Source organism: Rhizobium sp. P38BS-XIX (assembly GCF_012641435.1).
In the GTDB taxonomy this organism is placed as follows: domain Bacteria; phylum Pseudomonadota; class Alphaproteobacteria; order Rhizobiales; family Rhizobiaceae; genus Rhizobium.
In genome coordinates this window covers 339,360-396,304 of the sequence record NZ_JABAIJ010000007.1, presented here as the reverse complement: position 1 = coordinate 396,304, position 56,945 = coordinate 339,360, and the positions used below count along the sequence as shown (strand labels likewise).

General features: G+C 60.6%; 53 protein-coding genes (2 of these 53 cut by a window edge). 37 read left to right on the top strand and 16 right to left on the bottom strand.

The window, feature by feature from the left end:
- Positions 1-441, bottom strand: the 5' portion of a protein-coding gene (locus HGP17_RS23530; protein WP_168812873.1) for a carboxymuconolactone decarboxylase family protein. The gene continues 18 nt to the left of window position 1, outside the view; 441 of the gene's 459 nt are visible here — the first part of the coding sequence; it begins with the start codon at positions 439-441; its stop codon lies off the left edge, out of view.
- A 134-nt stretch (positions 442-575) separates the two neighbouring features.
- Between HGP17_RS23530 and HGP17_RS23525 the strand changes: the two genes are divergently transcribed.
- Positions 576-1,460, top strand: coding sequence for a sigma-70 family RNA polymerase sigma factor (locus HGP17_RS23525; protein ID WP_168812872.1), 885 nt, complete (start codon positions 576-578; stop codon positions 1,458-1,460).
- Positions 1,461-1,463: 3 nt separating this feature from the next.
- On the opposite strand, the gene HGP17_RS23520 is transcribed toward HGP17_RS23525, so the two are convergent.
- Positions 1,464-2,225, bottom strand: a complete 762-nt coding sequence (locus HGP17_RS23520) for a helix-turn-helix transcriptional regulator (protein ID WP_168812871.1) — start codon at positions 2,223-2,225, stop codon at positions 1,464-1,466.
- 135 nt (positions 2,226-2,360) lie between these two features.
- On the opposite strand from HGP17_RS23520, the gene HGP17_RS23515 reads away from it, so the two are divergent.
- From HGP17_RS23515 to HGP17_RS23485, 7 genes are all read left to right on the top strand, one after another.
- Entirely contained in the window at positions 2,361-3,320 is a 960-nt protein-coding gene (locus HGP17_RS23515; protein WP_168812870.1) for a DMT family transporter, read from the top strand.
- Positions 3,321-3,404: 84 nt separating this feature from the next.
- The gene (locus HGP17_RS23510; protein WP_168812869.1) at positions 3,405-4,127 is read left to right on the top strand and encodes a GntR family transcriptional regulator; all 723 of its coding nucleotides are present in this window, start codon (positions 3,405-3,407) and stop codon (positions 4,125-4,127) included.
- Positions 4,128-4,227: 100 nt separating this feature from the next.
- Entirely contained in the window at positions 4,228-5,508 is a 1,281-nt protein-coding gene (locus HGP17_RS23505; protein WP_168812868.1) for a cysteine desulfurase-like protein, read from the top strand.
- Positions 5,509-5,681: 173 nt separating this feature from the next.
- The gene (locus HGP17_RS23500; protein WP_168812867.1) at positions 5,682-6,458 is read left to right on the top strand and encodes an aldolase/citrate lyase family protein; all 777 of its coding nucleotides are present in this window, start codon (positions 5,682-5,684) and stop codon (positions 6,456-6,458) included.
- A gap of 194 nt (positions 6,459-6,652) precedes the next feature.
- The gene (locus HGP17_RS23495; protein WP_168812866.1) at positions 6,653-7,861 is read left to right on the top strand and encodes a pyridoxal phosphate-dependent aminotransferase; all 1,209 of its coding nucleotides are present in this window, start codon (positions 6,653-6,655) and stop codon (positions 7,859-7,861) included.
- A 79-nt stretch (positions 7,862-7,940) separates the two neighbouring features.
- Complete coding sequence (locus HGP17_RS23490) at positions 7,941-8,738, top strand: ABC transporter substrate-binding protein (protein WP_168812865.1); 798 nt, start codon at positions 7,941-7,943, stop codon at positions 8,736-8,738.
- 94 nt (positions 8,739-8,832) lie between these two features.
- A complete protein-coding gene (locus HGP17_RS23485; RefSeq protein ID WP_168812864.1) occupies positions 8,833-9,507 on the top strand; it encodes an amino acid ABC transporter permease in 675 nt (224 codons plus the stop codon).
- A gap of 69 nt (positions 9,508-9,576) precedes the next feature.
- Here the strand turns inward: HGP17_RS23485 and HGP17_RS23480 are convergent, their stop codons facing one another.
- Together HGP17_RS23480 and HGP17_RS23475 are read right to left on the bottom strand one after the other, a co-directional pair.
- Positions 9,577-10,092, bottom strand: coding sequence for a MarR family transcriptional regulator (locus HGP17_RS23480; RefSeq protein ID WP_168812863.1), 516 nt, complete (start codon positions 10,090-10,092; stop codon positions 9,577-9,579).
- Positions 10,093-10,189: 97 nt separating this feature from the next.
- On the bottom strand, positions 10,190-11,758 hold the full coding sequence (locus HGP17_RS23475; protein WP_168812862.1) for an NAD(P)/FAD-dependent oxidoreductase: 1,569 nt from the start codon (positions 11,756-11,758) through the stop codon (positions 10,190-10,192).
- A 397-nt stretch (positions 11,759-12,155) separates the two neighbouring features.
- Between HGP17_RS23475 and HGP17_RS23470 the strand changes: the two genes are divergently transcribed.
- The 3 genes from HGP17_RS23470 (at position 12,156) to HGP17_RS23460 (ending at position 15,132) form a co-directional block, all read left to right on the top strand.
- Positions 12,156-12,938, top strand: a complete 783-nt coding sequence (locus HGP17_RS23470) for a cyclase family protein (RefSeq protein WP_168812861.1) — start codon at positions 12,156-12,158, stop codon at positions 12,936-12,938.
- Between the two features lie 73 nt (positions 12,939-13,011).
- On the top strand, positions 13,012-14,601 hold the full coding sequence (locus HGP17_RS23465; RefSeq protein ID WP_168812860.1) for an NAD(P)/FAD-dependent oxidoreductase: 1,590 nt from the start codon (positions 13,012-13,014) through the stop codon (positions 14,599-14,601).
- Positions 14,602-14,625: 24 nt separating this feature from the next.
- Positions 14,626-15,132, top strand: a complete 507-nt coding sequence (locus tag HGP17_RS23460; RefSeq protein WP_168812859.1) for a MarR family transcriptional regulator — start codon at positions 14,626-14,628, stop codon at positions 15,130-15,132.
- A gap of 30 nt (positions 15,133-15,162) precedes the next feature.
- Here the strand turns inward: HGP17_RS23460 and HGP17_RS23455 are convergent, their stop codons facing one another.
- The 3 genes from HGP17_RS23455 to HGP17_RS23445 all read right to left on the bottom strand — a co-directional run bounded on the left by HGP17_RS23455 (position 15,163) and on the right by HGP17_RS23445 (position 20,293).
- Positions 15,163-16,473 (bottom strand): MFS transporter, encoded by a 1,311-nt coding sequence (locus tag HGP17_RS23455; protein ID WP_168812858.1) that lies wholly within the window; start codon positions 16,471-16,473, stop codon positions 15,163-15,165.
- Positions 16,474-16,570: 97 nt separating this feature from the next.
- A complete protein-coding gene (locus HGP17_RS23450) occupies positions 16,571-18,130 on the bottom strand; it encodes an indolepyruvate oxidoreductase subunit beta family protein (RefSeq protein ID WP_205926089.1) in 1,560 nt (519 codons plus the stop codon).
- A gap of 9 nt (positions 18,131-18,139) precedes the next feature.
- Positions 18,140-20,293, bottom strand: coding sequence for an indolepyruvate ferredoxin oxidoreductase subunit alpha (locus HGP17_RS23445; protein ID WP_168812857.1), 2,154 nt, complete (start codon positions 20,291-20,293; stop codon positions 18,140-18,142).
- A 377-nt stretch (positions 20,294-20,670) separates the two neighbouring features.
- On the opposite strand from HGP17_RS23445, the gene HGP17_RS23440 reads away from it, so the two are divergent.
- The 6 genes from HGP17_RS23440 (at position 20,671) to HGP17_RS23415 (ending at position 26,683) form a co-directional block, all read left to right on the top strand.
- Positions 20,671-22,206, top strand: a complete 1,536-nt coding sequence (locus HGP17_RS23440; RefSeq protein WP_168812856.1) for an ABC transporter substrate-binding protein — start codon at positions 20,671-20,673, stop codon at positions 22,204-22,206.
- A gap of 218 nt (positions 22,207-22,424) precedes the next feature.
- Positions 22,425-23,432, top strand: a complete 1,008-nt coding sequence (locus tag HGP17_RS23435) for an ABC transporter permease (RefSeq protein WP_168812855.1) — start codon at positions 22,425-22,427, stop codon at positions 23,430-23,432.
- Positions 23,425-24,318 carry an ABC transporter permease gene (locus tag HGP17_RS23430; protein WP_168812854.1) on the top strand — a complete coding sequence of 298 codons (894 nt, stop codon included), beginning with the start codon at positions 23,425-23,427 and terminating at the stop codon, positions 24,316-24,318. The genes HGP17_RS23435 and HGP17_RS23430 overlap by 8 nt, the downstream gene beginning before the upstream one ends.
- Positions 24,315-25,187, top strand: a complete 873-nt coding sequence (locus HGP17_RS23425) for an ABC transporter ATP-binding protein (RefSeq protein WP_168812853.1) — start codon at positions 24,315-24,317, stop codon at positions 25,185-25,187. Before HGP17_RS23430 ends, HGP17_RS23425 begins: the two co-directional genes overlap by 4 nt.
- On the top strand, positions 25,184-26,038 hold the full coding sequence (locus HGP17_RS23420) for an ATP-binding cassette domain-containing protein (RefSeq protein ID WP_168812852.1): 855 nt from the start codon (positions 25,184-25,186) through the stop codon (positions 26,036-26,038). Before HGP17_RS23425 ends, HGP17_RS23420 begins: the two co-directional genes overlap by 4 nt.
- Positions 26,039-26,119: 81 nt before the next feature.
- Positions 26,120-26,683 (top strand): VOC family protein, encoded by a 564-nt coding sequence (locus HGP17_RS23415; RefSeq protein ID WP_168812851.1) that lies wholly within the window; start codon positions 26,120-26,122, stop codon positions 26,681-26,683.
- Positions 26,684-26,740: 57 nt separating this feature from the next.
- Here the strand turns inward: HGP17_RS23415 and HGP17_RS23410 are convergent, their stop codons facing one another.
- Both HGP17_RS23410 and HGP17_RS23405 read right to left on the bottom strand, forming a co-directional pair.
- Positions 26,741-28,363, bottom strand: coding sequence for an AMP-binding protein (locus tag HGP17_RS23410; protein WP_168812850.1), 1,623 nt, complete (start codon positions 28,361-28,363; stop codon positions 26,741-26,743).
- A 25-nt stretch (positions 28,364-28,388) separates the two neighbouring features.
- Positions 28,389-28,670 carry a hypothetical protein gene (locus HGP17_RS23405; protein WP_147413900.1) on the bottom strand — a complete coding sequence of 94 codons (282 nt, stop codon included), beginning with the start codon at positions 28,668-28,670 and terminating at the stop codon, positions 28,389-28,391.
- Between HGP17_RS23405 and HGP17_RS23400 the strand changes: the two genes are divergently transcribed.
- From HGP17_RS23400 to HGP17_RS23365, 8 genes are all read left to right on the top strand, one after another.
- Complete coding sequence (locus HGP17_RS23400) at positions 28,663-30,981, top strand: bifunctional salicylyl-CoA 5-hydroxylase/oxidoreductase (protein ID WP_168812849.1); 2,319 nt, start codon at positions 28,663-28,665, stop codon at positions 30,979-30,981. The two genes, HGP17_RS23405 and HGP17_RS23400, sit on opposite strands and share 8 nt — an antisense overlap.
- Positions 30,982-30,988: 7 nt before the next feature.
- Positions 30,989-31,768, top strand: a complete 780-nt coding sequence (locus HGP17_RS23395; protein WP_168812848.1) for an SDR family NAD(P)-dependent oxidoreductase — start codon at positions 30,989-30,991, stop codon at positions 31,766-31,768.
- A 5-nt stretch (positions 31,769-31,773) separates the two neighbouring features.
- Positions 31,774-32,625: an enoyl-CoA hydratase family protein gene (locus HGP17_RS23390; protein WP_168812847.1), complete on the top strand. Its 852-nt coding sequence runs from the start codon at positions 31,774-31,776 to the stop codon at positions 32,623-32,625.
- Positions 32,626-32,629: 4 nt separating this feature from the next.
- Positions 32,630-33,808, top strand: coding sequence for an acyl-CoA dehydrogenase family protein (locus HGP17_RS23385; protein WP_168812846.1), 1,179 nt, complete (start codon positions 32,630-32,632; stop codon positions 33,806-33,808).
- A gap of 114 nt (positions 33,809-33,922) precedes the next feature.
- Entirely contained in the window at positions 33,923-35,104 is a 1,182-nt protein-coding gene (locus tag HGP17_RS23380; RefSeq protein ID WP_168812845.1) for an acyl-CoA dehydrogenase, read from the top strand.
- An 8-nt stretch (positions 35,105-35,112) separates the two neighbouring features.
- Positions 35,113-35,544, top strand: a complete 432-nt coding sequence (locus tag HGP17_RS23375) for a thioesterase family protein (protein ID WP_168812844.1) — start codon at positions 35,113-35,115, stop codon at positions 35,542-35,544.
- The gene (locus HGP17_RS23370) at positions 35,522-35,917 is read left to right on the top strand and encodes a RidA family protein (protein WP_168812843.1); all 396 of its coding nucleotides are present in this window, start codon (positions 35,522-35,524) and stop codon (positions 35,915-35,917) included. Before HGP17_RS23375 ends, HGP17_RS23370 begins: the two co-directional genes overlap by 23 nt.
- 22 nt (positions 35,918-35,939) lie before the next feature.
- The gene (locus HGP17_RS23365) at positions 35,940-37,907 is read left to right on the top strand and encodes a 3-hydroxyacyl-CoA dehydrogenase NAD-binding domain-containing protein (RefSeq protein ID WP_168812842.1); all 1,968 of its coding nucleotides are present in this window, start codon (positions 35,940-35,942) and stop codon (positions 37,905-37,907) included.
- Between the two features lie 5 nt (positions 37,908-37,912).
- Here the strand turns inward: HGP17_RS23365 and HGP17_RS23360 are convergent, their stop codons facing one another.
- Positions 37,913-39,124, bottom strand: a complete 1,212-nt coding sequence (locus HGP17_RS23360) for an adenylate/guanylate cyclase domain-containing protein (protein WP_168812841.1) — start codon at positions 39,122-39,124, stop codon at positions 37,913-37,915.
- Positions 39,125-39,347: 223 nt separating this feature from the next.
- Between HGP17_RS23360 and HGP17_RS34050 the strand changes: the two genes are divergently transcribed.
- The 3 genes from HGP17_RS34050 (at position 39,348) to HGP17_RS23345 (ending at position 41,540) form a co-directional block, all read left to right on the top strand.
- Complete coding sequence (locus HGP17_RS34050) at positions 39,348-39,515, top strand: hypothetical protein (RefSeq protein WP_168812840.1); 168 nt, start codon at positions 39,348-39,350, stop codon at positions 39,513-39,515.
- A gap of 112 nt (positions 39,516-39,627) precedes the next feature.
- Positions 39,628-40,974 carry an LLM class flavin-dependent oxidoreductase gene (locus tag HGP17_RS23350; RefSeq protein ID WP_168812839.1) on the top strand — a complete coding sequence of 449 codons (1,347 nt, stop codon included), beginning with the start codon at positions 39,628-39,630 and terminating at the stop codon, positions 40,972-40,974.
- 23 nt (positions 40,975-40,997) lie between these two features.
- Complete coding sequence (locus tag HGP17_RS23345) at positions 40,998-41,540, top strand: hypothetical protein (RefSeq protein WP_168812838.1); 543 nt, start codon at positions 40,998-41,000, stop codon at positions 41,538-41,540.
- Positions 41,541-41,629: 89 nt separating this feature from the next.
- Here HGP17_RS23345 and HGP17_RS23340 read toward each other — a convergent pair whose 3' ends face one another.
- Entirely contained in the window at positions 41,630-42,058 is a 429-nt protein-coding gene (locus HGP17_RS23340) for an OsmC family protein (protein WP_168812837.1), read from the bottom strand.
- 151 nt (positions 42,059-42,209) lie between these two features.
- On the opposite strand from HGP17_RS23340, the gene HGP17_RS23335 reads away from it, so the two are divergent.
- The gene (locus HGP17_RS23335) at positions 42,210-43,475 is read left to right on the top strand and encodes a glycerate kinase (RefSeq protein WP_168812836.1); all 1,266 of its coding nucleotides are present in this window, start codon (positions 42,210-42,212) and stop codon (positions 43,473-43,475) included.
- Between the two features lie 12 nt (positions 43,476-43,487).
- On the opposite strand, the gene HGP17_RS23330 is transcribed toward HGP17_RS23335, so the two are convergent.
- A complete protein-coding gene (locus HGP17_RS23330) occupies positions 43,488-43,670 on the bottom strand; it encodes a hypothetical protein (RefSeq protein ID WP_168812835.1) in 183 nt (60 codons plus the stop codon).
- Between the two features lie 268 nt (positions 43,671-43,938).
- Between HGP17_RS23330 and ggt the strand changes: the two genes are divergently transcribed.
- From ggt to HGP17_RS23315, 3 genes are all read left to right on the top strand, one after another.
- The gene (gene ggt, locus HGP17_RS23325) at positions 43,939-45,681 is read left to right on the top strand and encodes a gamma-glutamyltransferase (protein WP_168812834.1); all 1,743 of its coding nucleotides are present in this window, start codon (positions 43,939-43,941) and stop codon (positions 45,679-45,681) included.
- Positions 45,682-46,031: 350 nt separating this feature from the next.
- Positions 46,032-47,486: an MFS transporter gene (locus tag HGP17_RS23320; RefSeq protein ID WP_168812833.1), complete on the top strand. Its 1,455-nt coding sequence runs from the start codon at positions 46,032-46,034 to the stop codon at positions 47,484-47,486.
- A gap of 127 nt (positions 47,487-47,613) precedes the next feature.
- Positions 47,614-49,167: a VOC family protein gene (locus HGP17_RS23315; RefSeq protein WP_168812832.1), complete on the top strand. Its 1,554-nt coding sequence runs from the start codon at positions 47,614-47,616 to the stop codon at positions 49,165-49,167.
- Positions 49,168-49,239: 72 nt separating this feature from the next.
- Here the strand turns inward: HGP17_RS23315 and HGP17_RS23310 are convergent, their stop codons facing one another.
- Positions 49,240-50,517 (bottom strand): L-fuconate dehydratase, encoded by a 1,278-nt coding sequence (locus HGP17_RS23310; protein WP_168812831.1) that lies wholly within the window; start codon positions 50,515-50,517, stop codon positions 49,240-49,242.
- A 40-nt stretch (positions 50,518-50,557) separates the two neighbouring features.
- Complete coding sequence (locus tag HGP17_RS23305) at positions 50,558-51,718, bottom strand: CaiB/BaiF CoA-transferase family protein (RefSeq protein ID WP_168812830.1); 1,161 nt, start codon at positions 51,716-51,718, stop codon at positions 50,558-50,560.
- A 233-nt stretch (positions 51,719-51,951) separates the two neighbouring features.
- On the opposite strand from HGP17_RS23305, the gene HGP17_RS23300 reads away from it, so the two are divergent.
- Positions 51,952-52,365 carry a carboxymuconolactone decarboxylase family protein gene (locus tag HGP17_RS23300; protein ID WP_168812829.1) on the top strand — a complete coding sequence of 138 codons (414 nt, stop codon included), beginning with the start codon at positions 51,952-51,954 and terminating at the stop codon, positions 52,363-52,365.
- A gap of 57 nt (positions 52,366-52,422) precedes the next feature.
- Here HGP17_RS23300 and HGP17_RS23295 read toward each other — a convergent pair whose 3' ends face one another.
- Positions 52,423-52,812, bottom strand: coding sequence for a hypothetical protein (locus tag HGP17_RS23295; protein WP_168812828.1), 390 nt, complete (start codon positions 52,810-52,812; stop codon positions 52,423-52,425).
- 339 nt (positions 52,813-53,151) lie between these two features.
- On the opposite strand from HGP17_RS23295, the gene HGP17_RS23290 reads away from it, so the two are divergent.
- From HGP17_RS23290 to HGP17_RS23275, 4 genes are all read left to right on the top strand, one after another.
- Entirely contained in the window at positions 53,152-53,655 is a 504-nt protein-coding gene (locus tag HGP17_RS23290; protein WP_168812827.1) for a cupin domain-containing protein, read from the top strand.
- Positions 53,656-53,866: 211 nt separating this feature from the next.
- Entirely contained in the window at positions 53,867-54,715 is an 849-nt protein-coding gene (locus tag HGP17_RS23285; protein ID WP_168812826.1) for a MetQ/NlpA family lipoprotein, read from the top strand.
- A gap of 127 nt (positions 54,716-54,842) precedes the next feature.
- The gene (locus tag HGP17_RS23280) at positions 54,843-55,928 is read left to right on the top strand and encodes a methionine ABC transporter ATP-binding protein (protein WP_168812825.1); all 1,086 of its coding nucleotides are present in this window, start codon (positions 54,843-54,845) and stop codon (positions 55,926-55,928) included.
- Positions 55,918-56,574: a methionine ABC transporter permease gene (locus tag HGP17_RS23275; RefSeq protein WP_168812824.1), complete on the top strand. Its 657-nt coding sequence runs from the start codon at positions 55,918-55,920 to the stop codon at positions 56,572-56,574. The genes HGP17_RS23280 and HGP17_RS23275 overlap by 11 nt, the downstream gene beginning before the upstream one ends.
- Positions 56,575-56,739: 165 nt before the next feature.
- On the opposite strand, the gene HGP17_RS23270 is transcribed toward HGP17_RS23275, so the two are convergent.
- A protein-coding gene (locus tag HGP17_RS23270) for a prohibitin family protein (protein ID WP_168812823.1) crosses the window boundary here: on the bottom strand, positions 56,740-56,945 show its 3' end. 793 nt of this gene lie beyond the right edge of the window; only the last 206 of its 999 coding nucleotides appear in the window; its start codon lies beyond the right edge, outside the window — the gene reads right to left on this strand; it ends in the stop codon at positions 56,740-56,742.

Genomic DNA, 56,945 nt, shown 5'->3' with positions numbered 1-56,945 from the left:
GGCCGGCTGACGCACCGTAGCGTTCAACCGGTTCCAGACATTGTCGATCGCGATTGCAACGATTAGTGCAGACAGTGCCTTCTCGTCATAATATTTTGCGGCCTCGTTCCAGATCTCGTCGCTGACGGCGTCCGGCCGATCGGCCAGCCGGGTAACGGCTTCCCCGAGTGCGAGAGCCGCGCGCTCGGCATCCGAGAAGTAAGGCATTTCGCGCCATGCCGAGACGCCGACGATGCGCTCCATCGCCTCTCCCGCCTGCTGCAGTTTGCGAAAGCCCATGTCGGTGCAGACGCTGCAGCCATTGATCTGGCTGACACGCAAATGCACAAGGTCCATAATATTTTCGGGCAGGCCCCTGTCCTTGATCGAATTGCTGACCGCCATCAGCGCCTGCAGCGTTTCGGGCAGAACGAGGGCCGGGTTTTTCATACGAGCTTGCATAGTCATTTCCTTTCCGTGTGAGAGCGCCATTGCGGCGCATGATCCGACGATGCATTTTCCTGCCGATCGGCTGTCACGCCGGCTGGATTTCGTTCGTCATGCATCTGACGAAACACGATGAGGGAATGTGACCGATGGACGAAAAAAAATGGCAGGCCGAGAAATTCGAGGCGAACCGGCCGCATCTGCGTGCCGTCGCTTACCGCATGCTCGGCTCACGTACGGAGGCCGAGGATGCGGTTCAGGAGGCTTGGCTGCGCCTGGTCAGAAGCGACACGTCTGATGTCGATAATCTCAGCGGCTGGCTGACGACGGTAACGGCGCGGATCTGTCTCGACCTGCTGCGCAGCCGCAAATCGCGCCGCGAGGAGCCGTTGACGATGCTCATTCCCGAACCGGCGGTGACGCATGAGGCCGGAAACGGCACCGACCCCGAACAGGACGCGCTGCTCGCCGATTCCGTCGGCCTCGCATTGTTGGTGGTTCTGGAGCAACTCAATCCGGCCGAGCGGCTCGCCTTCGTTCTGCACGACATGTTCGACATGGCCTTCGACGACATTGCGCCGATCCTCGACCGAACGACGGTTGCGACCCGCCAGCTTGCCAGCCGTGCGCGTCGCCGCGTGCAGGACCGGCCTTCTGCAATGGAGGCTGATCTCTCCCGCCAACGGCATGTCGTCGATGCCTTTTTCGCGGCCTCCCGCCATGGCGACATGCATGCGCTACTGGCCGTCCTCGACCCGCAGGCCGTTTTCAGCCCGGACGCCGTTGCGGCACGCATGGGATCGGTCAGCGAAATCCGCGGACGGTCCGACGTCGCCAAAACCTTCAATGGCCGTGCACAGGCAGCACGGCTTGCCGTCATCAATGGCGCGGTCGGTGCCATCGTGGTCGTGGGCGGCAAGTTGCGTATCGCGCTTCATTTCACCGTCAACGAAGACGGCCTGGTCACGAACATCCATGCGATGGCAGATCCGCACCAGCTGCGCAAACTGGAGATCGTGCTGATCGAAGCATAAGCTCTAGCGCAATTGCGTCGGGCTGGTGCCCGTGAGGCGACGGAACATGGCGATGAAGGCGGAAGCGTTGCTATAGCCCAATTCCGAGGCGATCCGGTGCACGGGCTCACCCGCTTCGATCATCGACAGCGCCGCAACGAGTTTCAGCCGCTGCCGCCAATCGTTGAAGGAAATACCGAGATCGTCCTGGCATCGCCGCGACAATGTGCGTTCTGTCGTGCCGACCCTGCGCGCCCATTCCGCCAGGGAATGCCGGTCACCCGGATCGGATTGAAGAGCGCTCAGCACGGGCCGCAGCAGAGGATCGTCGGAGATCGGTAGATAGCTCTCGCAGCGCGGCGCCAGGCGAATCTGGTCGACCATGACCTCTGCCAACCGCAAATCTTCGGTCGTCTTCGGCACCGTCACATCACGGGCTGCAAAGTCCGCCAGGATCGCCTTCAACAGCGGACTGATGCTGAGCGTCGAAAGCGTGTCAGGCAGGTCGGCACAGAGTGCCCGCTGCACATAGACCGTGACGTAGCGCAGATCCTGCTTGTTATGAGCGCTGTGCAGCGTATCCGGCGGCAGCCAGATGGCATATTGCGGCGGCGACAAATACCGCACGCCCTGAACATCGAACTCCAACACGCCGATGAGCGCGTAGTTGAGTTCGCCCCAAGGCTGGCGCGTTTCCGGGAACACCGTTCCCGCTCCGTAGTTCTCCGTACGGAAGGAAACGGGGTTCGGCGGATCGCCCTGAATGCGTGGAGGCCTGACTGACATGTCCTCATTTCGCTACAGTTGTCTTAATATCGTTATATAACAGAATTCGGACAAGCGATAAAAGAGTTTCGGGATGGCGCATCATATTCGCTGTCCTTTTCGCCCCCAAGCAGAAGACGACGAAAGATCATTTCCATGAGCACCCAGCCGAACGCGTCCGCATCCATCGTCAGTGCGGCCGGCCTCGCCCCGCTGATGACGGTGGTGATCTGGTCCGGCAACACCATCGTTACCAAGGCGTCGGCCGGATTGATCTCTCCGGGCTCCATCTCCTTTTATCGCTGGCTGATTGCCTTCGTCGTGCTGCTGCCATTCGTCGGCCGTGCGGCCTGGCGCAATCGGTCCCAAGTGCGCGAGCATTGGCTGAAGCTCGCCACGCTCGGCGCGCTGGGCATGGTGATCTACCAAAGCCTGGCCTATGAAGCGGCCAAAACCACCTCGGCGGTCAATATGGGTGTGATGCTCGCCCTGATGCCGCTGCTGTCGACTTTTTTCGCAAGTCTTTTGACCGGAGAAAAGCTGAGATTTGCCAATCTGGCGGGCGGCGCGATCTCGCTGATCGGCCTCATCTATCTGACATCTCAGGGCGACCCGATGCGGCTGGTGAATGGCGGCTTCCACATCGGCGACGGACTTATGATCGTCGCGGTCCTCTCGAACGCGCTTTATGGCGTGATGCTGAAACGCTGGGCAATGCCGCTTTCGATGTGGCAGCAGCTTTTCTGGCAGATCGGCTTTTCGACCTTGTTGTTGATCCCGGTTTTCCTGATGGGCGATATCTCGCCGATCACCACGACAAATCTGCCGCTGATCCTCTACGCCGCAATCCCGACCTCCCTTGTCGCGCCGCTCTGCTGGATGGTCGGCATTCACAAACTCGGTGCGAGCCGTACATCGCTGCTGATCAATCTTCTGCCGATCATCGTGGCGGCGCTCGCCTGGGCCCTTCTTGGCGAACAGCTGCATGCCTACCATGCAATCGGCGGCGCGCTTGCTTTGATTGGCGTGGGACTCGGCCTGAGCAAGACATCAGCAAAGGGCGAACAGCAGACTTCGCTGGTCGAGGATGTGGTATGGGAGCCTGAGGAGGCCTGACTATCGCTTCCGAAGCCCCCCTTCCCTTTCGCCTCGCCTTCGTTCTACCATGGACGAGTCCCCATCAGCGGAGAGGAAGCGAGCGTGCGTATAGCCCTGGAACCGGTGTCCTCCAGAACGACGATCCAGGAGAGCGTCTATCAGCAGCTCAGGAATGCGCTCATGGCCGGCAATTTCGATCCCGGCCAGACGCTGACCATCGCCTCGCTTGCCGAGACCTTCGGAACCAGCAACATGCCGGTGCGCGAGGCCTTGCGCCGCCTCGCGGCTGAGAACGCGCTGGAGGTCGCCGCCAATGGCTCGGCCCGTATTCCAATCGTCACCCTCGGGCGGCTGGACGATCTCTGCCGTGCCCGCATTGCCGTCGAAGGTCTCGCGGCAGAACTTGGCATGCCCAACCTCACACCGACCGACATCGCAACGCTTGAGCGCATCGCTGGCGAGCAACACGTGATCGGCCTCGGCGCCAATGTTTACGACCTGATGGCCAAGAACCAGCAGTTCCATTTCACCATCTATCGCGCCTCCGGCTCCGAAGTGCTGCTGCAGCTCATCGAAACACTCTGGCTGCGTTTTGGACCCTACATGCGCATGCTCTCCGCTTCGGTCGAGCCGCTGATGCGCAGCGGCGATCTCGATCCTGCCGGCGAACACGTCTCCATCGTCAAGGCCTTGAAGGCCGGAGACTTTGTCGGCGCCCGCGACGGCGTCGTCGCCGATATCAGACGCACGCACGAAATCCTCCAGGACTATTGCCCGGCCACGCAGACCGAGCCGCGCAAGGGCTCCGGCGCCGGCCGTCGCTAGGATGCAAAAGAGGCGGAGAAATTTGGTTGAACCTTAAAGTATTTTGTGATCAAATGATCAAAATACGATTTCAATCCCAACATCCAGAGCGAGATCCCACATGAGTTCCGCCGCTTCCGCATCGCAATTTGCCGGCCACAACAGCTTTCCTGTTGACGAGGTCCGCGCCATGTTTCCGGCCATTCAGAAGGCTGGCGATTTCATCTTTCTCGACAATGCGGGCGGCGCGCAGGTGCCGCAGGCGGTGGTGGATGCGGTTGCCAACCACCTCATCGATTTCAACGTGCAGCGCATGGCGAAATATCAGCACAGCCAGGGCGTCGACCGCAATCTGGACGAAGCACGTGAAAGCGTTGCCATGCTGGTCAACGCCTATCGCCCGGAAGAAATCTCCTTCGGCCAGAACGCCACTTCGTTTATCCGCCTCGTAAGCCTCGGAATCGCCAAGCTGCTTGGCGAACGCAATGAAATCGTCGTCACCGACATGGATCACGACGCCAACATCGCGACATGGATGGCGCTCGAAGGCGATGGCGCCAAGATCGTATGGTGGCGCATGCGCGAGGACGGTACGCTTCATGTTGAAGATCTGAAGCCGCTGCTCAACGACAAGACCCGGCTTGTCGCCTGCACGGTCACGGCGCATTCGATCGGCACGATCGTCGATGTCGCGGCTGTCTGCAAACTCGCGGCCGCCGCCGGCGCCGAAACCTTCCTGGATTGCGTTCATTACGGCCCGCACGGCCTGATCGACGTACAGGCCTGGGGCTGCGACTATCTCGTCTGCTCCGGTTACAAGAATTTCTCGCCGCATATGGGCTTCCTCTGGGGCCGCTACGACGCGCTGGTCAAGCTTCCTACATTCAAGGAGGATTTCATTCCGGACGTCCCGCCCTACAAGATCGAAGTCGGCACCTTCACCTATGAAAACGTCGCCGGCATGAACGCCGCGGTGAAGTATCTCGAAGGGCTCGGTCGCCGGTTCCTGTCCGCAGGCGAACATAGCCGCCGCGAAGCGCTCGCCGCCGCCATGGGCGCGATCCGCCAATACGAACTGATGCTGTCGCGCGAGATGATCGCTGTGTTGAAGCGCCATGGCGCGGTCATCTACGGCGTCTCCGACGAGGCGCGTCTGGAGCAGCGCGTTCCGACAATCTGCTTCAACATGCCGGGCATCACGCCGCAGGAGTTTGCCGACGAGATGGGCAAGCAGCGCATCGGCCTTCGCGATGGTCATATGTTCGCGCCGCGTCTGATGAAACGTCTGGGCCTCTCCATGGAAACGGGTGCCATCCGCGTGTCGCTGGTGCATTATAACAAGGTCGAGGAGATCGCCCGGTTCGACGCGGTCCTGACCGAGATCATGGCGCGGCGCAAGTAAGCCGTGCCTGTGAGCGGTGGCGGCGCCCGAACAACTCCGCCACCGCAAATACCTCCGTGCCGCGGCTTGACGGCACGGAAAACTGCACTGAACTCAGGGCAGATTGCTACTTCGAAGTTGTATCTTTTCGGTCTATCCCTCGTTGAGAGGACCGCTGGAATGGGAGGGTGACGATGAGCTATTTCCGCCGACACTGTATCGAGCAGAAGCTGCTCGTCGGTACGTTTGCGGCTATTCCGCATCCTGTCGCCATCGAGGTTACGGCCGCCTCCGGCGTCGATTTCCTTTGCATCGACTGGGAGCACTCGCAGATCAGCCGCGACCGCATCGAGGATCTGATCCGGGCCGCTGACGTCCATCGGGTTCCAGCCATGGTCCGCGTACCCGGACATGCGGCGGAAGATATCGCAGCCGCTCTCGATGCAGGTGCGGCGGGTGTTCTCGTGCCCCGTGTTTCGACAGCGGAACAAGCCCGTGCGGCCGTGAAGGCGACCCGCTATCCTCCGCTCGGCGCACGCGGCGTCGGTCCGGGTCGCGCGGCTGCCTATGGCTACCGAATTCCGGACTATCTGGCCAAGGCCAATGCAGAGCTACTGCTTGCCATCCAGGTCGAAACGGCTGAAGGGCTTGCCAACATCGCCGAGATCGCGGCCGTCGACGGCGTCGACCTGATCTTCATCGGCCCCGGCGACCTGTCGGTCTCGATCGATGCGATGGGGCCGACGGGCAAGGACAGGCTCGATGCGGCGATCAGATCAATCACGACAACGGCGTTATCCGCCAGACGCGCCGTCGGCATTTTCCGCCCTTCGGCAGACGATGTCGGCGTGTGGTCGCAAGCCGGCATAAGCTTCTTCGTCCTTGCAAGCGATACGATGTTTCTGGGTGCCGGCCTCGCTGTCGGCGTCGATGCCGCAAAACAAGGCAAGCATGCCGCGAAGACGGAATAAAGCTGATTTCGATCAAGAGCTTACCACTTTGAAGAGTGGCGTGAAATTGAGCACGGAGGTAGACTTTTTAAGCTTAAAATTTGTCCTTGAAATGCTTCCGTTTTTGGATAACCATTCGAAAATGAAGGGCAATCCGGCCGCAGTCTTCTGCGATCGCTTTAACCCTTCGACACCGGATTCCCAGGGGAAATTCCTTGTCTCTTCTGCCGCAACATAATTTGCCGAACGCGATATCGGGCCGCGATGCCCTCGAAGGCATTCGCGCTCAAATCCGCGATATGCGCACCGACAACATCGCAGTGCTCGCCAAGCGCGCCCGCGAGCTGGGCGGCGTCATTCCACTCTGGTTCGGCGAAGGCGATGTCGTGACGCCAGATTTCATTCGCGATGCCGCGAAGAAGACGCTCGATGACGGCGCCACTTTCTACGTTCCGAATATGCGGGGCCTGGCAACCCTGAACGAAGCACTGTCGGACTATCAGACGCACTGGCATCAACGCCCCATCCCTATTGAGCGCACAACGGTCGCGCCCGGCGGCATGCAGGCGCTCTATATGGCACTCGAGCTGCTCGTCGATGTCGGCACCAATGTCGTCTACGTCGCACCGCAGTGGCCGAACATTCATAATGCCATCCACCTGATCGGCGGCGAACCGCGCGCCGTGTCGCTCGATTTCGATACCGACTGGCGCCTCGATCTCAACAAGCTTTTCGCTCGCTGCGATGCCCGCACACGCGCCATCTTCCTGTCGACACCAGCCAATCCGACGGGCTGGACAGCCTCTCGCGAGGAGATGCAGGCGCTGCTGGATTTCAGCCGCCGCACCGGCATCTGGATCATCTCCGACGAGGTCTATGCCCGCCTCTATTTCGACGGAGAGATCGCGCCATCGATCCTTCAGATCGCCGAGGACGGCGATCGCGTGATCGCGATCAACAGCTTCTCGAAAGCCTGGGCGATGACCGGTTGGCGCGTCGGCTGGCTGACGCACCCTTCTGCCATCGCCGACCAGCTCGGCGCCATGACGCAGTACATCAACAGCGGCACCTCGGCCATGGTCCAGGCCGGCGCGGCTGCCGCCCTGCGTGAAGGCGAGCCGCTGGTTTCAGAAATCCGTGGACGCATCAAGGCGGGCCTCGATCTGGCCTATGAAAAGCTTCCGAAGATACCGGGCATGATCCTGCCGGAAAAACCGCGAGGCGGCATGTATGCCTTCTTCTCGCTGCAAGGCGAACCGGATGCGACGGCGCTCTGCGAGCGCATCCTCGAAGCAGCCCGCGTCGGCCTGGCACCGGGATATCATTTCGGCGATTCATCCCGAGCATTTTTGCGCATGTGCACCTTCCGCGAAACCGAGCAGATGCGTATCGCACTCGACCGCATGGTCAATGCGATGACATGATACGGCCGCCCGGCCGGGCGTACGAGACTACTGCGGGCAGAGGAAAGTCCGTAGCCATAACCAGAGGGAGACTAAGAAAATGCCTATTACTCGTCGTAGTCTGCTGGTCCTTGCGACCGCCGTCGGCCTGGCCGGCGGAAGCCACTTCGCCTATGCCGCCGATGTCTTAAATGTCGGCTCCTATCCGAACAACCCGCCCTTCGAATACAAGACCGCCAACGGCGGCTTCGAGGGCTTCGAGGTCGATGTCGTCAACGAAGCTGCCAAGCGCGCCGGCATGACCACCAACATCGCCGATTATGGCTTCCAGGCCCTGTTCGCCGCCACCAGCTCGAAGCGTATCGACGTGGCGATCTCGTCCATCACGATCACGCCCGAGCGTCTGAAGTCGCAGTCGTTCACACAGCCATACTACGACTCCGACATGGGCGTCGCCACCAAGGAAGGCAGCTCGATCAAATCGCTTGCCGACCTCAAGGGCTCCGTCGTCGGCGTTCTCTCGGGCTCGACTGGTGAAAAGTGGGTCAACGACAACAAGGCCGCTCAGGGCTTTGCCGACGTCAAGGGCTACAACTCGCAGCAGGACATGTTCCTCGATCTCGGCGCCGGCCGCATCGATGCGGTCGTCAGCGATATCCCTGGCATGCAGTATCTCTTCGTCAAGACGAAGGGCTTCGCCATCAAGGATCGCATCAAGACCGGCGAGCAGTACGGCCTGATGATGACCAAGGATTCACCGCTCGTCGCCAAGATCAACGACGCCATCACCGCGATGAAGAAGGACGGTACGCTCGAAAAGATCCACGAGAAGTGGTTCGGCGGCAAGGCGCCCGAGGGTTCCTCCACCGTCACCGAAATGCCGATCCCCAAGGCGTGATCAAAAGATCATTCTTGATATGACTTTACGCCGGCCATTTCGGCCGGCGTAAATGTAAGGAAATTCTATCTTCGTCTTGCACACGGGAGTGCCAATGTCTTTCGTCGATACCTTCCTCAATTCCGACGTCATGATCTCGGCTTTCCCGCAGCTGCTGCGCGGGCTTTGGATGACCATCGCGCTGGGCGTCGTCAGCATCCTGATCGGCGTGACTGGCGGTCTCGTCATCAGCCTCATCCGCCTTTATGCCCCCAAGCCGCTGCAGCTTTTGATGATCGCCTATATCGACATCATGCGCGCCATGCCGATGCTGGTCGTGCTGATCCTGATCTATTACGCTCTGCCCTTCGTCGGCATCAGCTTTTCGGCATGGTGGTCGGCGATCCTCGGTTTCTCGATCGTCCTGGCCGCCTATTCGGCCGAAGTCTTCCGCTCGGGCATCGAAAGCGTGCCGCGCGGCCAGTTCGAGGCAGCCGCAGCCCTCGGTATTCCCTTCCTGATCACGCTCTATAAGGTCGTGCTGCCACAGGCGGTGCGCATCGTCATCCCGCCGACAACGAGCAATTGCGTCTCGATGTTCAAGGATACGTCGCTGGCCTCGACCGTGGCGCTGCCTGAGCTGTTGAAAGAGGGTCAGAATGCTCAGGGTTTCTATGCCAACCCCTCGCCGCTGATCATGGCCGCGCTGATCTACATCATCCTGCTCTGGCCGATGGTCCGTCTTGTCAGCGTGCTCGAGAAGAAATTCAAGAACGAGCGCGCAAGATAAAGCGGCTCCAGAAGCACTCAAAGCGCCTGTCGCTATGAAGATTTGGTGAAGCGCCACCCGGCGCCGATATCAATCGAAGTCGGCGCCAGAGAGATGATTGCTGACGGAGGACTTCACCAAGCCGATATCCCGCCAAAGCTCGTTGACGATCTCCGGATCGACATCCGCCATCATATCACGCAACCAGCCTTCATGGGCCGTAGCCATGGCGCTGAACAGGGTTTCACCCTTCGCCGTCAGCTTCGCTACCGTCACGCGCCGGTCGCCGTCCGGCGTGACGCGCAGCACAAGACCATCCGTTTCCAGCCGCTCGACAAGCCCGGTGACGTTGCCGTTCGTGACCATGGTTCGCTTCGACAGCTCGCCGAGCCGCAGCCCCTCGCGTTCACGATAAAGCTGGGCCATCAGATCGAATTGCGGCAACGTCGCGCCGAACTCGTTACGCAGCCGCCGGCGGATTTCCTGCGAGATCAGCTTGGTGGTCGACAGCATCCGCAGCCAGAGCCGCAACTCCAGCTTTTTGCCTTCCTGCGCGCCCTGAACGATGATCTCCAGGTCAACGGTTGCACTCTCGGACTCTGTCATGACGGCGCCTCGGTCTATCATTCCGCATCACTGATTGAAGCGATCTAGGGAGCGATATTTGAAATGTCAAAGGTTTGGCCGTCAAGTCGGGTCGGGCTTACTTGGCCAGCATTTTCCCCAACATGAAGCCGGAACCCGCCCCCGTTCCTGCTCCCGGCCATGTCGAAGCCCCGCACATGTAGAGCGAAGCAACCGGCGTTTTATACCGCGAGTAGCCGGCAATAGGACGGAACAGGAAGTTCTGGTCGAGATGATGGCTGCCGGAAAGATTGTCGCCGCCGACAAGATTCGGGTTCTCGCTTTCGAGATCAACGGGCGAAAAGACCGAGCGGCCGAGTATCTTGCCACGCAAGCCTGGCGCATAGCGCTCGACGATATCGAGGACGCGCTCGGCATAGGCATCCTTGATCTCATCCCAGCCTGTGCCGGAAATCTCACCCGCGGCATCTCCACGGAATTCTGCAGGCAGCACGCGCACCTGAATCCAGAGCACATGCTGTCCATCCGGAGCACGCGACGGATCGATCGCCGTCGGCTGCCCGACCACGAGCGCGGGTTCCGCAGGCAGCAGCCCGCCCATCGCCTCGGCATAGACGCGTGACATCATTTCAAGATCGGGCGCGATGTGCACATAGGCAAAATTTTGTAGCGCCTTGCCCGCGGCCCAGTCGGGAAGACCCGACAACGCCAGATGGATCATCATCGTGCCGGGGCCGGCCCGAAAACGCTTGACCTTGCCGTCGAACTCCTCGCGCGCCGGATCCTGGTCGAGAAGCTTGCCGAACAGAATTTGCGGATGGACATTAGCGATCACTGCGCGCGTCGCTTCATAACGCCGCCCATCGGCCAAAACGACACCCGTTGCCTTGCCGCCCGACGTGACGATCTTGTCGACGCGCGTGCCCAGCATCAACTCGCCGCCCTTGTTCTTCAGCACGGCCGCCATCGCCTTGATGATCGTATCGGCCCCGCCCTTGCCGATCACCATGCCGAAGGCCTGATTGGCCATGGATTCGAGGTAAGGAAACAGAGCGCCGCCCGCGACATCGGGAGCAAAATCCAGGTGCAGACCCCAAGCCGCCATCATCGTCTTCAGCTTGGCGTTCTGGAAGCGGGCATCGAGGAAATCGCGTGGCGAGGCAAACAGCATGCGCGCGGTATCGTAGACCCAGCCCATCCCCTTCTCGCGCCAGGCTTTCCAGACAACCCTGGCCGCGGCCAGGGATGGCATGGGCGAGCCGAGCAGACCGAAAATATGCGGGGCATCCGCGCCGAACTGCGAAAGCAGGCTGCGCCAGGCGAAGGCATCCTGCGGCGAGATATCCGCGATGGCGCCCGCTGTCTTTTCAAGATCGGTGCTGACGCCAAGATAGGTGTTGTCGCGAAAGACGCTGGCGAAGCAATCTGCAGCAGGCACGAAGCCCAGCCCTTCGGCCGAAAGCTCGTTCTTGTATTGCGCGAAGAAGGCGGACCCGGCGAACATGGAGAGGTTCATGGCGCAAAGATCGTGCCTAAAACCCGGCAGCGTCACCTCGCGTGTCTTGACCGCGCCGCCGGGCTCGGAGTTACCCTCGATGACGGCAACTTTCCAGCCCTTGGCGGCCAGGTGCACTGCCGCTGCCAGACCATTATGGCCTGCCCCCACTATGATCGCATCATAGCTCATCGTTTGCCCCTCTTCGTCTATTTATGATTATTGTCATATGCATACATTTTGAGCTTTGAGCTTCAAGTATCTATTGAGGCGAATGATTCAGAAATAACGCAACCAAAAATAGAATACATGGGAAGGATTTTTAGATTTTACATTTATAATCAGAGACTTGACATCACTCCGCAAACTCGGAAACGTGCGCCAATTTTGGCCCTCCAAAGCGCCTCGGAATGCTTGCAATATCATATATTGTGACATAGGCTCCCTTCATTCCGCCGCCGCGCGGACCCGGTGCCAGGAGGAAAGGCGCCCCGCGCATGGCGATGTCGACTTCAAGCATGATCCTGTTCGGAAGCCCCGCCTGGCGGCTCTTCGTGTGGGATTGCGCAATAACAAGGGGAACTCAAAAATGACCGCCAATGCACTCGCCAGCCTCGCCTCTGCCCTTCTTTCGGGCTCCGTCAAGGTCGTGGATCTCACTGCCCCGCTCGGCCCGGACACGCCGGTGCTCTACCTGCCGCCGCAGTTCGGCAAGAACACGCCCAAGGTCGCGGTTCACACGATTTCCGAATATAATCAGGATGGTCCCTTCTGGGCCTGGAACTGGCTGGAACTTGGCGAGCACACCGGCACGCACTTCGACGCTCCCTGCCACTGGATCACCGGCAAGGACAACCCGAACAACACCACCGACACCATCCCGCCGCAGAATTTCGTCGCCCCGGTCAATGTTATCGACCGCTCCAAGGAAGCTGCCGCCGATCCGGACTATCTGCTGACGGTCGACAGCATCAAGGAATGGGAAGCTCAGAACGGCGCGATCGAAGCCGGCAGCTGGGTGCTGCTGCGCACCGACTGGTACAAGCGCAACGGCTCGACCGATACGTTCCTGAATGCCGATGAAAACGGCCCGCATTCTCCCGGCCCGACGGCCGAAGCGATCGAGTATCTGCTGAGCAAGGGCATTATCGGCTGGGGCTCGGAAACGGTCGGCACGGATGCCGGTTCGGCCGGCGGCATGAACCCGCCTTTCCCGGCACACAACCTCATGCACAAGGCCAACCGCTATGGCCTCGCAAGCCTCTCGAACCTCGATCAGCTTCCGGCCAAGGGTGCCGTGCTGATCGCCGCGCCGCTGAAGTTCGTCAAGGGCACCGGTTCTCCGGTTCGTGCGCTGGCATTGATTGCATGATAGGCTGACAAGGCGGGAGCCTGGGGCGGGCTCCTGCTTTTCCGTTTCATCTTGCCTATGAGGGGCAGCGGCAATGGGCGATCATGATTACATCATCGTCGGCAGCGGTATAAATGCGCTTGTCGCAGCCGCGATGCTCGGCAAAAAGGGCCATAAGGTGCTCGTCCTCGAGCGCAACGACCGCATCGGCGGTTGCCTGCGCACGGAGGAGATTACCGAGCCCGGTTTCATTCACGATGTCATGGCAACGACCATGGTGCTGTTCCTGACCTCGCCGGCCTATGGCGCCATTGGCAAGGATCTCGAGGCGCGCGGTTTGGAATTTGCCCATGCCGACCTTCCGACCGGCGTGTTGCGGCCTGACGGTTCGAATGTCATTTTCTCCAAGGACCGGCGTCGCAATATCGCTACCTTCGATGAATTGTGCCTCGGTGACGGGCAGGCTTTCTCCCGCGAAATGGATGCGCTGGGCGCGGACGCGCCATTCCTCTTCTCCCTGCTTGGCGGCACGCTATGGTCGGGATCGACCCTGAAAACCGTAGGCAAGCAGGGCTGGAACCGCGGATTGCGCAAGCTCGCCGCCTGGTTTGGCGACGCGCTGACACCGGCCCGCAACTACCTCGAAACCAACTATCAGTGCGACGATATCCATGCGCTATGGGCGCCCTGGGTGCTGCATTGCGGCCTTGGCCCGGAAAGTGCCTATTCCGCAGAGATGCTGAAGGTGATCGGCTTTGCGCTGGAACTGGGTGGCGCGCCCATCGTCAAGGGCGGCGCCGAGAAACTGCTGACAGCCTTCCAACGGCTGATCGCCGATCACGGCGGCGAGATTCGAGTTAGTACCGACGTCGCCGCGATCCTTCCGGGCGCCAACCGCCGCGCCGACGGCGTGCGCCTTGCCAACGGCGAAACGTTGAGCGCGAAGGCAGGCGTGATCTGCTCCGTCACTCCCAATCAGCTTTACGATCGACTGATGGCCGATTGGCCGGATCCGCTGCCGGCGGAGGTCAAAACAGGCGTCACCAATTATCGCTACGGCAAAGGCGACATGCAGATACACTATGCACTCTCCGAGCCGCCACGCTGGAAAGCCAACGCCGAACTCGGCAAGGTGGCACTGCTACACCTGACACCCGGCCTCGACGGCGTATCGCGCGCTGCCAACGAATGCGAACGCGGGCTGTTGCCAGCCGAGCCCACCGTCTGCGTCGGCCAGCCCGTCGCGCTCGATCCCAGCCGCGCGCCGGACGGAAAATCGATCCTCTGGCTACAGCTGCCGGAAGCGCCGCGCCATATCAAGGGCGATGCCGCAGGCGAAATCGCAACGCCGGAAGACGGTCGCTGGACGGAAGACGTGCGCGAGCGCTACGCAGACCGCATCGAAGCGCTGCTTGCCAGCCATATCGAGAATTTTGCTGGCATAAAGCTCGCACGCCGCGCCTATTCTCCGGGTGATCTTGAAGCGATGAACATGAACCTCGTCGGCGGCGATCCCTATGGCGGCTATTGCGGCCTCGACCAGTTTTTCATCTGGCGTCCATTCAAGTCATCTGTTAACCACCGCACCCACATAACGGGCCTGTACCACATCGGCGCTTCCGCGCATCCCGGTCCAGGCCTTGGTGGAGGCTCCGGCTTTCTGCTCGCATCATCGCTGAAGTAACACGTTTCCGGAGGAGTATCGTCGATGGAAGAACGGTTTTCAGGCACCGTTTTGAGGCGCAAGCGGGATGAGAACGCAAAGCGCCCGACCATGGGCGAAATCGGCCTCAATCACTTCGCGCCCTATCTGATGAACCGTCTGATGGCGCGCTGGAACGCCAATCTTTCCGAAGAGCTGCGCGAATACGATATGACGACCGCCAAGATGCGGGCGCTCGCGGTACTCTGCGTCTCCTCCAGCGTCACCATCAATGAGCTTTCCGTCTTTGCCGTCACCGAGCAATCGACGATGAGCCGCACTTTGGATTCTCTCGAGCAGCAGGGCTATATCCGCCGCCAGCCTCGCGCCGAAGACATGCGCATCCGTGACGTCTCCATCACCGAGGAAGGCCGTGCAGCCTTCGAAAAGGTGTGGCCGACCATGTACGATCTGTTCCTGCAGATGTTCGACGGCGTCGACGAAGCCGAATATCGCGGCTTCATCTCGACCCTGCATAAAGTGCTCCACAACATCCGCAAGCACGAGATTTGAGCGGCCGATAGTCGGCCGATCGAGATTGCATCACCGCTTGTTCGGTATGAGCGCCGTCGCCAAGGCCGCAATGGCGGCGATGATGGCAAAGACGTAGAAATTCCATTCCGGGCCGACATTCAGGCTGGCGATGTAACCGCCCATCAGCGGGCCGGAAAGTGCGCCGATGCGCGAAAAGCTCAGCGCCCAACCGGTGCCGGCGGCCCGCACGAAAGGCTGCAGATAGGCGGCAAGATATCCGGTGAGGATCAGCGATGCCGAGACCGTGCCGAAGCCGGCGATGGCGACGACCGTATAGTTCAGCCAGATGGATCCCTTGAAGGCGAGAAGCGCGATGCCGATGGCACCGAGCAGATAGGACAGCGTCACCGTCAACCGCACGCCGAAACGATCGGCCCACTGACCGAGCACGATGCCGCCGATCGCCGAGGTGAAGCTGAAGACGGCCAGAAACAGCAGGCTGTCGCCCAGATCATAGCCGCTCTTGCGCATGATCTGCGGCAGCCACTGGGCCAGCCCATAGACGAGGAGCAGCCCCATGAACAATGCGATCCAGAAGCAGGCGGTGGCGAAGGCGTTTCTCGGCGAAAAGATCTCGCCTAAGACAGCGCGCCAGCCGAGTCTTGTTTCCCTGGGCGCACTTGCCGCTGGTACGGGAACGTCAAGCCGGGCAGCAAGCCGCCTTGCGCTATCGCCTCGTCCGCGAGCCACCAGGAAGTCGAGCGACTCGGGCAAAAGCCACGCCATGACGGGCACGAATAGAACCGGCAGCGCTCCGATCAGAACGACAGGCCGCCATCCGTAGTCCGGCAGCAGCCATCGGCCGACAAGTGCGGCGGCGAACAGGCCGAGGGAATAGCCGGAATACATGATCCCATAGTTGAGGTTCTTCTTCGCCACCGGCGAATATTCGATGGTTAGTGCCGCCGCCAGCGGGATGATGCCGCCGAGGCCGAGCCCGGCCGCAACACGGCTGACACCAAACCAGGTCGGCGTTGGAGACCAAGCGGTGACAGCGGTACAGATGGCAAAGAACGAGAGGCAGGCGAGAAACATCGGCTTGCGGCCATAGAGATCGCTGAGCGTCCCGACCACGATGCCGCCGACAAGCATGCCAAAGACGGTATAGCTGCCCATCGCGCCGAGCTGCAGCGGCGTCAGGTGCCAGACATTGTCGGTGGACAGCGCCGGCAGAATGGCGCCGAGAACGCCGACATCATATCCCTCAGCGAAAATCGCGAGCCAGCAGATAAGGACGACGACCAGGCTTTTGGCATGCGAGATTTCTCCGCTGCGAGGACTTGAAAGGTCCTTCGCAGCGCCATTTCGAAGAGTGTCCATGCGACTGTTCCCTTTGGATTTATCGGTCTTGGCCGATATTATTCGCGTCCTAAAGACGCGCGGGGCGGAAAACCGCCCCGACCACTATCTGATCGGATCAGAGTGTCCCGACCGTCTTTAGCGCGCCATCGAGCGCCGTCCCCTGCTCGTCCAGCAATGCCGCCTGCCGCAGCCGCTTCATCCAGACGGCTCCGTCCTCACGATCGCGAAGAAGCGGCAAGGCCGACATGACCCGATCAAACTTGGAAAGCCCGCGCGCATGCGTATCGGAATAGCCCTTGACGAGCCGGCGGTTGCCGAGCACCTCGACGGCGAGATCGTAATTCGCGGCCAGCAGATTGCATGCCGCCGTCAGCCACGCCTCTCGATGCTCCACTTCGCGCGCATGCCGCAGCGTGCCGCGACGGATGCGGCGCAGTGCCGAGACCATGTAGAGGCCAAGAAACCAGAACAGCGTTCCGGTCTGAACGCGGCGCCCCTTGTTGATGAAACGGTCGAGCCGGGCAAACAGGCGCGGCCGGTTTTCGATCCAGAGCCCCATGCCTTTCGGCATCGTGCCGCAGACCTCATCCATGCGCGGATGCATGTACTCGGTCATATAGACGATCTGGTCGTCCTTGGCGCCGACCTCCTTGCGCACCCGCTCGAAGCGCGAGCCGCGCACCTTCAGATCGGCAACGCGAATGACGTCATCGTAAGCCATGGCGACAGCGACATATTTCGCAGCCTGGACGGTGAAGGCGAAATCCTTGTCCATACCGCCGGCCTTGCGATCCAGCGCATGGAGTGCCGAAACACGGCTCAGATACTCGTCGGCATAGGCCGGGTCCTGATAGTCGGTCAGCTTCTTGACACCGGCAAACAGCAACGGCCACGTAACTTCCGGAAATTCAGAGCGGATACGATTGACCAGCCGGTCGAGTACCGGATGACCGGCCGTCTCAGGCAGCGCATCGAAGTGCTTCGGCGGCGTTGCCGAAACCGCATCGCGCGGCTTTTCCTTGACCCTGTCGAAAGCGGCATTGAAAGCCTTGAGGCTCGGCTCGATGCCCTTGCCGCCGGCCCGGATCATCGTCTCGAAGGCCTGCTTTGCAAACGGCAGCGCACCGGAACCGGCGAGTGCACCGAACATGGAAGCCGAAATCACGCTGCCATTTCTGACAGCAAGCGTTTCCATATCGAAAGCAATGGTGCGCTTGGCGGCAAAATCCGTGGCTTCGACCACGACTTCGGGATTGCCGATACCGTCGCCTGGTTTCTCTTTCTCGCCGACCGCAAAAGAGCGATGTGTCGAGGCGATGAGCACCGTCTTGTCAGGCGTAACGAGACCGCGCAGGACGGAGCGCCCTGCCTCCATCAACTCGGCCGCCATGACGACATCGACATCGCCGGGTGTCGGCATCAACGAGAAGATCGGTGCGTGGCCATCGCGGGCCGGCAGCATCTCGATATAATAGATCGTCGCGCCCGTTCGCTGGGCAACACCGGGCACCGATGTCGTCTGCGCCATCCAGCCCTCAGCCTCGGCAAGACCGACAATCCAGTCGGCCAGCACGCCGCCGCCCTGCCCGCCCATGGCGAGAATGGCAAGCGACAGCGGCTTGTCCGTGGAAAGTCTGCTGGCGCCGAGATCACTCATGCTCACATGCTCGTTCATATCGCCCTCTCAATCTGCGAAGACGATGCGGCCGGCACGGCGACGTGCCTGCAGCCAACCGATAATGCCCGAGCGCATGCGGGCAACGAAGCGATCCCAACCTGTCGGATTGTGGATGATGTCGGCACGATAGAAGGAGGGACAGAGCACCGCCGCCTCCGAAACCTCGCCGCAATTGCCGCAGCCGACGCAGTTATTGTCGATCGCCGCCACCGGGTCGTCCTTCAGCGGATCGTCCGTGTGCTTGACGGAGAGCGACGGACAGCCGGAAAGACGGATGCAGGCATGATCGCCGGTGCAGACGTCTTCGTCCACGCCGAAACGCTCCTTGACCATGCGCTTGCCGTCCTTGACGGCCTTGGCGAATTGCGGCTTCACGCGGCGCTGCTTGTTGAGCATGCACTCCGAGGAGGCGACGATGATCTTCGGCCCTGGTTCCTTCGATGTTAGCGCCTCGCGCAGCGTATCGCGCATCTTGGCGACATCATAGGTGCGGTCGATCTGGCGGACCCAGGTCGCGCCGATCCCCTTGACGGCATTGACGATAGAATTGTTGGTCTTGCGGCGCGGGTTGAGCGCGCGCGACGACGGTATGTCCTGGCCGCCGGTTGCCGCCGAATAATAATTGTCGACGACGAGGATGACACCATCCTGCTTGTTGAAGACGGCATTGCCGACTGAAGTCGCAAGGCCGTTGTGCCAGAAGCCGCCGTCGCCCATGACCGAGATCGCGCGCTTGTCGGCCTCGACATTGAAGGCCGAGGCCGCCGCCGGCCCGAGCCCATATCCCATGGTGGTGGTGCCCAGGTTGAACGGCGGCAGAATAGAAAACAGATGGCAGCCGATATCGCCGGAAATGTGATGCTGGCCGAGTTCGCCCTCCACCATCTTCATGGCGGCGAAGATCGGCCGTTCGGGACAGCCGATACAGAAACCCGGCGGGCGCGGCGGCACGACTTCGGCGAGCGCCTTGATCTTCGGATCGTTGAGGATCGGCGTCGGATCCGGCAGCGGCGGCTGGTTGCCGAGCAATACGCGCTGGTGGATTTCCAGAAAATTCTTGATGCCCTTCATCAGAACAGGCGCGGTATATTCGCCGCCCATGGGAAGGACATCCTTGCCGGCAACCTTGGTCTGGATGTCGCGTCGGCGCAGGATGGTATTGAGGGATTGCTCGATATATTCCGGCGCCCCCTCCTCGACCATCAATACCGCTTTCTTGTTCGCACAGAACTCGGCGAGTTGATCGTCGACCAGCGGATAGGCAACGTTGAGGACATGGAGCGGTACTGCGGAATTGCCGTAAACGTCGGCAAGGCCAAGCTGCTGCAAGGCGCGCATCACGCCATTATAGGCACCTCCGAGCAGGATGATCCCGACTTCGCCTTCCGAAGGACCGAAATACTCGTTGAGCTGACGCCTCTTGATGAAGTCGACGGCAGCGGGCCAGCGCTTCTCCAGCTTCTCCTTCTCATGCATGAAGGATGCCGGCGGCAGCACGATGCGATTGACGTCACGAACCGGATTTTCAAGCGCCTGCTTCAGCGTATAGGCAGGACGCTTGTTGTCCTTGGCGACGAACTGGCCATGCACGTGACAGCTGCGAATGCCGACCTGCAGCATGACCGGCGTGTTCGACACCTCGGAAAGCCCGAACCCCTCCTCGACCGCCTGGACGATCGACGGCAGGTTCGGGCGCGGATTGAGCAGCCACATCTGCGATTTCATCGCATAAGCGTGACTGCGCTCCTGCATGATCGAGGAACCCTCGCCATAGTCCTCGCCGATGATGATGAGCGCACCGCCCGTCACCCCGCCCGAAGACAGGTTCGAAAGCGCATCCGAGGCGACATTGGTGCCGGCCGTCGATTTCCAGGTGACGGCGCCGCGCACCGGATACATCACGGAGGCGGAAAGCATGGCCGCAGCCGCCGCTTCCGAAGCTGAGGTCTCGAAGTGGACGCCCAGATCCTGCATCACGTCCTTGGCGTCTGCCAGCACGTCCATGAGATGGGAAATCGGCGAGCCCTGATAGCCACCGACATAAGAAACACCGGATTGCAGAAGTGCCTTAGTGATCGCGAGAATCCCCTCGCCGCGGAAGATATCACCTTCCCCGAGCTTCAGATCCTCGACCTCGCGCGCAAACGATCGCTCGGCCATGACGTTACCCCTTTGCCCTTGTGGGCTTGTTTTAAATCATTTGCAAAATCATATTTTGAACTTCCTTGAACTGTCAACGAACAATTATGCGATATCGCCGTCTCGATTTGCGATATCGACGGCGCAACAATATCGCCTGAGCACGAAGCGTTGTTCTGCAAAGTATCCACCACCCACTACAATATATGCATATGCATAAAATTTATGCGAACATGGAAAACCGAACAAGAATTGAAGCCGGGATTTTACGGAACAACCAGAGAAAGCGCTTGCCGCTCCGAAAGACGTATTTTAAGATTAAAACATTCCGACAATAAATCGCCAGCGGCAGTCGGGCGTCATGCTTTTCTGCCGCTTAACAGGGGAACGGAGTGACCATGACAACGCTTACTCGGCGCGAGGCATTGAGCCTCGGCGCAGCCGCATTCATTACTGGGATTTTAGCTGGCAGAACACCTGTCGAAGCCGCAGAAGCCGGCACGCTGACCATTGCCTTCAACGTCAACCTTCCGGCCTTCGACCCAACGACCGGTCCGTCTGCCGTCAACCCGACGATCCAGGCAATCTATCGTTCGATCTTCGACCAGTATATCGGCCAGGGACCGGATCTGAAGTTTCAGCCGGGCCTGCTGACGGCCTGGGGCTGGAACGACGACAAGACAAAGGTCTGGATGGACGTCCGCGAAGGCGTGACCTGGCACGACGGCTCGAAATTCACGCCGGATGATGTCGTCTGGTCGCTGGAGCGCGCCGCCAAGCAGGACACCGGCAATCCGATCCAGTTCATCTGGTCGACAGCCAATAATTACAAGGTGGAAGGCAATCGCATCACCGGCGATGTCGTTCGCTTCGAGCCCACCTTCTTCAAGTGGATGGCGTTCCTGACAGGCTACATCCTGCCGAAGGACTATTACACCAAGGTGGGCGCGCAGGGCTTCGAAAAGAAGCCGATCGGCACCGGCCCCTATATGGTCGATGCTTATGAGGGCAACTCCTATCTGCGCCTGAAGGCAAACCCGAACTATTTCGGCGGCAAGCCGGCCTTCGACACAGTCATCTTCAAATTCGTGCCGGATACGACGAGCCGCGTCGCCGAAATCGAATCCGGCTCATCCGACGTGACGCTGGAAATCCCCTATGAAGATTTCGACCGTCTGAAGAAGAAGTCCGGCCTGGCGGGCGTCGCCACGCCGGTCTCCGACATCGGCATGATCTTCATCAGCAACGTCGACCCGATGCTCGACAAGAATGTCCGCCTGGCCGCCAATATGTCGATCGACAAGGACGCGATTATCAAGCGGCTCCTGCGCGGCTACGGCAAGCCGCTATCGACGCTGGAAGCGCCGGAATACGAAGCCTACGACGCTTCCGTGACGATTCCCTACGATCCCGAGCAGGCCAAAAAGCTGCTCGCAGCCAGCGGCTACTCCCCGGAAAAGCCGGTCAAGTTCAGCATCAAGACGACCCGCGGCTTCAAGCCGAAGGACTACGAGATGATCCAGGCGATCATCGGCATGTGGCGCAAGGTCGGCATTCAGGCCGAAATCGAAGTCTACGAAATCGCCAAGCACTACGAGCTGCGCGCCGCCCACCAGCTCGGCCCGGCTGCCTTCTATAACTGGGGCAACGCCATCGGCGATCCGACGACCTCGACCGGCTTCGCCATGTTCGGCCCCTCCCCGCACTCGGCCTGGAAAACCAAGGATGTCGATGACATGCTGGGACCGCTTTGGGTGGAAAAGGACGAGACGAAGCGCATTGCCGGCTGGAAGGCTGCGATCAAATACATCGCCGAACAGGGCTATGTGATCCCGCTGCTGCAATATGCCCAGCCGATCGTCTACAAATCGAGCTTGAAGGTCACGCCGAACGTCTCCGGCGCCCTGCAGCCGACGCTCGTGTCGAAGGCTTGATAACGCTTTTACGGCTTTGCCCCTCACCCTAGCCCTCTCCCCGCTCGCGGGGAGAGCGGACGACTTCTGTCATCTCGCGTGAACAAGTCGTTAGGGATAGGCTGTAGGCGCCTTTTTCCCCTTCTCCGCGCCAAAACGGGGAGAAGGTGCCCGACAGGGAGGATGAGGGGCTCAGGGCTCTCATCGCCACCAGCACATGCGATCGGAACTCATAACGCATGATAGCAGTCTCCATTCTCAACCGGCTGATCATGGCCGCAATCACACTCTTCGGAGTAGCGGTGATCGTCTTCGTCCTGTTGCGCGTCGTGCCGGGCGATCCGATCGCGATGATGATCTCGCCGGGCGCAAGCCCAGCGGATATAGCAGCACTCCGCGCCCATTACGGCCTTGATGCCAGTCTGACCACGCAATTCTGGCTGTGGCTGAAAGCAGTTCTGACGGGTGATTTCGGGACATCGATCTCGCTGAAGCGGGATGTGCTTTCATTGCTCGGCGAGCGTCTCCCCGCAACGCTGGAACTGGCCTTCGCTGCATTGGCGCTGGCAGTTCTTCTCGGCGGCGCGGTCGCCATCGTCGGCACGCTCGCACGCCGCACGATTTTCGAACCTGTCATTGACAGTCTGAACGGCCTTTTCCTTGCCGTGCCGGATTTCGTCTGGGCTCTCGCGCTGGTTCTCGTCCTCGGCGTTCTCTTTCCGCTTTTCCCGCTCTCCGGCCGCATCGATCCGAGCATCGACGCACAGTTTGCGACCTCCTTCTATCTCCTCGAAAGCCTGCTGACGCTTCGCTTTGCGATCTTCGCCGATATCTGTGCGCACATGGTCATGCCGGTCCTGGCGCTCGGCCTGCCGCTCGCCGCCATCATCGCCCGCGTGCTGAAAGCCGCACTCTCCGAGGCCATGGTGCAGGACTATATCCTGCTCGCCAAGCTGAAGGGCATGTCGGAGCTGCGGCTGGTGCTTCAGGAAGCGTTGCGCAATGCCGTCGGCCCGACCATCGCGTTGACTGGCGTGCAATTCACCTTCCTCATCGGCGGCACCGTCATCGTGGAGCGCATTTTCGCCTATCCCGGCATCGGCAACATGGCGATCGATGCCGTCATCAACCGCGACCTACCGTTGATCCAGGGGCTTGTCCTTGTCTTTGGCGCCCTCTTCATTCTCGTCAATCTGGCGGTCGATCTCCTGGTCGCGGCCTTCAATCCGAGGCTCGCCCATGGCTGACGTCACCTCGCCCGCCATGCCGCGGTCGCCCTCCAGAGTGACGAAACGCATCCGGGCGCTGCTGTCCGAGCCGAAGGTGATCTTCGGCGGCGGCTTCATTCTCATCCTCCTCATCCTCGCGATCTTTGCGCCTTACATCGCGCCGAAAGATCCGCTGGAGCAGGATCTGATGTCCGGCACCCTGCCGCCGGCCTGGATCGAGGGTTCCGATCCCGGCTTCTTGCTGGGCACCGACGATCTCGGCCGCGACGTGCTCTCCCGCGCCATCTTCGGTACGCGCATCGCCCTGACGGTCGCCTTCGTCGCAGCCGGCCTCGCGGCGTTTATCGGCACTTTGCTCGGTCTTCTCGCCGGCTGGTATGGCGGCTGGATCGACAAGGTGATCTCCCGCCTTGTCGATATCTGGATGGCTTTCCCGCCGGTTCTTCTCTCGATCTTGCTCGTCGCCGTCTTCGGCTCCGGTGTACATTCGGTCATCGCCGCGATCGTCATCATCGACTGGACGCGCTTCTGTCGCGTCGTGCGCTCGGAAACGCAGGCGCAGGCGCGCATGGATTATGTGACGGCCGCCCACACGATCGGCTTTTCGCGGGCCAGAATCCTCTTCAGCGAAATCCTGCCCAATGTCACGCCTGTGCTCATAGCTCTCGTCAGCCTGGAAATGGGCATCGCCGTCATTGTCGAAGCCATCCTGTCCTTCGTCGGCCTGTCGGTCGCATCCGACACGCCGACCTGGGGCGGGATGATCGCAGAGGGGCGACAGATGATCTACCAAGGCTGGTGGGTGCTGGTCGTGCCGCTGATCGCGCTTTTTGCGACGGTGCTTGCCTTCAATCAACTCGGTGACGGCCTGCGCCGCGCCCTCGATCCGGTGATGCGCCGATGATATTTCCGCTCCTATCCATTGCCGGCCTCAGCGCCATATCCGACCGCGACGGCGGCGCACCGATCCTGCGCGACGTTTCTCTGACGCTTGAGCGCGGCGAAGTGCGCGGGCTCGTCGGCGAGAGCGGCGCCGGAAAGTCGACCATCGCCAAGGCTTTGCTCGGCATCCTGCCGCGTAGCGTCCGTATCACGAGTGGATCGATCCTGTTCGAAAACCGAAACCTCCTCACTCTCTCAGCGAAAGAGTTGCGGGGTATCATGGGCAGCGAGATCTCCCTCATCCCGCAGGACCCGCAAACCGCCCTCAATCCCGGCCGCCGCATCGAGGCACAGCTGACCGATGGCCTGCGGCTGAAACGGGGCATGTCATCGCGCGATGCTCGCCGGCGGGCGCTGAAGTTGCTGGAAGAAGTGCACATCCGCGATCCCGAGCGCGTGCTGCGCGCCTATCCCCATGAGTTGTCCGGTGGGATGCGGCAGCGCATCCTCATCGCCGCCGCCTTCGCACTCGAGCCGAAAATGGTTGTCGCCGACGAGCCGACCACGGCACTCGACGTCACCGTGCAAAAGCAGATCCTGCGGCTGATCCGCGGTCTGCAGGAAGCGCACGGCACCGCCGTCATCTTCGTCACACATGATCTCGGCGTCGTCGCGCAGATCTGCGACAGCGTGACCCTGCTCTACGCCGGCAAGGTCATCGAAGAGGGACGAACGAGCGACGTGCTTGGTCACCCCCAGCATATCTACACGAAATCGCTTGTTGCCGCCGGGCCGCGCTACGACCGGCCGGATGCCGGCCTGACGCCCGTTCCGCAGGCAGTCTTCGAGCAACTACGCCGCGAAATCAGCATTTCGGAGGGCGGTCGATGAGCGTTTCCGATCATCTCCTTTCGGCCAGAGGCATCGAAGTCACCTATGGCGCCAAGCCGCATCTTTTCGGGCCGCCAGGCCAGGGCATCAAGGTCCTGCATGGCGTCGATATCGATATCCGCCGCGGCGAAACCATCGGCATCGTCGGCGAGAGCGGATCGGGCAAGACGACGCTTGGCCGAGCCTTGTTGCGGCTGATCGATGTAAATGCGGGCACTATCCATTTCGACGGCAGGGACATCACCAGACTGCCGAATGCAGACATGCGACCCTTGCGTCGTCGCATGCAGATGATCTTCCAGGACCCGATGGCGTCGCTCAATCCGCGCCACACGATCCGCAGCATCCTCGTCGAACCGCTGCTGCTGCATAAGCTTGCCTCGAACCGGAAAGACGCGGAGAAACGTGTCGCCAAGATCCTCGAGCGGGTGACGCTGCCGCAAGCCTGCCTCGATCGCAATCCGCACGAACTGTCCGGCGGCCAGCGCCAACGCATTGGCATTGCCCGGGCCGCATTGCTGGAGCCTGATTTCGTGCTGGCAGACGAGATCGTCTCCGGCTTGGACGTCTCGACCCAGGCACAGGTGCTCAATCTGCTGAAAGAGCTTTCGCGCGATCTCGGCTTGTCAATGGCCTTCATCAGCCACGACCTTTCAGTCATCCGCGCCGTCTGCGATCGCGTCTATGTCCTGCGTCACGGGCGCATCGAGGAAGAAGGCGATTGCGAACGCGTCTTCACTGCACCCGCCTCCGCCTATACGCGCATGCTGCTTGACGCCATTCCTCTGCCCGAGATCGACCCGAATTGGCTCGGCCGCGAAAGCCTGATGGAAGAAGCGTCGGAGGCCTGAACAGTCGCTGGAAGGCGCAGAGCCGTCGCGTCAACCACAGAAAGAACCGATCAGTATCGACATCTGGAAAGGGGAATCACCATGAAAGACTCTGTGTCCGCAGAGAAAAAAGCCGGCGGGCTGCCCGGACTTCGTGGCCACGACCATACGGGCCTCACGGTGCCGGATATGAAGCAGGCGGTCGATTTCTTTCAAAACGTGCTTGGCTGCGAGGCCATAATGTCATTCGGGCCGTTTGCCGATGACGAGGGAACGTTCATGACGGATCTGCTCGGCGTCCACCCCAAGGCGCAGGTAAAGCAGATCACCCAAATACGCTGCGGTTTCGGTTCGAACATCGAGCTCTTCGAATACGTCGCTCCCGATCAGCGAGATCTGAAACAGAAGAACAGCGACATCGGCGCATTTCATATCTCGCTCTACGTCGATGACATCGATGCGGCAAAGGCCTATCTGGACAGCCATAACATCGAGACACGTCTGGGACCGTTCCCGGTCCAGGACGGCCCGGCCGCCGGCCAGTCGATCCTGTATTTTCAGGCGCCGTGGGGTCTGCAGTTCGAAGCGATCAGCTATCCCAAGGGCATGGCATACGAGAAAGATGCCAAAACCGTGTTGTGGGATCCGAGGCATCCGGGCAAATGATCGGTGCTGGGACTTTGCCGCCTGGAACAGGCCCGCTTTTCACGGAATTTGCAGCGATCAAGCCGCCGGCGTCTTCAGGCGGAAACGCTGTATTTTGCCTGATTCCGTCTTCGGCAGAGCCTCGACGAAAATGATAGAGCGCGGATACTTGTAGGGCGCGATGACTGCCTTGACGTGATCCTGCAGCGCCTTGACCAGCAGATCCGATGCGGCGACACCCGACGCCAGCACAACATGCGCCTGAACGATGCTGCCTCGATCCTCGTCCGGCGTGCCGATCACGGCGCATTCAAGCACATCGGCGTGCGACAGGAGCGCCGCCTCCACTTCGGGCCCGGCAATATTGTATCCGGCCGAAAGAATGATGTCGTCGGAACGGGCTGCAAAATGGAAATAGCCGTCTTCGTCCTGAATGAAGCTGTCGCCCGTCAGGTTCCACCCGTCCCGCACATAGTCGGCTTGCCTGTGGTCGGCGAGATAGCGGCAACCGATCGGACCACGAACGACAAGCTTGCCGATCGCGCCGATTGGAACCTCGTTCATCTCGTCGTCCACAACGCGGGCCTCATAACCCGTCAACGGCTTGCCGGTGCAGTTCGGCTTGGCATCGGAAAGCCGATTGGAAATGAAGATATGCAGCATTTCCGTCGAGCCGATACCGTCGAGGATCGGCTTGCCGGTCTTGCGCGTCCACTCTTCGAAGATCGGGCCGGGCAGCGTTTCACCGGCTGAAACCGCGACTCGAAGGGAAGAGAGATCTGCTCCCTCCTCCATCGCCGCCAGCATGGCGCGATAGGCCGTCGGCGCGGTGAAGCTGATGGTCGCGCCATATTCCTGGATGATCTCGACCATGTTCTTCGGCGAGGCGTTTTCGAGCAGCGCCGTCGAAGCGCCGAAGCGCAAGGGAAAGACGACCAGACCGCCGAGACCGAAGGTGAAAGCGATCGGCGGCGAACCGATGAAGACATCGTCGGACGTCACCTGCAGCACTTCCTTGGCATAAGCGTCGGCGATAATGAGGATATCCCGATGGAAGTGCATCGTCGCCTTCGGCACACCGGTCGAGCCCGATGTGAAGCCGAGCAGTGCGACGTCGTCCCGTCCGGTTTTTACCGGTTCGAAGCGAACCGGCTTATTGAGCGCGATACGGTCAAGCTCGGCATCGTGATTGGCCGTTCCGTCGAAGCCGACGACCTGCTTCAGGAATTGGCTATCCTTGGCGGCCGCCACGAGCTCTTCCAGCAGCCTGGTATCGCAAAGCGCAAACGAGATCTCGGCCTTGTCGATAACCTTCGAAAGCTCGCCTGCCCTGAGCATCGGCATGGTGTTGACGGCAACGGCACCCACCTTCGTCACCGCCAACCAGCAGGCAATCATTGCGGGGTTGTTGCCGGAGCGGATGAGAACGCGATTGCCTGGCTTCACCCCGAAATTCTCGATGAGCGCGTGAGCGATGCGATTGGTCCAGTCCGCCAGCTCCTTGTAGGTACGGCGACGACCGTTGCCGATCAGGGCGACATTGTCGCCGAAACCCTTCTCGACCATCCGGTCGCTGAGTTCGAAACCGGCATTCAGCCATTCCGGATAGTCGAAACCATCCATCAGCAGTTCGGGCCACTCATCGAATGGCGGCAGATTGTCTCGCGTGAATGTATCGGTATGACCGGTCGGTCCCAGCATTGCCTTGCTCCCACATTCTTATCGATCAAATCGCCATCATCGCCGGTTTCCCCCGCAGCGCGTGTAGCGTTGCGAAAAAGATCGCACTGAAGCCCGCAATGTTCAAGCAAGAAATTTTAAGCCTAAAATATTTTTGACTTTCCATTGATTCAAAAGCAGAATTTCCAGTTTTCGTGTTATCATAGCCATCATCCGGCCGCAGATTTCGGCGGGAAAACCCTTGACGAATGGCAGCGACAAGATATTTTAAGTTTAAATGATTTTGAGATCGGCTCCGGCCTGAAGAGGAGGGAAAAGCGATGCGCATCGTCTGTATCGGCGGCGGCCCCGCAGGGCTCTACTTCGCGCTTCTGATGAAGAAACTCCATCCTGAACATTCGATCCGCGTGGTCGAGCGCAATCGGCCCTATGATACGTTCGGCTGGGGCGTCGTCTTCTCCGACGCGACCATGGTTTCGATGCGCGAATGGGACCCCGAAAGCGCTGCAGAAATCGAGGATGCCTTCAATCACTGGGACGATATCGAAGTCCTGTTCAAGGGCACCCGCCAGCGCACCTCGGGCCACGGCTTCGTCGGTATCGGCCGCAAGAAGCTCTTGAACATTCTACAGAAGCGCTGCGAGGCGCTGGATGTCGAGTTGATCTTCGAAACCGACGTCAATTCCGATCTCGATTATCCCGATGCCGATCTGGTCATCGGTTCGGACGGTCTTAATTCCCGCATCCGCAATCATTATCCGGACGTCTTCCAGCCTGATATGATCACCCGGCCGAACCGCTACATCTGGCTCGGAACCAACAAGCTTTTCGACGCCTTCACCTTCGATTTCCGCCGCACCGATCACGGCTGGTTCCAGTCGCATATCTACAAGTTCGACGACAAGACTTCGACCTTCATCGTCGAGACGACAGAAGAGGCCTATCTCGCCCACGGCCTCGACAAGATGGATCAGGACGGCTCCATCGCCTTTTGCGAAGACCTGTTCTCCGAAGTGCTGGAAGGCGCTTCGCTGATGACCAATGCCCGCCATATCCGCGGCTCGGCATGGCTGAATTTCAACCGTCTGATCTGCGGCAAGTGGAGCCATTTCAACGGCAACTCACATGTTGTCCTGATGGGCGATGCCGCTCACACCGCACATTTCGCCATCGGCTCGGGCACCAAGCTCGCGATCGACGATGCCATCGAGCTGACTCGGCAGTTCCAGATCCACGGCCACGAGAAAGACAAGATACCGGCCGCTCTTGAGACCTACGAGGAAATCCGCCGCGTCGACGTCGCCCGAATCCAGAACGCCGCACGCAACGCGATGGAATGGTTCGAAGTCGTCGGACGCCGCTATGCCGACACGCTCGAGCCGCCGCAATTCATGTATTCGATGCTGACCCGCTCGCAGCGGATCAGCCACGAAAATCTGCGGCTGCGCGACAAGACCTGGCTTGAGGGCTATGAGCGCTGGTTCGCCGAAAAATCCGGTCTCTCGGTTGGCAACGATCGCTGCCTGCCACCGATGTTCACGCCCTACAAGCTACGCGATGTTCATCTCGTCAACCGCATCGTCATGTCGCCGATGGCGATGTATTCGGCCGAAGATGGCGTGATGAACGACTTCCACATCATCCACCTCGGCTCGCGCGCGCTTGGTGGCGCTGGTCTGATCTTCGCGGAAATGACCTGCGTGACGCCGGACGCCCGCATCACACCCGGCTGCCTCGGCCTCTGGAACGAAGAGCAGGTGGCGCAATGGAAGCGTCTGGTCGATTTCGTTCACATGAACAGCGCCGCCAAGGTCGGCATCCAGATCGGCCACGCCGGACGCAAGGGTGCCACCAAGCTCGCCTGGGAAGGTATCGACCAGCCTTTGGCCGAAGGCGGCTGGCCGCTGATCTCGGCCTCGGCAATCCCCTACCTCAAAAACAGCCAGGTGCCGAAGGCCATGGATCGCGCCGATATGGATCGCGTCAAGGCCGACTTCATCCGCTCAACGGAACTGGCGCTCGAAACCGACGCTGACTGGCTGGAGCTGCATTGCGCTCACGGCTATCTGCTGTCGAGCTTCCTGTCGCCGCTGACCAATCTGCGTGAAGACGAATACGGCGGCAGCCATGAAAACCGTGCCCGCTATCCCCTTGAGATATTCAAGGCGATGCGCGCCATCTGGCCGGCGGACAAGCCGATCTCGGTTCGTCTCTCCTGCCATGACTGGACCGATGGCGGCAACACGCCGGAGGATGCCGCGATTTTCGCCCGCATGTTCAAGGATGCCGGCGCCGACCTCATCGATTGCTCGTCGGGACAGGTTTCGAAACAGGAACAGCCGGTTTACGGCCGCCTGTTCCAGACGCCGTTCTCCGACAAGATCCGCAACGAGATCGGCATCCCGACGATTGCCGTCGGTGCGATCTCCGAGGCCGATCACGCCAACTCCATCATCGCCGCAGGCCGCGCCGATCTTTGCGCCGTTGCACGCCCGCATCTGGCCGATCCGGCCTGGGCGCTGCATGAAGCCGCCAAGATCGGGCTAACTTCCATTCCGTGGCCGAAGCAATATCTTTCGGGCAAGACGCAATATGAAACCAACCTCGCCCGCGCGGCCACAACCGCGCCGTCGAAGTGAGGATCGAATGACGACTTCGGGCAAACTCGCCGGCCGTCACGCCCTCGTCACCGGGGCCGGCAGCGGCATCGGTGCAGCGATCGCCAAGGCGCTCGCGGCTGAAGGCGCGCATGTCAGCCTCGCCGGCCGTCGCAAGGAGCCGTTGGAAGCGGTTGCCGCCGAAATCGGTGCTCATGCCTTGGTGGTCGACCGCTTCGATGTGACAAGCGCCGAGGCCGTGGCCCAAGGCCTTGCCAAGGCACGCGAGAAATTCGGCCCCGTCGATATCCTCATCAACAATGCCGGCGAAGCGCCGAGCGCACCCTTCGAGAAGACGACACTTGAGGCCTGGAACCATGTCCTTTCGGTCGACCTGACGGGTGTGTTCGTGGTGACGCAGGCAGCTCTTCCCGATCTGAAAGCAAGAGGTTCCGGCGCGCGTATCATCAACATCGCCTCGACGGCCGGTTTGAAGGGCTATGGCTACGTATCGGCTTACGTCGCGGCCAAGCATGGGGTCGTAGGCCTCACCCGCTCGCTGGCGCTGGAGCTGGCGAAGACCGGCATAACAGTCAATGCCGTCTGCCCCGGCTTCACCGATACGCCGATCATCCAGCGCTCGATCGAAACGATCGTCGCCAAGACCGGGCGCACCGCCGAGCAGGCGCTTGGCGAATTCACGAAATCCAATCCGCAAGGACGGCTGATCAAGCCGGAAGAGGTTGCCGACACCGTGCTATGGCTGGCATCACCAGCCGCAGCATCGATCAATGGACAGCCAATTGCGGTTGCCGGTGGGGAGATTTGAAGGCGATGAGCGATCTGGATATGACGATGAAGGGATATTTGAAGCCCTTCAAGGATCTGAAGCCACAGCATTTCCTCTGGGATGTCAGCGAAGACGGCCGCGTTGCCACCATCCGCCTGAACCGCCCCGAGCGTAAGAACCCGCTGACCTTCGACAGCTATGCCGAGCTGCGCGATCTCTTTCGCGATCTCGTTTACGCATCCGATATCCGTGCCATCGTGCTGACCGGCGCCGGCGGCAACTTTTCCTCGGGCGGCGATGTCTTCGAGATCATCGAACCGTTGACCCGCATGGCGATGCCCGAGCTACTGGCCTTCACGCGCATGACCGGCGATCTCGTCAAGGCGATGCGCAAGTGCCCGCAGCCGATCATTACGGCTGTGGACGGCATCTGCGCGGGCGCCGGCGCCATCCTTGCCATGGCCTCGGATCTGAGGCTGGCGACGCCGGAAGCCAAGACGGCCTTCCTCTTTACCCGCGTCGGTCTGGCCGGCGCCGATATGGGCGCCTGCGGCATCCTGCCCCGCATCATCGGCCAGGGTCGCGCCGCCGAGCTTCTCTTTACCGGCCGTTCGATGACGGCAGCGGAAGGACAGGCCTGGGGCTTCTATAACGGCCTGCACGCCAGCACCGATCTCGAAGCCGAAGCGATCAAGCTCGCGCGTTCGCTGGCTGACGGACCTTGGTTTGCCCACGGCATGACGAAGACCATGCTGAACCAGGAATGGGCGATGGGGATCGACGAAATGATCGAATCCGAAGCGCAGGCCCAGGCCGTCTGCATGGCGACACAGGATTTCCGCCGCGCCTTCGAAGCCTTCGCCGCCAAGCGCAAACCGGAATTTCAGGGGGACTGAGGCGATGTCGACGGTAAACAGCCTCCCCGGCCTGACCCGCGATCATCTGGATTGGCCCTTCTTCGAGGAGCGCCATCACCGCTTCGCCGCCGAGGTCGATGTTTTCGCAAAGTCCGGCGCCATGGCTTCGATCGATCACGCCGATGTCGATGGCGCGTGCCGCAAGCTAGTCAAAGCGCTGGGCGAAGCCGGGCTTCTGACCGCCGCAACCGGGTTCTCCGATAATGAACCGCTGGTCGATTCCCGCATGGTCTGCCTCGCCCGCGAAACGCTGGCCTGGCATGACGGCCTTGCCGATTTCGCCTTTGCCATGCAGGGCCTCGGCACCGGCGCGATCGGCCTTTCCGGCTCGTCCGAATTGCGCTCTGCCGTTCTGCCCAAGGTGCGCTCCGGCGATTGGCTTGCCGCTTTCGCTCTGTCGGAAAAGGATGCCGGCTCCGACGTGGCCGCCATGAGCTGCGCTGCCCGTCTCGACGGCAACCACTATGTCCTTGATGGCGAGAAGACCTGGATTTCCAATGGCGGCATCGCCGATGTCTACACCGTCTTTGCGCGCACCGGCGAAGCGCCTGGAACCCGCGGCATCTCTGCCTTCGTCGTCTTTGCCGACGATCCCGGCTTCTCGATTGCCGAACGTATTGAGGTCATCGCGCCGCATCCGCTGGCGACGATCCGTTTTGAGAACTGCCGCATTCCCGCGTCGCGCCGTCTCGGCGCAGCTGGCGAAGGCTTCAAGATCGCCATGCGCACGCTCGATATATTCCGCGCTTCGGTCGCCGCTGCTGCCCTCGGCTTTGCCCGCCGCGCAATGGATGAATCGCTGGCTCACGCACGCGCACGCCCGATGTTCGGGGCAGCCCTTGCCGACCTTCAGTTGACGCAGGCCGCCCTCGGCGATATGGCGACCGGCATCGACGCGGCGGCATTGCTCACCTATCGGGCGGCCTGGCGTCGAGACGTGCAGCGCTTGCCGACGACGCGCGAGGCAGCCATGGCCAAGATGACGGCAACGGAAACCGCGCAAAACGTCATCGACCGTGCCGTCCAGCTCTTTGGCGGGCGCGGCGTGAAGTCGGGCGAGATAACGGAAAAACTCTATCGGGAGATCCGCGCGCTTCGCATCTATGAAGGTGCGACCGAAGTTCAGAAACTCATCGTCGCGCGCGAACTTTTGAAGACCTAGAGCAATTCCAGGAAAAGTGCGAAGCGGTTTTCCGCCCGGAATTGCGTGAACAAAAAACTTGAGCGGTTCAGTGCTAACTGGAAACACTGAAACGCTCTAATGGGAGATACCAGCATGAGCCGCGAGATTTTCGACTGGGCCGACCCGTTCCGGCTGACGGAGCAGCTAAGCGACGACGAACGCATGGTGCTTGATACCGCGCATTCCTACGCGCAGGAAAAGCTCGCGCCACGCGTCCTCGAAGCCTTCCGCCATGAAAAGACCGATCCGGCGATCTTCCGCGAAATGGGTGAGCTCGGCCTGCTCGGCCCGACGATCTCCCCGGAATATGGCGGTGCTGGCCTCAGCTACGTCGCCTACGGCCTGATCGCCCGCGAAGTCGAACGCGTCGATAGCGGCTACCGCTCGATGATGAGCGTGCAATCCTCGCTCGTCATGGTGCCGATCGAGACCTTTGGCTCCGAAGAACAGAAGCAGAAGTACCTGCCGAAGCTCGCGACCGGCGAATGGATCGGCTGCTTCGGCCTCACCGAGCCGAACCACGGCTCCGATCCCGGCTCGATGGTCACCCGCGCAAAGAAGGTCGATGGCGGCTACAGCCTGACCGGCGCCAAGACCTGGATTTCGAATGCGCCGATCGCCGATGTCTTCGTCGTCTGGGCCAAGACCGAGGATGGCCTCATCCACGGCTTCATCCTCGAGAAGGGCTGGAAGGGCCTGTCTGCACCGGCCATCCACGGCAAGGTCGGCCTGCGTGCTTCCATCACCGGCGAAGTCGTCATGGACAATGTCTTCGTGCCCGAAGAAAACCTGATGCCGAACGTATCCGGCCTCAAGGGTCCCTTCACCTGCCTCAACTCCGCACGCTTCGGCATTGCCTGGGGTGCGCTCGGCGCCGCCGAGGATTGCTACGCCAAGGCGCGCCAATATGTGCTCGACCGCAAGCAGTTCGGACGTCCCCTTGCAGCCAACCAGCTGATCCAGAAAAAGCTTGCCGACATGGTGACGGAGATCACGCTCGGCCTGCAGGGCTGCCTGCGTCTCGGCCGCATGAAGGAAGAAGGCCATCCGCCTGTCGAGCTCACCTCCATCCTCAAGCGCAACAGCTGCGGCAAGGCGCTCGATATCGCGCGCGCTGCCCGCGACATGCTCGGTGGCAACGGCATCTCGGATGAGTTCGGCATCGCGCGCCATCTCGTCAACCTCGAAGTGGTCAACACCTATGAGGGCACGCACGACATCCACGCCCTCATTCTCGGCCGCGCCATCACAGGCATCGCCGCCTTTTCGAACTGAGGTCCGCTTTGGCATTCAAGACCACCAAACCCTTACGTTTCGGAGATTGCGATCCCTCTGGGATCGCCTATTTCCCATCGTATCTGAACATCCTCGTGGGGGTGCTGGAAGACTACTTCGCCTCGCTCGGCTTCCCCTGGAGGCGCTTGATCGACAACCGCCGCATCGGTGTCCCCACCGTGCGGCTCGATCTGACCTTCATGAAGCCGGGCCTGCAAGGCGACGAACTGGAATTCGTGCTTGTCGTCCGCGGCATCGGCCGTTCTTCGCTCGATCTGGAACATCAGGTTTCGGCGAACGGTCAGGTGCTTTGGACGGCCAAGCATCGCGTCGTCGCCACCTCGCTCGATAACAATCAATCATACGCATGGCCGGATGATATCCGCGCCGCGCTGACCTCTCATCTGGAGACGACCGATGCACACCATCCTGCAACCTGAAGGCTGGGCCAAGCCGATCGGCTATGCCAATGGCGTAGCGGCGACAGGCCGTACGGTGTTCGTCGGCGGTCAGGTCGGCTGGAATGCCGCCTGCGAATTCGAAAGCGACGATTTCGTCGAGCAGGTGCGCCAGACGCTGAAGAACGTCGTTGCCATCCTTGCTGAAGGCGGCGCCGAGCCGACCCACATTACCTCGATGACCTGGTATTTCATTGATAAAAAGGAATATCTCGGCAATCTGAAGGGTATCGGCCAGGCGTATCGCGAGATTATCGGCCGCCACTTCCCGGCCATGGCTGCGATGCAGGTCGTAGCACTCGTCGAAGATCGCGCCAAGATTGAGATCCAGGCAACCGCCGTCATCCCGGAATAAGATCGGACAGGCAGGGAATATCATGTCGGCATTGCGCTTTTCGGACACCATCTCGGCGGCGCTGACAGAAGCGATCCTCGTCGTCACCATAGACAACGCGCCCGTCAACGCGCTCTCGGCCAATGTCCGGGCCGGCCTGATGGCGGCACTTGATCATGCCGAAAAGAGTGAGGATGTCGCTGGAGTGGTCCTGACCGGTGCAGGCAACAGCTTCATCGGCGGCGCCGACATCAAGGAATTCGGCAAGCCACCGGTCGAGCCGCTGCTGCCCGAGGTCATCTCGCGCATCGAAGCTCTTGGGAAGCCGGTTGCCGCCGCGATCAACGGCGCAGCACTTGGCGGCGGCCTGGAAGTGGCGCTTGCCTGCCACCGCCGCCTTGCCGCGCCGACAGCAAAGCTCGGTCTCCCAGAAGTCAAGCTCGGCATCGTGCCGGGCGCCGGTGGTACGCAGCGACTGCCGCGGCTCATCGGCACCGCTGCCGCAATCGACCTGATCGCCAATGGCCGCATCATATCCGCGACTGAGGCAAAGACGCTTGGCATCGTCGATGGCGTATCCGGCGATGCGTTGCTCGCCGACACCATCGCCGATATCAAGACAACAAGCGCCGCCAGCCTGCGCTGCACCGGCGTTTTATCCGTGCCGTCGGAAGCGCTCGAAGCCATCGACAAGGCTGCAGCAGACGCATTGCGCAAAGCTCGTGGCCAGCGCGCGCCCGCTGAAGCCATCCGCCTCGTCCGCCTCGCGGCAACCACACCATTGCAAGAAGGATTGGCCGAGGAACGCCGCACCTTCATCGAACTTCGCGATAGCGAAGAGGCTGCCGCCCTGCGCCACGTCTTCTTCGCCGAACGCGCCGCCGGCAAGGTGGAGGGACTGGAGGCTATCGCTCCGCGCAAGATCGAAACCGTCGGCATCGTCGGTACGGGCCTGATGGGATCGGGTATTGCCGTCGCCGCACTCAACGGCGGCTACCGTGTCATCGGCGTCGAACAAAGCGCGCAAGCTGCCGAGAAGGGTCGCGACCGGATTGCCGGCCTGCTGGACAAGGCGGTGCAGACCGGACGTCTCGATGCCGCCGGGCTTGAGGACCGCCTGTCGCGACTGGCCGTCACTGCGGATATGCAGCAGTTGGCGGAGGCCGATATCGTCATCGAAGCCGTCTTCGACGATCTCACCGTCAAGACCGAATTGTTCCAGCACCTCGACACCATCGTGCGTGCCGACACGATCCTGGCGACCAATACGAGCTATCTCGACCCCAATGTGATCGCCAGCGCAACACAACGGCCAGAACGTATCGTCGGGCTGCATTTCTTCTCGCCGGCACACATCATGCGCCTTCTCGAAGTGGTGAACTGCAAGCAGACGGCGCCCGATGTGCTGGCAACCGCCCTCGCTTTGGCAAAAAGGCTGGGAAAGCTCCCAGTGGTCTCTGGCGTCACCGAAGGTTTCATCGGCAACAGCATCTTTTCAGCCTATCGCCGCGAGGCGGAATACATGATCGAGGACGGCGCTCTGCCGCATGAAATCGATGTGGCGTTGGAAACCTATGGTTTCCCGATGGGCCTATTCGCCGTCTACGACATGGCCGGTCTGGAAATCGCCTGGGCGCGTCGCAAGCGACAGGCCGCGAGCCGTCATCCGACGGAGCGCTATGTCGTCATTGCCGATCGCCTCTGCGAAGCCGGTCGCTTCGGTCAGAAGTCCGGCCGTGGCTGGTACGCTTATCCGGACGGCAAGCGCAGGATCGATCCCGAAGTCACAGCCATGATCGAAGCCGCCCGTGCGGAAAAGAACATTGCGCCGAAGCATTTCACCGCAGACGAGATCGTCGCCCGCCTGCTGAAGGCCATGGCCGACGAAGGCGAGACCCTGCTGTCGGGCGGCATCGCCGCGCGTGCCAGCGATATCGACCTCGTCATGATCAATGGCTATGGATTTCCTGCCAACAAGGGTGGCCCCATGTTCGCCGCCGGGCGCAGATAAAGCGTTTATGCAGCCGAAGAGAGCAGCGTAAACAACTCCTGCGGCCGGTTGACGCCGCGCAGCGCGTAACGACCGACGGACACGAGATCGTTGCTTCTGTTGCTCGACAACGCCTCGATGAAGTTCGACGACATCAGAATGTTGCGGTCGGCAGACCGGCACATCGAAGCGATACGGCTGACCTCGTTGACGGCCGGGCCAATAACGGTGAAATCCAGCCGGTCCATGCTGCCGATATTGCCATAGAAGACATCGCCGATATGCAGGCCGAGATAGACGTCTGTGACCGGCCTGCCCTCGATCTGCCGCTGCGAATTGAGATCGCGCAGTCGCTGACGCAGCAGCGATTCCGCCATCAGGGCGGCGGCGCAGGCATCTGCGGAATTCCGGGCCTTGAAAATCGCAAGCGTACCATCGCCGATCAGCTTCAGCACATTGCCGCCCGCCTCGTGGATCGAGGAGATGACGGCATCGGCATAAGCATTCAGCATGGGAATGATTTCATCCGGCTCGGCCGTATCCGAAATGCGGGTGTAGTTGGCCAGATCGGAGAACCATAGCGCCGCTGAGATCCGTTCGGTCTTGCCTCGCGTGATCTTGCCTTCAAGAACATGCCGGGCGGCATCTTCGCCGAGATAGACCTCGGCAATGGTGCGCGCAATGCGGCTCATGCCTGTGCACTTGATGGCCAGAGCCAGGGCCGGCGTCAGCTTGCGCAGCACACGCAAATCCTCGTCCGGAAACCCGATTTCGGCGGCCGTTGCGAAGTTGGAATAGAAGCAATCCATCTCGCCGATCGTGCCGCCTTCTTCAAAGCGATGCACCATGGCGATGTAATCGGTGTGTCCATCTGCCAGCAGCGTGTCGAGCCCGTAGAAATCAGCGGGATCGCCAAAACCAATGCGCCGCCGTACCTCGTCGCCACCCGTCGTCAACATATGATGAAAGGCTGAACGCAGCCAGTTTTCGGAGGCGATCCCCTGATGCGACGGACCATATTCGAACTCGCGCTCGACAACCCTGTTGCCATCCCAACGGAAGGCGCGGCCTTCATAAACAGGATGCAACGTATCCATAAGCGCCATCGCGCGGTCGAGGTTGAGACCATGCCGACGGCACTGCTCACAGAAACCGGCCAGGATATCCGCTTCCGCCATCCCCTTGAGACCGGCCTGCATGAGCCAGCTGGCAATTTCGCCAATGTCCTTCGCGTCCATGGATATCTCCTGACCCTCTAAAGGATTCGCTTTAGTACGAAACTGGAAGGCTTGGAATGCTGTAAGACGCAAAATAGCCCTGATGTAAGTAACGGATCGCCGCCTCTGTGGCACAGAAGCGGCGATTTGACACGTTCGAAGGATGGTCGCGGAGCCTCAGCCTTTCGCAATCCGCTCAAGCAGATCTACAGACCGATGCGTCGGAAAATCTCGCCATGGACCGATGAGCGACGCCATCAACGATTTCCGCCTCATCCTTAGAGGGATTTATATGGGTATGGCAGCGCCGGGTGCCAAATGGCATTTTGACTATATTGACAACAACATGCCTGCCGAACACAGCCACGCGGAAAACAGCCCGGATGAATATTCCATGAAAGCGATCAAATAAATGAAATCAGCTCTTTGAATGCGCGGGGTGCGCGCCTACGTCGTAGGGCATCATTCCGCTGGCGATGCCGTTTCGACGTTATGGCAGCCCCGCGATTTTCGAGAGAGAGCCGATGACCGAACAGAAGCAATTGAAGCTTGGCGCCTTCATGCGCCCCGTCAGCCTGCACACCGGAGCCTGGCGCTATCCCGGTGCCTATCCGGACGCCAACTTCAATTTCCAGCATATCAAGAGCTTCGCGCAAGAGCTGGAAAAGGCGAAGTTCGACGCCTTCTTCATGGCGGATCACCTTGCGGTTCTCAACATGCCGATCGAAGCGTTGAAGCGCAGCCAGACCGTCACCTCTTTCGAGCCCTTTACCCTGCTTTCGGCGCTTGCCGCCGTCACCGACAGGATCGGCCTCGTCGCCACCGCCTCCACCACCTTCGACCTGCCCTATCATATCGCCCGCCGCTTCGCCTCGCTCGATCACATCAGCGGCGGCCGCGCCGGCTGGAATATCGTCACCACATCCAATCCCGACGCCGCCCTGAACTTTGGCCTTGAAGAGCATCGGGAACACGGCGAGCGTTACCACCGCGCCCGCGAATTCTACGATGTCGTCACGGGCCTTTGGGATAGCTTCGCCGACGACGCTTTCCTTCCGGACCAAGACAGCGGCATCTTCTTCGATCCGGAGCGCATGCACGTGCTGGGGCACAAGGGCGAGGAGCTGAGCGTCCGTGGTCCCCTCAACATCGCCCGCCCGCCGCAGGGCTGGCCCGTCATCGTGCAGGCAGGGCAATCCGATGCCGGCCGCCAGCTCGCCGCGGAAACGGCAGAGGCGGTCTTCGCAGCACCTCGTAATCTCGCGGACGGCAAATCGATCTTTGCCGATATCAAGGGGCGGATGAAGGCGATAGGCCGTAACCCGGATCATCTGAAGATCCTGCCCGCCGCCTTCATCGTCGTCGGCGACACGATCGAGGAAGCAAAGGCGAAGCGCGCTAAGCTCGACAGTCTCGTCCACTACGATAGCGCCATCGCATCGCTCTCGATCGCGCTGGGGCACGATGCTTCGAAATTCGATCCGGATGGTCCGCTGCCGGAAACGCCGGAAACCAACGCCAGCAAGAGCGGGCGCGAACGCGTCATCGCTCTTGCAGAAGCCGAAAAGCTCACGGTGCGCCAGCTTGCCCAGCGCCTCGGCGGCTATGCCGGCCTCGCCTTCGTCGGCACGCCTGAAAGCATCGCCGACGAGATGGAGCAATGGCTGCACGAGGAAGGCTCCGATGGTTTCAACGTCGTCTTCCCGTTCCTGCCGCAGGGACTGCTTGACGTGACCACCCGCGTCGTTCCAGAGCTCCAGCGCCGTGGCATCTTCCGCCGCGACTACGAAGGCACGACATTGCGCGAACACCTCGGCCTGCCGCGCCCGGAAAACCGCTTCTTCCCGGCGACTGCTGCGGCAGCGCAATAAGAAAGCCAGTAAAAGAGACTGACATGAGCCATATCACGCCGATCGATTACGAAACCGCTTCGGACGCCGTGCGCGCCGAGCATGACCGCGAAGTGCAACTGCGCGGCCGTATGACGAACATGAAGCGGACATTGCTGCATTCGCCGGTCGCCCATCGCATCTATGCGGAATGGTTTCCCTTGCGCGAAGAGCTACACCCGGCATTGGACGACCGCGCCGTATGGCTGCTTTGCCATGCAATCGCGCTCGAATGCCGCTCGATCATTCCGGTCGGCTTTTTCCGCCGTGCGCTGATCAATGCCGGCCTGACACCCGAAACGATCGTGCCAACGGAGGACGAAGCCTTGCTCATCGAATTCGGCAAGGCAATTGTCAGGGATTCCAACGCAATTCCCGAAGAGATCTGGGCGCGGCTGAAAGCGCGCTACGACGAGCCGACGCTTGCCAACCTCGTCGCCTTCGCCGGCATCATGATCGCAACGGCGATCTACAACAACGCCGTGAAAGTGGACATCGATCCGGAGCTTGGGCCTTATCTTGAAGGCTTTGAGTTTCCGGCGAAATAACAAAAAGGCACCTACCCTAACCCTTCTCCCCGTCAAAACGGGAAGAAGGGGGCCGATAGGCCGGATGAGGGGCTATTCCGAACCCAAACTCACCCCGAAATCGTCGTCGAAAACTGAGGATTGCCGCGGATCGTGTTGCTGACGGTGCAGATCTCGTCTTCTGCGGCGTGCGCGATGGCGTTGCGGATTTCATCACTGAAATCACCCTTGATGGTGAAGGCGATGTTGAATTTCTCGACGCGGGAGAGGCCTTCGGTGGCCTTCTCGCCTGTGACGACGGCGGTGACTTCCGTGAGCTTGTCGAGCACGCCGAGACTGCTCGCCGCCATGCGGGCGCTCAAGACCAGGCAGGCGGACAGCGAAGAATAGAGCAGATCGAGCGGATTGAAACCGGGCTGCGACGGCGAGGTCACGATATCGATCTCTCCACCCGTCACGGTCGTTACATGCGGCAGACCGGTGCGGCCAACCGTGGCGGTGGCGCCCGTCTGCCTCGTCTTCACCTTGAGTTCGGCCATATCAAAAATCCTTGGAGCAGAAGTGTGAAACTCTTTTCTCCTACATAAGGATTGATCCGGCAGGACACAATTGCAGTTCTGACCCCTTGCGTCTTCGCGTGAGTTAAGCCACCAACTGGTTACAAGCTCACCGCAGGACAGGCAGTTTGATATGACCGTTTCCGATCCCCGCACCTTTCTCACATCGCTGTTCGACGCTGCCGTTCGTGCGGCCGATCCGCTGACCGGCATTCGCGCGCACCTGCCGCCGAAGCCGAAGGGACGCACGCTGGTCATCGGCGCCGGCAAGGGTTCGGCACAGATGGCCGCAGCACTCGAGCAATGCTGGGATGGCCCGCTGGAGGGCCTCGTGGTGACGCGATACGGCTTCTCCGCTCCCTGCCGTCACATCGAAATCATTGAAGCCTCCCATCCCGTGCCGGATGAGGCAGGGCTTGTTGCCTCGAAGCGCCTTCTGAAGCTGGTCGAAGGCCTCACCGAGGACGATCTGGTGATTGCCCTCATTTCCGGCGGCGGTTCTGCGCTGCTGCCATCACCCGCAGGCGGCCTGACGCTCGCCGACGAGATCGCCGTCAACAAGGCTTTACTCGCCTCCGGCGCGCCGATTTCGGCGATGAACGTCATTCGTAAGCATCTGTCGACGATCAAGGGTGGACGCCTTGCGGCTGCGGCCCACCCCGCCAAGGTCATCTCGCTCGTCGTCTCCGATATTCCCGGCGACGATCCCGCGCTCGTCGCTTCCGGCCCGACAGTGCCGGGTGCAGGTACCAGAAGCGAGGCGCTGGATCTCATTCGCCTCTATCGCATCGAGCTTCCTGCCGCCGTTCTTGCACATATCGAAAGGCAGGAGGCCGACGCACCTCGCCCGGACGATCCACGCTTTGCCTATAACGAGGTGCATCTCATCGCGTCGGCCGGTGTATCCCTGGAGGTGGCGGCCGAAGTCGCACGCGCAGCAGGCGTAGAGGCGGCGATCCTGTCAGACGCGATCGAGGGCGAGGCCCGCGAAGCCGCCCACACCCATGCGGCCATCGCTCGCGAAATACTCCATCGCAACCGCCCCTTTGCCAAGCCGATCGTGCTGCTTTCCGGCGGTGAAACGACGGTAACGCTGAAAGGCAAGGGCAAGGGCGGTCGGAATTCCGAATTCCTGTTATCGCTCGCAATCGACATTGACGGTCATGACGGTATTCATGCCATGGCGGCCGATACGGACGGCATCGATGGCAGCGAGGACAATGCGGGCGCCTTTGCGGATGCCGGCACCGTGGCCCGGCTGCGCGAAGCGGGCATGGTCCCCGCCGAAATGCTGGCAAACAATGATGCCTGGACGGCCTTTAACGGCATTGGCGATCTCTTCGTCCCTGGCCCGACGGGCACGAACGTCAACGACCTTCGCGCCATCCTGATCCTGTAGGTTGGCAATGGATCACAGATTGGCGGTGCAATCGTCGCACCGCCAATAGGCCGAGGCCATCGAGGACCAGCGAAGATAGTGGCGGCTGCAATGAAGGCACTCGATTTCGATAACGCGTGCCTTTTCAGCGATGATCAACGGCTTGATCTTCGGCTTGCGCTCGCTCTTCCACAATTCAAGCTTCGCGACGGCCATCCTACCCTCCACGCAATACCGCTGTGCGTCACAATCGCCATAAAGTAGAAATAACTAATAAAAAAACCATTACAGCAGCATGACGGGCGTGCTTTCGGCCTGTAAAATTGGCAGCCAGCGGGCGGTCCGAACCCGGGGAATTCGCAGCCGGCTCACATTGCAACGCAGCATCGAAAAACGCTGCTTTGGGCATCGCCATTTCCGTGCCAAGCACCATTTCAATGAGGGGCTCTTCGCTCAGACATAATAACGAGAGGGATCACTCATCATGCGCCACTTCCGCCAGCGGGCGATATCGTCGGCAACCCTTGTCACATTTGCTCTCTTTTCCGTCACCGCGAGAGCCGCCGCGCCGCCGCCAGTGGAAGCCGAGCACGGAATGGTCGTAACTGCGCAGCATCTGGCGACAGATGTCGGCGTAGAGGTGTTGAAGAGTGGCGGTAATGCCGTCGACGCGGCGGTTGCCGTCGGTTATGCGCTGGCGGTCGTCTATCCAACAGCCGGCAACATCGGCGGCGGCGGGTTCATGACCATCCGCCTGCGCGACGGACGGACGACGTTTCTTGACTTTCGCGAGCGCGCGCCGCTCGGCGCCACGAAAAACATGTATCTCGACGACAAGGGAAATGTGGTCAAGGGCGCGAGTACCGATGGCTATCTCGCCGTCGGCGTACCGGGCTCCGTCATGGGCTTCGAGACCGCTCGCGAGAAATACGGCACGAAATCGCGCCAGGATCTGATGGCACCGGCCATTCGCTACGCCAAGGAAGGCTTCACGCTGAACCAGGCCGATGCCGCCGAGCTGAACGAAAGCAAGGCTTGGCTTGCCCGCGACCCCGCCACCGCCTCGATCTTCACCAAGTCCGACGGCAAGCCTTTTGCAACTGGCGACAAGCTGACGCAGCCGGACCTTGGCAATGCGCTGTCAGGCATCTCGGATCAGGGGCCGGACGGATTCTATAAAGGCCCGGTTGCCAATGCCATCGTCAAGGCAAGCCATGACAAGGGCGGCGTTCTCGCGAACCAGGATTTCGAACAATACAAGGTACGTGAACTCGAGCCGGTGAAGTGCAATTACCGCGGCTATGAGATCATTTCCTCTCCACCACCCTCCTCCGGTGGTGTCATCATCTGCGAAATCCTCAACGTGCTCGAAGGTTATCCGCTTTCCTACACAGGCTATGCGTCGGCCGACACGGTTCATTTCATGGCCGAGGCCATGCGGTACGCCTATGTCGACCGCAACTCCGCCCTCGGAGACCCGGACTTCGTCGACAATCCCGTCAGCAAGCTGCTGGACAAGGACTATGCCAAAAAGATCCGCGACAGCATCGACCCCTATAAGGCCGGCGTATCCAAGGATCTGATGCCCAAGGGCCTCGGCGAAAGCCATGAGACCACGCATTATTCGATCATCGACAATGACGGCAACGCCGTTGCCGTCACCTATACGCTCAACGGGTCGTTCGGCGCCGGCGTCGTCGCACCCGGCACGGGCATCCTGCTCAACAACGAAATGGACGACTTCACCTCGAAGCCGGGCGTGCCGAACCTTTACGGCCTAGTGCAGGGCGAAGCCAATGCCATTCAGCCGAAGAAAACGCCGCTCTCGTCCATGAGCCCGACGATCATCGCCAAGGATGGCAAACCGTTCATGGTGATCGGCAGCCCCGGCGGTTCGCGCATCATCACCATTACGCTGGAAGCGATCATTAACGTCATCGATTTCGGCATGAACATCCAGGAAGCGATCGACGCACCGCGCATCCACCATCAATGGCTGCCGGACAAAATCTACACCGAGCCGCATGCGCTCTCACCCGATACGATCAAGCTTCTGACCGGCATGGGCTACAAGGTTCAGGTCGACAATGACTGGCCGATCTGGGGTCAGGCAGCAGGCATTCTGGTCGGCGGCAAGAGCCTGAGCGACATCGCCAAGGGCGGCGGCGCCCGCTATAACGGCGCCGTTGACAGCCGCGCCGGCTCGGGTCTCGCCGAAGGCTACTGAGCAGAACGACGTCTCTTTCGAGAATCAGGCCGGTGTCGCCATTGGCGACACCGGTTCCCACGAGCTAAATGCCTGACAAAACGAGCACATTATCTTACGCCGCAAAACCAAGCGTGAGCATTGGCGCAAGATATCGCCACCTTTCATTCACCCCATGTTCATCTGTTGGCGATTTTCGGGGTACGTGCGTCATTTTTTCCATTTCGATCAAGAAGTTTTGCGATTTCCGATATGGAAATCACGCGCGAGCGGGAGTATACAAGCGGCCGTTCAAATAGGCCTTCGCGCCATGACCAGACTTGCGGTTCTGTCTTAGGACCCCTCCGCACCATCGAGAGCGATTCCCGACAATGTCGGATCAGATTTTCCAGGCCGCCCCCGTTAGGCGGGCCGCACCGAATTTTCGTGTAGTAGCACTTATCGTAGCAAGTGCGATGTTCATGGAACAGCTAGACGCGACAGTGCTCGCAACAGCCCTTCCGACCATGGCAAGAGACTTCGGCGTCAGCGCGCCGGCCATGAGTATCTCGCTGACATCCTATCTCCTCAGCCTCGCGATCTTCATTCCCGCCAGCGGCGCCATTGCGGATCGCTTCGGATCGCGAACGGTCTTCCGCTCCGCCATCGCGGTTTTTGTGGTTGGCTCGCTTCTCTGCGCGCAAGCACCGAACCTGTTTTTCCTCGTGATCGCGCGTCTTCTGCAAGGTCTTGGCGGCGCAATGATGCTGCCGGTCGGGCGCCTGGTGCTGATGCGTAGCGTCGCCCGCAAGGACATGGTCAACGCCATGTCATGGCTGCTGATCCCGGCGCTCGTCGGCCCCATTCTCGGCCCCCCGGTCGGCGGCATGTTCGTCACCTATCTCGACTGGCGCTGGATCTTCTACATCAATGTGCCCATTGGGATCATCGGCTTCATTCTCGTGACCATGTTCATCGAGGAGGTAAAGGGACCGCGCACAGGCCGGTTCGACCTTTCGGGCTTCATCCTCTCAGGCATTTCGCTGGGATCACTGCTCTTCGGCTTCGAAATGTCGAGCCGCGAAGGCGAAGGCTATCTTGCCATTTTTCTGGTCTCGATCGGCCTGCTCTTTGGCATCGCCTATCTGCGTCATGCCCGCAAGCATCCCTCGCCGATCATGGATTTTTCGCTGATGAAGGTGCCGACGTTCCGCACGTCGGTCATTGCCGGCTCGCTGACGCGCATCAGCCAGGGCGCCCATCCCTTCCTGATCCCGCTGATGCTGCAACTCGGCTTCGGCCTGTCGGCCGCTGCCGCCGGCCAGATCGCCATTGCGACCGCACTCGGCTCCATGGCGATGAAGCCGTTCCAGGTGCGTATCCTGCGCACGCTCGGCTTCCGCACCGCGCTCATCATCTTCGGCCTCATCGGCACGCTCGGCTACGGCCTGTGCTCCATCTTCAAGCCGGATTGGCCGCTGCCCGTCATCTTCGTGATCCTGTTCTTCTGCGGCTTCTTCATGTCGTTCCAGTTCACGGCCTACAACACGATCGCCTATGACGAGATCGAGCGTGACCGCATGAGCATCGCGACGAGCTTCTACTCGACGTTCCAGCAGCTCATGCTTTCGCTCGGCATCTGCATCGCGGCCCTTGCCCTGCATGGCTCGACGCAGTTTCTTGGCCATGGAAAGCCCGAGATGGCCGATTTCTCCGTCGCCTTCGTCGTCGTAACGGCCATTGCGCTTCTCGCGGTCATCTGGAACGCCAGCTTCTCGCGCACCGCCGGCTCGGAAATCAGCGGCCATCGCCGCAAATCGCCAGAGGATAGCCTCGGCGAGCATTGATACTCGCCGCAGGTCAACTCACGTAATAGCTATTTTGTGAACAGTGCCTTCATAAAGACCGCATTGCATTGAACAATGGCCACGACCTAAATAGCGACCAGAACGAAATCAACGTCTGGAGCATCCCATGGTCGCCGGTATTCATCACATCACGCTCATCACCCGCAAGGTTCAGGCGAATGTCGATTTCTACGTCGGCTTCCTGGGCCTGCGTCTCGTCAAACGCACCGGCGGCTTTGAGGATGCGACACAGCTGCACCTCATGTATGGCGACGCCAAGGGCTCGCCCGGCTCGCTGATCACCTTTCTCGTCTGGGAGGATGGTTCGCCCGGCCGCGCCGGCGTCGGCCAGGTCGGCGAAATCTCGCTCGCGATCGATCCCGCAAGCATCGGGTTCTGGCTGACACGTGCCCTGAGCGCCGGTCTCAAGCCGGAAGGCCCTTCCGAAGAATTCGGTGAGCCTGTCCTTCGGCTGAAGGACCCGGATGGCGTTATCGTCAAGCTCGTCGGGACCAATGCCCTCCAGGCAACGGCTCCGTGGACGACCGACGGAATCCCGCAGGAGCATGCGATCCGGCGCATCCGAGGCGCGACGCTGTTCAGCGAAACACCTGAGGAAACGCAGGCGATCCTGGTCGATCACTTCGATTACCAATCGCTCGCCACCATCGGCGCCATCACCCGGCTCGTCTCGCAGCCCGGTGATATCCTCGACATCCGCGATGCACGCGGTTTCTGGACAAGCGCCCCGGGTACAGGCACGGTCGATCACGTCGCGTTTCGCGCCGAGGACGATACGGAGCTGCAGTCGGTTCGCACCGCACTGCAGGAGGTCAATTCGTGGCCAACAGCGATGCATGATCGCAAGTATTTCCGCTCGCTCTACATCCGCGAACCCGGTCGTATCCTGTTCGAGCTCGCGACCGATGCGCCCGGCATGTTGATCGATGAGGATGAGGCAACGCTTGGCACGCGCCTGTTTGCTCCCGACGATAGCCCGAAGCTTCTGGCTAAGCTGAACGTGATCCTGCCACAGTTCTCCATGCCCGGCGAACCGCGCGTCATCTATCGCGATCTGCCCTTCATCCATCGCTTCTTCACGCCGGAGCGGCCGAACGGGAATGTCTTCGTGCTGCTGCATGGCTCCGGTGCCAACGAAACGACGATGCTGCCGCTCGGCCATGCGATCGACCCCGACGCAACGCTGCTTTCGGTGCGCGGCCGCGCGCTGGAGGAAGGTCCACCACGCTGGTTCCGTCGCAATGGTCCGATGACCTTCGATCAGGCCGATATCGCCAGCGAGGCCGAAGCCTTCAGCGCCTTCATCGACGGCGCGATCCATGCATATGGGCTCGATCCGGATCGCATCGTCTATATCGGCTATTCGAACGGCGCCAACCTGCTGAACGCCATGCTGTCGCTGCATCCGCATCTCATCCGCCGCGCGGTGCTGCTGCGCTCGATGGCCGTGCTCGAAAATCCACCGGCGGCTGACATGTCCGATGCCGATGTGCTGGTGATCGCCGGCGAAAAGGATCTGTACGGGCCATATGCCCAGCCTCTGACGGAACGCCTGCGTGATGGCGGCGCAAAGGTCGAACTGGCAACGGTGCCGGGCGGCCACGAGTTTGACGATGCAGATGCGCCGGTTGTTCGGGCGTGGCTGAACAAATCTGCCTGACATGGACTCGATGAGCTGAACAAAAAAAGCCCGCTATCTGGCGGGCTTTTGCTTTGGTGGATACGGGCTGGCTCAGCCCTTAAACGTGTATTCCGAAATCGATTCCGGCTTCATCTCGATCGAGAAGCCCGGCAGGCTCGGCGGCATGTAGGCTGCGTCGCGGATGATGCAGGGGTCGATGAAATGCTCGTGCAGATGATCGACATACTCGATGACGCGGCCATCCTTCGTGCCTGAGACTGCGATATAGTCGATCATCGACAGGTGCTGCACATATTCGCAAAGGCCGACGCCGCCGGCATGCGGCCAGACCGGCAGCCCATACTTGGCGGCGATCAGCAGCACGGCGAGAACTTCGTTGAGGCCGCCCATGCGGCAGGAATCGATCTGCACGATGTCGATCGCGCCCTCGGCGATGAACTGCTTGAACATGATGCGGTTCTGGCACATCTCGCCGGTCGCGACCTTCACCGGGCCGATGGCCTGACGGATCTTGCGGTGTCCGGCGACATCGTCCGGGCTTGTGGGTTCTTCGATGAAGAACGGCTTGGCGAAGGCGAGCTTCTTCACCCAGTCGATCGCCTGATTGACTTCCCAGACCTGGTTGGCGTCGATCATCAGGTAACGGTCGGGACCGATGACTTCGCGGGCAATCGTCAGGCGGCGGATATCGTCTTCGAGGTCGCGGCCGACCTTCATCTTCACATGGTTGAAGCCGGCGTCGATCGCCTCCTGGCACAGGCGGCGCAGCTTGGCGTCGTCATAGCCGAGCCAGCCGGCAGACGTGGTGTAGCAGGCATAGCCCTCGCGCTCGAGCGTGGCGATGCGGTCGGCCTTGCCGGCTTCGGCCTTCTTCAGAATGGCAACAGCCTCGTCGCGGGTCAGCACGTCGGTGAGATAGCGATAGTCGACAATATCGGCGATCTGCTCGGCGTCCATCTCCGAAACCAGGCGCCAGACCGGCTTGCCGGCTTCCTTGGCAAGCAGATCCCAGACCGCATTGACGACGGCCCCGGTTGCCAGATGCATCGCGCCCTTTTCCGGGCCGATCCAGCGCAGCTGGCTGTCGCTGGTCAGATGCCGCCAATACTTGCCGGGGTTTTCCAGAACAGTTGCAAGCTCCGTGCCGACGACCAGATGCCGCATCGCCTCGATTGCCATGCAGCAGATGTCATTGCCACGGCCGATGGTGAAGGTCAGCCCGTGACCGGCAAGGCCGGGCTTGTCGGTATCGAGGATAACATAGGCCGCCGAATAATCCGGGTCCGGATTCATCGCGTCCGAACCGTCAAGGCTTTGCGATGTCGGGAAGCGCAAATCGAAAACGCGAAGATTGGTGATGCGCGTCATTGGAAAACTCCTTCTATATCCATCGCGGCCTCTCGACCTCCTAACCGAGGTCGAACTCCTCCCAGAGCGCCGCATTATGCTCGCCAACGTGCGGGGCCGCACGCTCGAATTTCGGCCGCTGCCCATCGATGCGGATGGGCGAGCGGGTGGTATGCAGGCTGACGCCATCATCGCGCCCGACCGTCTGCAACATGTCGAGAACACGAAAACCGTCGCTGCCCAGAAGCTCCTGCCAATTCAACACCCTAGCGCACCAGATGTCGGCAGGCTCGAGTATCCCAAGCCAGTCGTCGACATTGCGGGTGGCGATGCGCGCGGCGATCAGTGCCTTGATCTCATCTCGCGCCGTGAACCAGCTCTTCGGGTCGTCACGGTAAGGTGCAAGCTCATCCATGCCAAGCAGATCGGCGAGTTTCGAAATCGGCGTCATGGCGATGGCAAGATAGCCATCGGCGGCGGGATAGACGCCATAGGGCGCGGAAAGATAGGCGTGGGCGCTGCGGACATGAGAGCGCTCCGGCAGCTTGTTGCCGCTGTTCATATGCACGCTCAGCACCTCGACCTGTAGATCGACCAGCGCCTCGAGCAGACTGGTTTCCACCAAGCCGCCCTCACCCGTCACGCCGCGACGCACCAGCGCTGCGAGGATACCCTGAGCTGCCGCCGCGCCCGCCAGCATATCGCCGATCGCAAGGCCGAAAGGCACAGGACCTTGCCCCTCGTCGCCGTTCAGCCACATGACGCCGGAGCGCGATTGAGCAAGAAGGTCCTGCCCCGGTCGCGAAACCCATGGCCCCTCTTCGCCATAGCCGCTGATCGAGCAATAGACGAGGCGCGGGTTGAGCTTGCATGCCGCTTCGTAGTCCAGACCCAGCCGCTCGATCACGCCGGGGCGAAAATTCTGGATCAGCACATCGGCCTTGGAGATCAGCTTGCGCAGCGCGCCCATGTCACGCTCGTTCTTCAGATCGACCGCCAAGCTCTCCTTGGAGCGGTTGATCGCGTGAAAAATCGTCGAATCACCGCTCTCGTGGTCGCTGAGATAGAGCCCGCGCGAAAGATCGCCGCCGCCGGGACGCTCGATCTTGATAACCCTGGCACCCAGATCCATCAGTCGCAGCGAACAATAGGGACCGGACAGGAACTGGCTCATGTCGACAACCACCAGCCCGGCCAGCGGCAAGTCCTTCTTCAGTGCCATCGATACCCCTGCTCCCCTGACGTCAGCTCAGACAAAACGCTTCGATTTCCCCGGCGAATAGGATCATCACCAATGGTCGCGCCAGCCTCAGTTTTCTTATGTGAATAGTATTTTCACATATGGATGACATTTGCAATCGAAAAGAGGGCGTGGATTTGCTCGCAGGCGGCTCAGTGCCGCCGCAAAGTGCGCTATGCTTGACCACAAACGGGATCGCTCAAAGGAGTTGCGGCATGTCGACGGTGAAGTTGTTCAGCGATGCGGAGGCGGAGGCAATCCCGGCGGTCAAGGCGGTATTCGATGATATCCGGGCCACGCGGAAGTCCGATTTCGTCAACAATTTCTGGCGCGGCCTTGCCAACGACCCCGCCCTGCTCAAGCGCACCTGGGAAGGGCTGAAAGCCGTCATGATGGCCGAAGGCGCGCTCGATCCGCTGGTGCGCGAAATGATCTATATCGCCGTCTCGACGGCCAACGGCTGCACCTACTGCGTCCACTCGCATACAGCAGCGGCCAAGGCGAAAGGCATGACGGAAGCGCAGCATGGAGAGCTGCTGGCCGTCATTGGCTTGGCGGGACAGACGAACCACCTCGTGACGGCCATGCAGCTGCCGGTCGACCCGGAATTTGACGTAAACCGGTCGTAGAAACACAAAAGGCCCGCGGGCGACTGCCGGCGGGCCTTAGATCATTGGTTCCGCGTTTTAGCGGTCGGATTTTTCCGTAACCTGAACCTCTGCGGCAATGGCCGCCATGCTGACGCCGTTATTGACGACAAGCAGCCTCTTGCGAACTAGAACGCCCATGACGCGCGCTGCGGTCGAGAATGTCATCGTGTCAAGCGGACCTTCGCCTTCCCAAGGCTTGGTCAACCGCTCGGTCACAGCCGAGACAATATTGTTGGGCACGATGTCTGTGCATTCACGCATGGCTTCGAAAACGACACTCAAAGGAATGATTCGTCCTTCGAACGTGACGATCGGTTCTGTTACTTCGCTGTCCCATTCCTCGAAAGCGTAAAGCGCCTCGCGGAAAAGCTGTTGCAGAGTGATGGGGGCATGACCCTCATGAAGGGGCGGCAAGGCATTCGACATGTCTGTCTCCTTTCAATTGGAAGTCGGGCGCATAATATGAGAATAATAGGTCTCCTCGGAGACCCGGCGCTGCTTCTTCAGTTTGGCGCGCCCTGAACGCAGTCCATGGGGGCAAGCGGCGCGGCAAACCATCTCGTGACCGGCGCAACGCAGGACACACACAAAATGTTCCCACCGGTCATTTAACTTGATCAAGTCTATAGATTAATCACGACTTGAAAAGCCACTTTGATATTTTTCTGCATTTCCCTTTATTTTTGAATGACTTCGCGTAGACTGACAACACGCATCCGAGCCGGAAGGCGTGCGAATCCCCTGCGAAGCAGCGAAAGGAAGACCATGTGCGGCGATCATGAAAACGGGCATGACCATGGGCACGATCACGCTCATGAACCGATCGATTGGCGCGAGCACGGCATCAAGATCATTCCGGGGAACGCCTTGGACCCGAATACGGCACAGACGCCAGGCATGAACCGGGCGACCGCGATCAACAACGCCCGCGCCGGTGCCGAAAAGATCTGGGCCGGCACGGTCACGATCCACGCCAACGCCAAGACCGGCGCTCACCATCACGGCGATCTTGAAAGCATCATCTATGTCGTCAAGGGCAAGGCGCGGATGCGCTGGGGCGATAATCTGGAATTCGTTGCCGAAGCCGGCCCCGGCGACTTCATCTTCGTGCCGCCCTATGTGCCGCATCAGGAGATCAACGCCAGCCGCGATGAAACGCTGGAATGCGTTCTGGTCCGGTCCGGGCAGGAGCCGGTCGTCGTCAATCTCGATATCGAGCCGATCGAGAAACCGGAAGAGGTTCTCTGGAAGGATCCGATCCACCGCTGAGGTGATTAATCTTTAAGCAGACGCCCGCTTTGCCGCATAAGTAATCTATGGTATTTATAGAAAATTAGTCTGCTCTTTTGCGTTGCACCGAAAAGAGTTTTCAGAAGTGCGAGGCGCGGCGCATGATCCTGCTTGGCGCAACGAATGCGCGTCTGAAATGATCCAACCGTCAACGAGAGAACGATCTCGATCATCTGGAACAGGATTTCCCATGACTGAAAAGCTTTTCAAAGGTCTCGACACGCTGCGTCTTTCCCGTAGGGCCGGCCTTGCCGCCATCTTTGCCTCCGCTGTCGCCGTTTTCGGCTTGACGGCAACCGCCACGCCGACCCTCGCCGCAGACAAGACGATCAAGGTCGGCATCATGAGCGGTGAGGATGAGGATGTCTGGCGCGTCGTGGTTACCGAAGCTGCCAAGAAGGGCCTGAAGGTCGAACCGGTCGTCTTCAACGATTATACCCAGCCGAACGAGGCCTTGGAGCGCGGCGAAATCGACGCCAACGCCTTCCAGCACAAGCCTTACCTCGACAACCAGATCAAGCAGCACGGCTATCACATCGTCGTTGCCGGCTATACGGGCATCTGGCCGATCGGCCTCTACACCAAGAAGTACAAGACCGTAGCCGAGCTTCCGAAGGGCGCCACCATCGGCGTGCCGAACGACCCGTCCAACGAAGGTCGCGCGCTTCTCGTGCTTCAGCATGAAGGCGTCATCAAGCTCAAAGACGGCACCGGCATCCTCGCCACCGTTGCCGACATCGGCGAAAACCCGAAGAATGTCGACATCAAGGAGCTGGACGCCGGTATCGTCGGCCGTTCGATCGACGATCTCGATGCAGCCGTCGTCAACACCGACTGGGCGCTGAAAGCAGGCCTCTCGGCCAACGATCGCATCGCGCAGGAGCAGACAAGCGACAACCCGTACCGCAACTTCATCGCCGTGAGGCAGAGCGACGAAAACGCACCCTGGGTGAAGACATTGGTCGCCTCCTATCAGAACGATGCGGTCAAGGCCGAGTTCGACAAGGTCTACAAGGGTACGGGCCAGAGCGCCTATTGATGTCAGGACAGCGCGGGGGACAGCGCTGAACGACGGGCGGTCGGGGCATCTTGCCCGGGCCGCCTTTGACGTTTAAAGCCCGACCTGAACCCGCGCCGTACCCAAATAAGAAGATCGGGAAGCAGACATGAATTCCTTTATCCCAGCCACATCGATTGGCGGACAGGCCCCGCCTGAGCGAGCGACCAGCGAAGAGATCGTGCGCCTCGTCGATGTCCGCCGCAGGTTCGGCACGACGCCGGCGCTGGACGGCATATCGCTGACCGCACAACGCGGCGAAATCGTCGGTATCATCGGCCGCAGCGGCGCCGGCAAGTCGACGCTGATCCGCTGCCTCAACGGGCTGGAACGCGCAGACAGCGGCGAAATCCACATCGAGGGCCGCGACATTGCCCGCCTTTCGGAAAAGGAATTGCAGCCGCTGCGCCGCCGCATCGGCATGGTCTTCCAGCACTTCAACCTGCTCTCCTCCAGAACCGTTGAAGACAACATCGCGCTACCATTGAAGATCGAAGGCATCAGCAAGACCGAGCGTCTGCAACGCGCCCACGAACTGCTGGAGCTGGTCGGCCTTGCGGACAAGGCCAAGGCCTATCCATCCGCCCTGTCCGGTGGTCAGAAGCAGCGCGTCGGCATCGCCCGCGCCCTTGCCGCCCGGCCCGCAATTCTTCTGTCGGACGAAGCGACATCGGCGCTAGACCCGGAAACCACCCGCTCCATCCTCGCCCTGCTGAAGGACATCAATCGCAAGCTCGGCCTAACGATCCTTCTCATCACCCATGAGATGGAGGTGATCCGATCGATCGCGGACCGCGTTGCCGTGATCGATGCCGGCCGTATCGTCGAAGAAGGTTCCGTATGGACCGTTTTCGCCAATCCGCAGACGGAGATCGCCGCGAGCCTGCTGAGCGGCGTCCGCCCGCAGCTTCCCGAACATATCGCCGCCCGGATGTCGCCGACATCAGGTGCCGAGGCTATCCTCAGCATCGATCTGGCAGGCCCCGCCGCGCAAGGCGCTCTCTTTGCCGAGCTTTCAGCCGCGCTTCCCCTCTCCTTCCGGCTGGTCCATGGCGGCATTGACCATATCCAGAACCAGCCTGTCGCCCGCTTTTTCATCGCCGTGCCGACGCGCGACGCGAGTTTGCCGACACAGGTCGGCGATTTTCTGAGAGCCCGCTCTGCCCGGGTGGAGGTTCTAGGTTATGACAACTGATGTAATTCTAGGCCTGCTGTGGCGCTCGTTCTGGCAGACGATATGGATGACGGGTGCATCCGGTTTTCTTTCGCTGATCATCGGCCTGCCGCTCGGCCTCGCCCTCGTCGTCACCGGACGCGGCGGCATCGCCGAACAGGGAGCGATCAACCGTGTCCTGGGCGTGCTGGTTGACGGCTTCCGTGCCGTGCCATTCATTATCCTGCTCATCGCCCTGATCCCGCTGACACGCCTGATCGTCGGCACGGCGCTGGGCACCACGGCGGCCATCGTCCCGCTGACGATCGCCGCCATTCCCTATTACGCACGCGTCGTCGAAGTGTCTTTGCGGGAAGTCGATCGTGGCCTGATCGATGCCGTGCGCGCCATGGGCGGCAATCGCTGGACCATCGTCCGCGAAGTGTTGATACCGGAAGCCATGCCCGGCATCGTCGCTGGTTTCACGGTCACCATGGTGACGCTGATCGGCGCTTCCGCCATGGCTGGCACGATTGGCGGCGGCGGCCTAGGCGACCTTGCCATCCGCTATGGCTATCAGCGTTATGAGACAAACGTCATGATCGCGGTCGTCATCATCCTGATCATTCTGGTCTGGGGCATGCAATGGCTGGGCGATCGTCTGGCGACCAGGCTTGATCGCCGCTAGAGCAATTCCAGGAAAAGTGCGAAGCGTTTTTCCGTCCGGAATTGCTAGATAACAAAGAGATAGAGTGGTTCGGAGATTCCGTGAAAAACTGAACCGCTCTAGGTCGGATCGGATACAGGATCCAGCTCTCTACAAAACCGGATCCTGTATCGCCTGCAATCAACCTTATTCGTGGTCGGCCGCCGGTGTGGCAGGGCTCTGGCGTGGATCCAGGTTCAGCATCGGCACGGAACCGTTCGGCAGCATGGTGGTCGGCAGCTGCCCGTTCCACTTTTCCGCCTGTGTCAGGAAAATCAGGTTCGGATTGTCCCGCAGCGCATCGCCGCGCGCCTTGATCGCCTTGGCCTCGGCATCGCCGCGAAGTTGAATGG

Coding starts and splice junctions, on each gene's coding strand:
- HGP17_RS23525 (WP_168812872.1), top strand. CDS start 576: ATGGACGAAAAAAAATGGCAGGCCGAGAAATTCGAGGCGAACCGGCCG.
- HGP17_RS23520 (WP_168812871.1), bottom strand. CDS start 2,225: ATGTCAGTCAGGCCTCCACGCATTCAGGGCGATCCGCCGAACCCCGTT.
- HGP17_RS23515 (WP_168812870.1), top strand. CDS start 2,361: ATGAGCACCCAGCCGAACGCGTCCGCATCCATCGTCAGTGCGGCCGGC.
- HGP17_RS23505 (WP_168812868.1), top strand. CDS start 4,228: ATGAGTTCCGCCGCTTCCGCATCGCAATTTGCCGGCCACAACAGCTTT.
- HGP17_RS23500 (WP_168812867.1), top strand. CDS start 5,682: ATGAGCTATTTCCGCCGACACTGTATCGAGCAGAAGCTGCTCGTCGGT.
- HGP17_RS23490 (WP_168812865.1), top strand. CDS start 7,941: ATGCCTATTACTCGTCGTAGTCTGCTGGTCCTTGCGACCGCCGTCGGC.
- HGP17_RS23485 (WP_168812864.1), top strand. CDS start 8,833: ATGTCTTTCGTCGATACCTTCCTCAATTCCGACGTCATGATCTCGGCT.
- HGP17_RS23480 (WP_168812863.1), bottom strand. CDS start 10,092: ATGACAGAGTCCGAGAGTGCAACCGTTGACCTGGAGATCATCGTTCAG.
- HGP17_RS23475 (WP_168812862.1), bottom strand. CDS start 11,758: ATGAGCTATGATGCGATCATAGTGGGGGCAGGCCATAATGGTCTGGCA.
- HGP17_RS23470 (WP_168812861.1), top strand. CDS start 12,156: ATGACCGCCAATGCACTCGCCAGCCTCGCCTCTGCCCTTCTTTCGGGC.
- HGP17_RS23465 (WP_168812860.1), top strand. CDS start 13,012: ATGGGCGATCATGATTACATCATCGTCGGCAGCGGTATAAATGCGCTT.
- HGP17_RS23460 (WP_168812859.1), top strand. CDS start 14,626: ATGGAAGAACGGTTTTCAGGCACCGTTTTGAGGCGCAAGCGGGATGAG.
- HGP17_RS23455 (WP_168812858.1), bottom strand. CDS start 16,473: ATGGACACTCTTCGAAATGGCGCTGCGAAGGACCTTTCAAGTCCTCGC.
- HGP17_RS23450 (WP_205926089.1), bottom strand. CDS start 18,130: ATGAACGAGCATGTGAGCATGAGTGATCTCGGCGCCAGCAGACTTTCC.
- HGP17_RS23445 (WP_168812857.1), bottom strand. CDS start 20,293: ATGGCCGAGCGATCGTTTGCGCGCGAGGTCGAGGATCTGAAGCTCGGG.
- HGP17_RS23440 (WP_168812856.1), top strand. CDS start 20,671: ATGACAACGCTTACTCGGCGCGAGGCATTGAGCCTCGGCGCAGCCGCA.
- HGP17_RS23435 (WP_168812855.1), top strand. CDS start 22,425: ATGATAGCAGTCTCCATTCTCAACCGGCTGATCATGGCCGCAATCACA.
- HGP17_RS23430 (WP_168812854.1), top strand. CDS start 23,425: ATGGCTGACGTCACCTCGCCCGCCATGCCGCGGTCGCCCTCCAGAGTG.
- HGP17_RS23425 (WP_168812853.1), top strand. CDS start 24,315: ATGATATTTCCGCTCCTATCCATTGCCGGCCTCAGCGCCATATCCGAC.
- HGP17_RS23420 (WP_168812852.1), top strand. CDS start 25,184: ATGAGCGTTTCCGATCATCTCCTTTCGGCCAGAGGCATCGAAGTCACC.
- HGP17_RS23415 (WP_168812851.1), top strand. CDS start 26,120: ATGAAAGACTCTGTGTCCGCAGAGAAAAAAGCCGGCGGGCTGCCCGGA.
- HGP17_RS23410 (WP_168812850.1), bottom strand. CDS start 28,363: ATGCTGGGACCGACCGGTCATACCGATACATTCACGCGAGACAATCTG.
- HGP17_RS23400 (WP_168812849.1), top strand. CDS start 28,663: ATGCGCATCGTCTGTATCGGCGGCGGCCCCGCAGGGCTCTACTTCGCG.
- HGP17_RS23405 (WP_147413900.1), bottom strand. CDS start 28,670: ATGCGCATCGCTTTTCCCTCCTCTTCAGGCCGGAGCCGATCTCAAAAT.
- HGP17_RS23395 (WP_168812848.1), top strand. CDS start 30,989: ATGACGACTTCGGGCAAACTCGCCGGCCGTCACGCCCTCGTCACCGGG.
- HGP17_RS23390 (WP_168812847.1), top strand. CDS start 31,774: ATGAGCGATCTGGATATGACGATGAAGGGATATTTGAAGCCCTTCAAG.
- HGP17_RS23385 (WP_168812846.1), top strand. CDS start 32,630: ATGTCGACGGTAAACAGCCTCCCCGGCCTGACCCGCGATCATCTGGAT.
- HGP17_RS23380 (WP_168812845.1), top strand. CDS start 33,923: ATGAGCCGCGAGATTTTCGACTGGGCCGACCCGTTCCGGCTGACGGAG.
- HGP17_RS23370 (WP_168812843.1), top strand. CDS start 35,522: ATGCACACCATCCTGCAACCTGAAGGCTGGGCCAAGCCGATCGGCTAT.
- HGP17_RS23365 (WP_168812842.1), top strand. CDS start 35,940: ATGTCGGCATTGCGCTTTTCGGACACCATCTCGGCGGCGCTGACAGAA.
- HGP17_RS23360 (WP_168812841.1), bottom strand. CDS start 39,124: ATGGACGCGAAGGACATTGGCGAAATTGCCAGCTGGCTCATGCAGGCC.
- HGP17_RS34050 (WP_168812840.1), top strand. CDS start 39,348: ATGAGCGACGCCATCAACGATTTCCGCCTCATCCTTAGAGGGATTTAT.
- HGP17_RS23350 (WP_168812839.1), top strand. CDS start 39,628: ATGACCGAACAGAAGCAATTGAAGCTTGGCGCCTTCATGCGCCCCGTC.
- HGP17_RS23345 (WP_168812838.1), top strand. CDS start 40,998: ATGAGCCATATCACGCCGATCGATTACGAAACCGCTTCGGACGCCGTG.
- HGP17_RS23340 (WP_168812837.1), bottom strand. CDS start 42,058: ATGGCCGAACTCAAGGTGAAGACGAGGCAGACGGGCGCCACCGCCACG.
- HGP17_RS23335 (WP_168812836.1), top strand. CDS start 42,210: ATGACCGTTTCCGATCCCCGCACCTTTCTCACATCGCTGTTCGACGCT.
- HGP17_RS23330 (WP_168812835.1), bottom strand. CDS start 43,670: ATGGCCGTCGCGAAGCTTGAATTGTGGAAGAGCGAGCGCAAGCCGAAG.
- ggt (WP_168812834.1), top strand. CDS start 43,939: ATGCGCCACTTCCGCCAGCGGGCGATATCGTCGGCAACCCTTGTCACA.
- HGP17_RS23320 (WP_168812833.1), top strand. CDS start 46,032: ATGTCGGATCAGATTTTCCAGGCCGCCCCCGTTAGGCGGGCCGCACCG.
- HGP17_RS23315 (WP_168812832.1), top strand. CDS start 47,614: ATGGTCGCCGGTATTCATCACATCACGCTCATCACCCGCAAGGTTCAG.
- HGP17_RS23310 (WP_168812831.1), bottom strand. CDS start 50,517: ATGACGCGCATCACCAATCTTCGCGTTTTCGATTTGCGCTTCCCGACA.
- HGP17_RS23305 (WP_168812830.1), bottom strand. CDS start 51,718: ATGGCACTGAAGAAGGACTTGCCGCTGGCCGGGCTGGTGGTTGTCGAC.
- HGP17_RS23300 (WP_168812829.1), top strand. CDS start 51,952: ATGTCGACGGTGAAGTTGTTCAGCGATGCGGAGGCGGAGGCAATCCCG.
- HGP17_RS23295 (WP_168812828.1), bottom strand. CDS start 52,812: ATGTCGAATGCCTTGCCGCCCCTTCATGAGGGTCATGCCCCCATCACT.
- HGP17_RS23290 (WP_168812827.1), top strand. CDS start 53,152: ATGTGCGGCGATCATGAAAACGGGCATGACCATGGGCACGATCACGCT.
- HGP17_RS23285 (WP_168812826.1), top strand. CDS start 53,867: ATGACTGAAAAGCTTTTCAAAGGTCTCGACACGCTGCGTCTTTCCCGT.
- HGP17_RS23280 (WP_168812825.1), top strand. CDS start 54,843: ATGAATTCCTTTATCCCAGCCACATCGATTGGCGGACAGGCCCCGCCT.
- HGP17_RS23275 (WP_168812824.1), top strand. CDS start 55,918: ATGACAACTGATGTAATTCTAGGCCTGCTGTGGCGCTCGTTCTGGCAG.